The organism is Nitrospira sp., from assembly GCA_005116745.1.
GTDB lineage: Bacteria > Nitrospirota > Nitrospiria > Nitrospirales > Nitrospiraceae > Nitrospira_D.
In genome coordinates, this window is the sequence record SWDS01000010.1 from 500,223 (window position 1) to 557,893 (window position 57,671).

Sequence of the window (57,671 nt, forward strand, 5' to 3'; positions counted from 1 at the left end):
GTTCCAAATGCGACATTTGATAGGTCTGAGGCTGTACGGGTGTCTTGTTGTCGGCCAAAGAACGTGCGCTGCATCATACCCAGGGAATAGATGGCCGCCATCACCATGCCGAGGGCTGCCAGAATGATCATGACCGGTTGAGTCGCATAGGATCCAAAGAGCACGAGGAACTCACCGATAAAATTTGCCAGCCCTGGCAACCCCAATGACGCACAGGCAAAGAAAAGCGTCATCGTGGCAAGACGTGGCGTCACGCTCCAGAGTCCTCCCATCTGGCCCATGTCCCTCGTCTGATACCGCTCCTCAAGTGCGCCAGCCAGCAGGAAGAGGCCAGCGGTACTCAGCCCATGCGCCACCATCTGCATCATCACTCCCTGCAACGCGAGTTCCGTGCCGGCGAAGGTGCCAAGCAGGATGAACCCCATGTGGCTGATGCTGCTGTAGGCCACCAGTCGTTTGATATCTGTTTGGGCACAGGCCAATACCGCTGCATAGAGAATCCCAACCACACCGAGCCCCATGGCGATGGGCGAAACCTCGCTCAAGGCCTCGGGAAACAATGGAAGTGTGAATCGCAACAAACCATAGGCGCCCGTCTTCGCTAAGATCCCGGCGAGGATGATCGTGGCTCCGGTGGGAGCCTCTGCGTAGGTATCCGGTAGCCACGTATGAAAGGGAGGGGCCGGCAGCTTCACGAGAAACCCGATGAGAAATGCCAGCATCAACCATCGAGCTGTCTCACTGGTCAGGGTCAGTCCCATCAGATCGGCATAGTCGAAACTCGGTCGCCCAGTGGCCTGTTGATGCAGGAGCGCGAGCGCCACAATCGCAACCAGCAGCACCAAGCTCCCGGCCTGTGTAAAGAGAAAGAATTTGAACGAGGCATGCCGGCGCTGTGCATGGCCCCAGATGACGATCAGGATATACATGGGGATGAGCATGAGCTCCCAAAAGAAGAAAAACAGAAACAGGTCGATGGCCAAAAACACCCCGATGACACCCCCCAGGGTGAGCAGGACCTGACAATGAAACAATCCGACGCGACTCTGGATGTCTGTCCAGGAGGCGATCGTGGCCACGATCCCGACGAAGACCGTTAATAGAATAAGGATGACACTCAGTCCATCGAGGCCGAGATGGAGACTGATGCCCCAACGGGGAATCCAACTGGTGTGACTTTCTACAAGCCATGCCCCATGTTCTGAAGGCTGTACTGCGGAATGTTGTCCTCCGAGCAGAAGCGCCAGGATGAAATCAATCGCCAACGCCCCGAGTACGATCCAACGAGGCGCGTGACGAGACCATTGCTGTCCCATCCATGCAACGGGCGCTGCGAGAATTGGGATGAGTATGAGTAGCCAGAGAGCCATAGCCGTTACATCGCAAATAGACCAAGTAACATCAGCGTTCCAACTGCAATGGTGGCGGCATACCACCGGACCTGCCCCGTCTGGGTGTGACTCAACCAGCCATGACAGGACTCGGCGCAGACGGCCAGCCACTCGTACCCGCGATCGACCATATCACTAGAATTTCTGGTTACAGCAAACCAGGGCCGCACGAACAGACGATCATAGAGTCGATCGAACCCCCACCCTCCTTGCAGCAAGGTTACCGAAGGGTGAGACGTGGATTGATCTGTCCCTCGCGCACCAACGAGGGAGCCAGGCAGGAACAGGAGCGCGGCAAGGCCGATCCCGAGCAGTGCCGCGACGGTCACTGCCAGCTGTTCACGGGCCTCGCTCGATTCATCCATCCCAGGAAGCAGCGCTGTCGTTGGGAGCGCATGCGACAGGTAGTGGCTAAACAGAGTGACATTCCCGAGTGTGTGGGGCATCTCGAGAAAACCGACGGTGAGCGCCAAGAACGCCAGCACCACCAGAGGTAGGCGCATGGCCAGCCCTGATTCGCCGGTCGGTTGTGTGCGAACCTCTCCGAAAAAGACCCGAAAGATCAGCCGGAAACTGTAGAGCCCGGTCAGCATGGCCCCGAGTAGCGCACCAAACCAGATCCATCGATGGCTGAGAGGTGAAGACCAGACCGACCATAAGATCCAATCTTTGCTGTAAAACCCGGATGTGATGAGAGGGACACCAGACATAGCCGCAGCCCCAATCAAGAACGTCCAAAAGGTCCAGGGCAGATGCCGCCGAAGGCCACCCATCTTGAAGATGTTCTGCTCATGGTGGAGACTGTGAATGACTGATCCAGCCGCCAGGAAGAGCAAGGCTTTGAAGCAGGAATGGGTGAGAAAATGAAAGAGCGCGGCAGACCAGGCTCCGACGCCGAGTGCCAGAAACATGTAGCCGATCTGGCTCATCGTCGAATAGGCGAGCACCCGCTTAATATCCTGCTGCACCAAGGCGCTGGTTGCTGCAAGCAGCAACGTCACGAGGCCGAGCACCGCAATACCCTCTTGCACCATCGGCGCGAGCTCAAACAGATGATGCATGCGAGCAATAAGGTAGACCCCTGCTGTCACCATCGTGGCCGCATGGATCAGCGCACTGACTGGAGTGGGGCCTGCCATCGCGTCCGGTAACCACACTTGAAGCGGCAATTGCGCCGACTTTCCAACCGCTCCGATCAAGAAGAGCACGGCCACGATCATGGCCAGGTTCGAACCCACTGGCCAGGCCTCCGTCGCCAGACTCTGGACCTGTTGGATCGATAAGGTTTTGAATTGTGTGAAGAGGATGAAGAGCCCGATGGCCAGCGCCGTATCTCCGATGCGAGTCACGATGAAGGCCTTCTGCGCGGCCGTGCCGTACTCGGGTTCGCGATACCAAAATCCAATCAACAGATAGCTGCAGAGCCCTACCCCTTCCCAGCCCAGATAGAGCAGAAGGAGATTGTCGGCCAACACCAGCGTCAGCATGGCGGCCACGAAGAGATTCATGTAGGCGAAAAACCTGGCGTAGCCATCATCGTGAGCCATGTACTCAGCGGAGTACAGATGGATCAAGAAACCGATGCCGGTGATCACCGCCACCATCAAGAGTGACAACGCATCCAGATACCAGGAAATGCCGACCGTCATTCCGGACGTGTCGATCCAATTCCATAACGTTTGCTGGTAGGACTCGCGGGCGGGAAAGAGGCTGAAAAAGTCTGTGGCGACAAGCGCGGTCGTCACGGCGGCTGCCCCAACCGATCCGCAACCAACCCACGCGATGTGCTGTCGACTCAACCGTTCACCACACAGAGCCAACAGCAGAAAGCCTGTGAGTGGGAAAACGGGAATGAGCCACAGTAGACTAAGCATAATGTTCAATGATGAATAGGCAGTTCTAAGTTGATGTCCCTAACTCACAATGAATCACTCGACACGCACAAGTTGTGTCACCCTCTCATTTCACAGAATGCATCAGCGTCCAATGTCCTGAACCGATACGACAGCTGCAGCACAATCCCCAGTGCCACAGACACTTCAGCTGCCGCCAAGGTGAGGATAAACAGGAACATGATCTCCCCATCGACTTGTCCCCAACGAGCCCCTCCGGCAATGAACGCAAGCGCGGCAGCATTCAACATGATTTCGAGCGAGAGGAGCATGTACAGGATGTTTCGCCGACTCAATAAGCCGATCAATCCGAGACCAAACAATATGATGGCCAATACCAGTGCAGGCGTACTCAGCATGAACGGGCCTCACTCAATAGACGGCGCCCTAAGTGATAGGCCCCGATCAACCCTGGCAACAACAGCATGGACGCCAATTCCACCCCAATGATGTAGGGTCCGTAGAGGGCGATAGAGATCGCTTTCTGCCTAGGTTCCCCGACTGCCATCGTGGGATGGTCCCCGGAAGCAATGAGATATCCCACTTCTCCCAGAAGCACCAGGGCCAGGATACTAGGCCCTACCCATGCACTAAGTGAGAACCACGTCCGTTCCTGTTCAACCGCGAGTGGTCCTAAGAGCATCACGACAAAGATGAACAGGACCATGATGGCACCGCCATAAATAATGATTTCAAGCGCGGCGGCAAACTGTGCACCGAGCAAATAGAAAATCAGTGACAACGCGATCAGCGCGACGACCAGATAGAGCAGCGCGTGGACGGCATGCACATGCGTGATCACGCGTAGCGTCGCCAAGACAGTCACCGCGGCAGCGATATAGAAGAGCATCTCCATAATCGTTCTCTCTGTGCTGAGTCCTGAGGTGTGAAGCCAGGACTTGTCTACTTCTTACTCAGCCTTTCCTTACGGCATCAAACTCTTCACATCTACCGGTGGAAGTTCGTGCTCCCCTTCTCCTTTGTCTTTGTCGCGAGTCCTTACGCCGGCCATTCGATAAAAATTATACTCGTGATACTTACCGGTCCCGCTGATGAGGAGGTCTTCTTTCTCATAGACCAGATTCCGGCGCGCATATTCACTCTGTTCGAAATCTGGAATCAGCTGGATCGCATTGGTCGGACAGGCTTCTTCGCACATGCCACAGTAAATGCAGCGCGAAAAGTTGATTCGGAAGAACTCCGGATAACGGCGCTCGTGAGCCTCTGGATTGTCCGCAGCCTGAAGCGAAATGCAATCGACGGGACAGGCTGCAGAGCAGAGGTAACAAGCCACACACCGCTCTTCTCCGTCGGGATCTCTGGTGAGGACGATGCGTCCACGCCAACGTGGTGGCAAATAGGGTTGCTCTTCTGGATACTGAACCGTCACCGGCTTCGTGAAGGTCCGTTTAAAGACGATCCATAACCCCACGACGAGATTCCGGGCGTATAACCACGTGTTCATCATACGTACAGCCGTTCTACAGGAATGATTCCCCTTTGCATCAGATCCAAGCCAAGCTCACTGCCACAGAGTGAATCCCTGCTATCCTGCTCTCCACAACACCACCCCGCCCGTCACCAACAGATTGATCAACGCGAGTGGCATCACGACTTTCCACCCGAATGACAGGAGCTGATCAAATCGGTATCGAGGCCAGGCCGCGCGAATCAGGATGATCAAGGCGATGAAGCCGAACATCTTCAAGCCAAACCACACCACCGGCGGCAGCCAGGGTCCGTGCCACCCACCGAAGAAAAGAATGACGGTCATGGCTGAAAGGAGGAGGATGCTCAGGTATTCGCCGACAAAGAACATCCCAAATTTCATCCCACTGTACTCGGAGTGGTAGCCGGCAACGAGCTCCGCTTCCGCCTCAGGCATATCGAATGGGGTGCGGTGCGCTTCAGCCAGTCCCGCCATGAAAAACCCAAGAAACCCAAAGAACTGAGGGATCACAAACCATTGATGCTGTTGCGCATTCACGATATCGCTTAGGTTGAACGAGCCTGCCAAAATTACAGCTCCCATCAGCGAGATCCCCATGAAGACTTCGTAGCTCAACAATTGCGCGATCGCCCGAAGGCTGCCGAGAAACGCGAATTTGTTGTTGGAAGCCCATCCTCCAATGATGACACTGTAGGCGGCCAGGCTCGACATGGCCAAAAAGAAGAGGACACCCACATTGAGATCGGCGACCACGAAGTTGGGCGCGATCGGTATCACCGCAAACGACATGAGTGCCGTGATTACGACGATGGCCGGCGTAATGACGAACACTGCCTTATCAGCGAAGGGCGGAATCCAATCTTCTTTCGTAAAGATCTTGATCATATCCGCCAGTGATTGCAGGCACCCGCCTGGCCCCAGACGGTTGGGGCCGTATCGTTCTTGCCACACTCCGAGCAGTCGACGTTCGACCCAGATCAGCATCCCGGCCAAGGTCAGGCAGCTGCCAAGAATGACGGCGATGGTGAGTGCGGTATGGCTCCAATCGATCATGCAGCCCTCCGCGTTTGTTCCGTTTGGATTGCCTTCAACAGATCAACCCAAGCCGGCACGCTGACGCCAGATACCTCAGGCACAAGGGAGAGACCTGCCGTCCCCACAGGGGTAGAAGGATCGAGGTGCACAACAAGGCGGTACGTCGTCCCCTGCAACATCAGATCAATCGTGCTGTGGTCCTCAAGGGTCAACCGCGCTCCATCTGATGGATGCAAGGACAGGAACGGCTTGCCAATCCGTTGGGCAATCGCCGGAGATTGGTTGCTGAGTTCGTCGCTTCCAAACACGGCAGATAGAGGAAGCAGCAACCATTGATGTGCGGTTGGTTGAAATGCACGTGGAATGGTGGTGAACCAACCGGCTGCCTTCGGGGCAACTGGTTCGATGAGCCGGACTCCCGGCATTTCATCGCGTAATGGACCACCGACTTCGTCTTGATACGTATTCACAGCCTGGATAGAATTCCAGCCAGGAGCCCAGAATTGGGAAATCAGCGGTGAAGGAAGTGGTCCTCGATATCCTTCCATCGTAAATCCAAGCGGCGAATCATGATCAACGGGAGGAGGCGGTTCGTGCATGGTCAGATGAGAGATCAGTGACGTACGCCCACTGCATCGCTCAGACTGCCTGGGAGCTTTTTGACCCACCAAACGAAAACTCGCTGACGGTGCGACCTCTCCAATGCGTGCCAGCTCAGGAGCCGCTATCGCCGTTGCGGAGACCGCATCGTCGAAGTTGCGCCAGGTCGCCACTCCGGATTCATTCCCACCCTCCTGTGAAGTTGTACGGCCAAGGTCACTCAGCCACCGCCAGCTCTCTTTGACGTCACCGTCCGGGACAAACACTTGGTAGAACCGTTGGGCTCGGCCTTCTTGATTGACAAATGTCCCATCGGATTCCGGACCTGTGGCAGCCGGAAGCAGCACATCGGCATGCGCCGTCGTGCGATTCTCAACCGAATCGATGACAACAACCGTTTTTGCTATCTTAAAGAAGGTATCGACTTTTACCTGATCCGCGCGACGATACAAGTCATTCTCCAGCACGATCACGGTATCGGCCTTTCCCTGACGGATTGCATCGAACGCGTTATTCAAGCTTCCGCCGCCGAGCAAGGCGAGGCCTGCGCTATTGCACTCTGGAAGCACAAAGCTGAGGCGTGGCTGCTTCCCTTGTTGATGCAGAGCCCAGGCTACATTGGCTGCTGCCTCTATGGTCGCCTGGGAGCCGCTTTCCGTTCCGGCAATGATTAGTGGGCGTTGGGCATGGGTCAGGGCCTCAGCAATACGCTGTGTGAGGTCCTTAACCTCGGTGCTGAGATCCGGAATGGAGGGTGCCCCTTGACTGATTGATCCAGCCACGGCAAATCCCAATCTGGCAATATCATCCGGCGCGGCGAAGTAAGTGTCAGTGGCATACTCATGAAACCATGTACGCTGATACCCGGTGAGGAACAGAGGGCCTCGTCGGTTTTGCACCGCATTGCGCACAGCCGCCTCATCCCATTGAGGAATCTTCAATTCATCGACCTGTTCCATCGGCTGTTGCCGAATTGACTGGAGAAGAGCCAGCGCCAAACGTGGTGCCTCGTTCAAGAGATCCGCTCCAAGAACGAAGACCGCATCTGACTGTTCGGCATCGTGAATCGACGCCGACGGCACCAGTCCAGTTTGAAGTACCTTGAGTATCGTCGAGAGAAGTTGGCCTTCCTGCTCATTGATCCCCTGATAAAAGTTCTGCGGGCCGACCAAAGATTGAAGAGCCACATTAGCCTCGAGCGACGCGCGAGGCGACCCAATGCCTACAATCCCACGCGCCTGTCGTACACAGTCCGCTGCGAACTCGAGGGGCTGCGGTACTCCTTCCGTCGTTCCCAACTGGGATTGGTGACGTTCCTGCCTCACCACGGCCCGCTTGATGCGATGCGGACTATTGACATATTCATACCCAAACCGTCCCCGATCGCACAAAAAGTAGCCGTTCACCTGACTGTTAAACCGATTGGTGATCCGACGCAGAGTCCCAGATCGTTCAGCGGCGGTGGTATTGCACCCAAGGCTACAATGTGGGCAGATTGATTGGGCTGCTTGCAGATCCCATTTCCTCGTGTAGTGGTGAAAGAAGGTTTTGTCCGTGAAGACTCCGGTCGGACAGACCTCCACCAGATTTCCGCTGAATTCGTTCTCCAGCGTGCCATCCTGTTCCCGGCCAAAGTAGACGGCGTCATGCGAGCCAAACACGTTGAGGTCACGTCCACCCGCATAATCTCGGTAATATCGTACGCAGCGGTAACACTGAATACATCGATTCATCTCATGCCGAATGAATGGGCCGAGAGCCTGATTGTGATGGGTTCGTTTTTGATAGCGGTAGCGCCGGTAGACATGCCCGGTCATGACCGTCATGTCTTGTAAATGGCACTCCCCTCCTTCGTCACAGACTGGGCAGTCGTGTGGATGGTTCACCATCAGCCATTCGATGACTGATGCGCGAAAGGCCTTGGCCTCTGGATCATCGATCGAGATCCGAGTGCCGTTCGTCGCTGGTGTCATGCAGGACATCACCAGTCGCCCAGACTGATCTCGATCATCTTTGAACTGTTTGACCGCACACTGGCGGCAGGCTCCGACTGATCCCATGGCCGGATGCCAGCAGAAATAGGGCACGTTCAGCCCATGTCCCAGACAGGCGGCGAGCAAATTCTGTTGCTCATCCACGGTATATGACTTGTTATCGACAATGATGGTTGCCATGGGCTAGACCAGAATCCTCTGTTGTGACAACTTCTTGCTCCAGGGACATCCGCGCGTCGAGATGTGGCGCTCGAAGTCATCGTGAAAGTATTTCAAGGCCGATTGCAGCGGGGCCATGGCACCTGGTGCGAGACCGCAGAAGGTGTGTCCTGGCGCCAGCCACTTGGTATGCATTTTCAGAAGCGACAAATCCTCGCTGGTGGCACGTCCGTCCTCGAAGGACATTAAAATTTTCGCGACCCACGGTAACCCTTCCCGACAAGGCGTACACCAGCCACAGGACTCACGGGCAAAAAACTTTTCGAGATTCAGCACAAACCCAACCGGACAGGTGTGATCGTCTAATACGATCATCGTGGCGGTGCCAAGACGACCAACCTCAGGCGGGATCGAAGAGAAATCTAAGGGGAGGTCCAAGTGTTCTTCAGTCATAAATGCTGTGGAGATACCGCCTGGCAATAAACCCCGAAAGCGAACGCCATCAGCCATCCCTCCGGCATGTCGCTCTAAGACCTCACGCGCAGTGGTGCCGAGCGGCAATTCCCACCATCCAGGATTGGCGACACGACCACTGATGCCGTAGATCTTTGTGCCACCGTCTTGAGTCCGACTCAATCGGTGATACCAGTCAGATCCTTGATTGACGATATGTGGGATGTTGTAGAGGGTCTCGACGTTCTGCACGACCGTTGGTTTCCCCCATAAGCCGACTGTCTGCGGAAAGGGAGGCTTTGCACGGGGCACTGCTCGCTTGCCTTCCAGCGCATTGATCAACGCGGTTTCTTCTCCACAAATATACCGGCCGGCACTGGCATGCAGATGGAGGTCAAATCGAAATTCCGTTCCAGGAAGAGGCGTGCCCAAATACCCGGCTGCGTAGGCCTCTGCAATCGCCTCGGTCAGTCGTTGGGCCGACAGATGGTATTCCCCACGCAAAAAGATGTAGCCAACCTCTGCATCGATGGCATAACCAGCAAGGATCATCCCTTCGACCAGGCCATGAGGATCACCCTCCATCAGCACACGATCCTTAAATGTGCCCGGTTCCATTTCATCACCATTGGCGACGATATACTTGGGCTTTTGTGCATCGGCACCCATCGGCACGAAGCTCCACTTCGTGCCAGTCAGAAACCCACCTCCGCCCCTGCCGCGCAATCCGGCATCGGTCACCAGGCGCTGTAGGTCCTTGGGAGCCAGCCCGCTGGAGAGCCGTTGCAAGCTGCGATACCCACCTGTTGTGACGTACTCACGCAATGTGCGCGTCGTACCATCTGGATGAATATGTTGAGTGAGTGGTCGTTCCATGTTACGTCGATGACGGATATCTTGGACTATTTGTATTTCTCCACGATCTGTTCAATCTTTTCGGGCGTGACGTTGCCGTATACATCCTGATCGATCATCAGGGCCGGTGCCCGTTCGCAGTGCCCTAAGCACGCAATCGGCAAGACAGTCAGACGTCCGTCTGGTGATGTCTGTCCGAGATCCGCGCTATAGAGTGTTTTGATCTGCTCCTGAACTTGCTCACATCCCTTGATCCAACAACTGATACTGTCGCACACGAAGGCGACATGCCGACCGACCGGTTTGCGAAAGATGAGGTTGTAGAACGTGGCAACGCTATCCACATCCTCGACCGTGATCTCAAGAAATTGGGCAATCTCGAGGAGTGTGTCATCTGAAATCCAGCCACGTCGTCGTTGGATGGTCAGCAGTGCATCGATCGTAGCCCCCCGTTTATCGGGGTAATGCTTCACTGCGTCTTCTAGTTCTCGTCGTTCAGTATCTGACAGCATACGTGCTGAGTCCTGCGTGCTCAGTTATGAGTTCTGAAACTTGTTGGCTTTTTGCTCAGTACCCAGCACTGAGCACTGTTCTTCATCGATCCACATCCGATAGCACATAATCCACGCTTCCAAGGACAGCTAAGAGATCTGATAACAACTCGCCGCGTGCCATCAATGGCACCATCTGGATATGGGCAAACGAGGGGGTCCGAATTCTCGTCCGGTACGAGAGCTGTGACCCATCACTCGTCAAGTAATAACTGGTCTGGCCTTTCGACGATTCGGTGGGAACTTCCGCTTCACCGGGAGGAAGCACCGGCCCCCAACTCACTCCAACGAAATGATTGATGAGCGTTTCGATGTCCTGCATCGTGTGTGTTTTCAGCGGAGGAGTGGCAAGAGCATCGAGTGACGTATAGGGACCTGATGGCATAGAGTCGAGACATTGACGAATGATCCGCAGCGACTGACGCAACTCCAAGACATGCACCAGCGCGCGGTCATAACAATCACCGTTTGAAGCAACCGGGACCTCAAAGTCGAACTGGTCATAGCCGGAGTACGGACGGACCTTGCGCAAATCCCACGGCATGCCGCAGGCACGCAGCATCGGACCAGTGGCACCCCACGCGATGGCATCATCGAGAGACAAGACCCCGATCCCGACGGTCCGCTGCTTGAGAATTGGATTGTCCATCACCAGTCGCTCATAGTCATCGAGTCGGCTGGGAAACCAATCGATGAACTGGCGAACCAGCTTGTCCCATCCAATCGGAAGATCTCGTGCCACTCCACCGATCCGGAGCCAATTCGGATGCATACGGCCACCACAAATGGCTTCGGTGATTGAGAGGATGCGTTCTCGATCGTTGAACATGTAAAAGACTGGTGACAAGGCACCAATGTCGCCCGCAAAGGTCCCGTACCAAACGAGATGACTGGCGATTCGATAGAACTCAGACATCATGACTCGGATCGCTTGTGCACGCGGTGGCACCGTAATCCCCGCCAATCGCTCGACGGAGAGACAGTACGGCATTTCGTTCAGCACGCCCTGGAGGTAGTCCACACGATCGGTGTAGGGAATGAACGAATGCCAGGTTTGCCGCTCGGCGATCTTTTCCTGGGAACGATGGTGGAAACCGATATCCGGGACAATTTCGATGATTTCCTCGCCCGCGAGCTGCGCCACGAGTCGAAGCACCCCGTGCGTACCAGTATGGGCTGGACCAAGATTGATGAACATATAGTCGAAATCTGAATCCTGATCTTGGTGGGTGCGGGCTAACCCCCAATCTTCGGGCTTAAATTGCAGCGCGTCCTGTGCCATGACCAGCTTCTCCGGCGGCATTTGGAACTGCCCGACTTCTGTCGCACGCGAGGGATGATCCTTTCGAAGCGGATACCCCTCCCACCACGAAGGCATGAGAAGGCGGCGGAGAAAGGGGTGTCCATCGAAACGAATCCCGAACATGTCGAATATTTCTCGTTCATACCAATCGGCGTTTGGCCACACGTCTCTGCTCGACGGCAGCGAGAGTGCGTCATCATTCAGCGCCACCTTGATACGGAGTGATTGGTTCCGATCGAACGAGAAGAGGTGATAGAAGACGGTAAAGGTTCTGATCGGTAATCCTTCATGATGGCGACGAAGCCGCTCGTCGGTCGCACTCAGGTCAAACAGCATGGGAAACGGACGAGGAAGATCAGATTTGATATAGCGGAGGATTTCATGAAGTCGATGTTTCTCAACCCAGATGGTTGGAATCTCATCTTTGGTGGATTGCACCGCGGTCAGATATCCGTCCGAGCCAAAGCGGGCTGCGATCTCCGCCACGAGTCCTGTGTGTTCTCCGATTGGGATATCTCGGGTGGCCGAAAGTCGTGGAGTCATGACTTGCCTTTCGGTCGACCGTCTGGCTGTCCTGCAAAGTGGGGCGAGAGAAGATCGGTTCGCGGAAGCACATCGATACCGGGATATTCGCGTTGACTCATCCGCTCGGCTCGTTTGGCATCACGCAGCGAAGGCATAATGGGCCTCTGAACCTCCTGTGGACCAAAATGCAAGCTCAAGGGACGGCGTTCTGACCCAACCAGATTCTGGAGGAGCAGCAAACATTCCATAAAGGCATGGGGCGGCGGTGGGCATCCTGGCATATACACATCCACGGGAATGAATTTATCGACGCCTTGCACGACAGAATAGGCGTCGAACATTCCGCCGGAGTTGGAGCAGGACCCCATCGAAATGACCCAACGCGGCTCCAGCATCTGTTCGTAGAGTTGCTTGATGACAGGCGCCACTTTCAGAAATACCGTCCCGGATACGACCAACACGTCGGCCTGCCGTGGTGAACCACGGACAACTTCTGCGCCAAATCGAGAGACGTCATAGACACTGGTCAAACTGGTCGCCATTTCGACGAAACAGCATGACAAACCGAAGTTCAACGGCCAGAGTGAATTCTTTCGTCCCCATGCTAAGAGATCTTGGAGCTTCGCAAAAAGGACTGAGTCGCCAACGACAGAGGTCAACGAACCATCGCCACCTTCTGTGATCCGTACCCCTTCCAGTCGTCCGTTACGCCACTCGGTCATCGTAGAGCTCCTTTGACTCCTGCATGGTTGGATTCTGGCGGTGACGGACTCGTGGACGTTGCGACTGTGCATGCCAGTCGAGCGCTCCGGTGAGCCACAAATACGCAAGAGATGCCAGCAGAATGGCCACAAAGATCGTCACTTCAATGAAGCCAAGCCAGCCTGTCTCGGGCACCGCGACAGCCCAGGCATAGAGGTATGCCGCTTCCACATCGAAAATAACGAAGAACATGGCGATCAAATAATATTGCACCGGTGGGCGGACTTGAGCGTTGCCAGTTGGCCGAATCCCACATTCATAGGGAACGCCGGTTGCGCTTTCAGATCGACGCTCAGGCTTTTTCCAGTGACGCTCGCCAAGCAAAGGCGGAAGTCCCAGCATGACGGCAATCACCACGCCGACACACAAGCCATAGATACAGATCTGCCAAATCGCGTCATCTACCATAAGAGTAACTAACCATCTGCAATAACTAACTATCGGCACTAACTAGCCATTTATTGAGGGCAATGAAGGTCTTCCCAACTCTTCAATATCATGCTGAGTGGAGTCTGAATCAATAAAGCCACTATTTTACAATTACTTACGGGGGAGAACGGCTGCGAGCGGTAGGGTGAGAGAATAATTATAGGGAGACTATTTGAGTGGGTGCGCGACGATTTCTGTAGGTCAGCCACTGAGGCTGTTGAACAGATAATCCTCTGCGTGGAATCCTATCCGTATTTGCATATTTCCGATCCTTCACACACCTCCCTTGGGGTCTTGAACCAGTTGATGAAGGAACTGCCGTTCCTCTGTTTCAGTTTCTACGTCGCCGTTCAGACGTGCAGCGAGTAATCGGTCGAGGATTTTCTTGAACTGCGGGCCTGGTTTCAACCCCATGGCTTTCAGGTCAGTGCCCGTCAGAATTGGCTTCACATGCTGATAGGTCGTGAGGAACGCTGAGACCTGGCGCTTGACTGTTTCCCCTTTGCTCTTCGCCATGAGGATTAAGAGCGTCTCATCGGATAGTCCAGACAAGAGATGGTAGACCTCTGCCGGTGTGAGGGGTCGTTTCGATGCGAGTCGACGGATCATGTTGTGACAGCTCACGCGGGCCATTTTGAGTTTGGTCGCTTCCTGTTCGGAAAATGGAAAGCGCTTGAGCAGGTCTTTCACAGCACGCTCGGGCAACAGCTCGAGCAGTCCCATCATGTAGACCAACCAAACCTCCATCTGCCGATCCAGGTACAGGAGCCGGTACCAATCGACGGCTTCTTCCAGCGCGGCCAACAGTTGGTCCAACCGCTTGGACCAACTCAGCTTCGGATGGATGAACTTCAAAAGATTGAGCTCCGCCAATCGCTTGATCGCCTGTTTCGATTCCCGTTCGCTGAACAGTAGTTTCAGCTCCTCCAGCAGACGGTGGCCAGATAATCGGTGAAACAGGTTCATCTTGACGGCGCCGGCGATCAACGCCGCCGTGTCCTTGCCCAAATGAAATCCAAACCGAGTTTCAAATCGGACAGCTCGGAATACCCGAGTTGGATCTTCGATAAAACTTAGTCCGTGCAAGACACGGATCACTTTGTCATTCAGATCTCGCTGCCCACCATAGAAATCCAGCACATCGCCGAAGCCCTTCCCGTTCAAGCGAACCGCCAAGGCATTGATCGTAAAGTCCCGTCGATACAGGTCTTTCTTGATGGAACCCTGTTCGACCGTCGGTAAGGCAGTGGGATACTCGTAATACTCTGTCCGTGCAGTGGCCACATCCAGCTTGAAACTCTCTGGCAACATCAGAATGGCTGTGCCGAATCGCTCATGCACCTTGACCTTCGCCTGCAGCATGCCACCAAGCTTTCGCGCGAAGGCGATGCCATCGCCTTCGACCACGAGATCCAAATCCAGATTCTTGATGCCCAGTAACAGGTCTCGTACGCAGCCGCCCACGACAAAGAGCGAAACCTCGCAGCGATCAGCTAAGTGACCCGCGTCTTCCAGCAAGGTCACCAAGCGATGTGGCAAGCGGCTCTGTACGAGTCCCTTCACGTTGCGGCACGGCCCTCCGATCTCAACGTGAGCTTCGCCTGGACGCATCGTCCGCATTCGGGCAGCCTTCAATACATCGTCGTGTAGGGTCCGCAGCAGATCCGTTCTCGTAATGACGCCGACAATCTTCGTGTCTATGATAATCGGCACAAAGCGCTGATTGCGCTCGATCATGGCCGTTTCGATCTCATGAAATGGCGTGTCTGGCTGCGCGAGATAGGCATCGGTCTGCATGATGTCACGTACAGTCATCTTGCCCAGCCGATGAAACAAGGCTTTCTGAATCGACTCTCGGCTGACGATTCCGATGTACCGATCTTTTTCATCCAAGATTGGAAACACATTCAGCCCATAGGCCGTCATCCGCTGTCCTGCTTCGGTCACGCTGGTCTCGACCTCGATCGCTTTGACCGGGGTAGTCATAACATCCTGAGCCAGCAGAGTCGGACGATACTGTGTGGTCAGCAGCTGAACGACCTTCTCCTTGACTGCCGCAAGGGTTTGCCCTTTGACCGTGGCGGCTGCAGCCACGGCATGGCCTCCTCCTCCAAATTCCCGTGCGATCCAGCTGACGTCGATCTCAGGCCTGCGGCTTCTTCCGATCACTTCCACTCGGTCTGCCATCATCACTGCCACGACAATGGCATCGACCGCCTGTAATTCGGCGAGTCTATGCACAACGCCGGCTGCCTCTCCGCGGCAGCGGTCGATCGTGCTCGTGGCCACCAGGACCTTGCGGCCTTCCAGGTAATGCACGTCGCTGTGCTCTAAAAAGTCGTTCAGCAGCGCGACGGCATCTGCATCGAGGGGACGGAGCAACGTACTTGCCACCAGATTCAGGTCCGCGCCGGCTGCGACGAGAAACGCGCCGGCCTCAAAATCACGGCTGGTCGTCGAGGCGAAAACGAACGATCCGGTCTCTTCATAGAGGCCCAGGGCCATCACGGTCGCCTCGAACGGTGTCACGGGAATATGCCGCCGCCGAAGTTGTTCTATGAGAAGCGTCGTCGTGGCCCCGACCGATTCAATGACAGACTGTTTCGAACGGCCGGCGAGGGATGAGTCTGGTTCGGGGTGGTGATCGAACACCACAACTTCGACCGTCGGATTCTCGATGCACGATTTGAGCGTTCCGATCCTGTCGGGCTCTTGGGTATCGACAAGCACGAGCCTAGTGATTTGAGAGAGCTCAATGTCCTTGAGTTTGCAGATATCGAGGTCGTGTACGGCGAGAAAGTTACGGACGGCCTCCTGGCCTCCAGCCGGCAGAACCAGCTTTGCCGCTGGGAAGAGTTTGCGCGCGGCAACCATCGAAGCAAGGCCATCGAAGTCCGCATTGCTATGCGTGGCGATGACGTCCATGCGTACATTCTAGCAGGGTCTTCACTTAGGCGAAACGAAAGCTTGCTAGGAGTACACACTACTCTCGGCCTCTGTATCACACCGATCCTGATGGGATTGGATACTCTGTAGGCGTGTTTGCTGATACGAGAGGCCAGCAGTCAGGTCGATCTGTGACTTATCCTCACGGTCTTTTCAGCATCCCTGATCTCCACGGCTGAATGAATCACGTAGTAATGATTTCAGAAAAACGACGGACCGTTGTTTACAAAATCCACTTTACTTCGTCAAACAGTGGGTAAGGAAGCCCCCTACAGACGCCCTGAGTAATCGCGAGACTACTAGAATTCTGAAAAAAGCAGTTGCATTCGAAGTCTGGGAGTCAGGGATGGGCAGAGCACGGGGAGCACAGCTAATCTCAAGCTCAGAAATTGGAGAGCGACTAATGGATTCGATCATGCCCACGGGCAGCATCATGGCCACTTTACTCGTCGTTCTTTGTAGCTTCCCGGCCTGCAGCACTCCTCAGAATCTTGTCATCCACGAGTCAAAAGCTCTCTCGGTCGTTCTCCGCGAGATGCCGGCTGGGTACCCCTCGCTTGCTCCGTTTAACTACGCGCACATGATACTACCCAAGGATGCATTAGCTATCCTGGAGTCGGTCAACTATGATGCCGACTCAATATTGCCGTTTTCACAAAGGCAGCGACAACCGGTATTTACCAGGCTTCAGGCAGAATTTTTGGCACCGGAATTATCAAAAGCGCTGAACCTCGCTCTCCCCCAAGAGGTTGCGGCGTTTATCGTGTCCGACCCTGAGAATCCTAATCAACACACGAAAGGTGTGGCGTTCGTGCACGGTGACGAATTGCATCTCATCATCGAAGAGCTGCACAAACCTGTGTATCGAGGACAAGGAAACACCTATCAGCAGCAAACATCTAGATGGGAGTTACTTCCCGGCGACAAGCAACGGCACTATACGGGCCGTCCAGGAGGCAAGGGAGCGATAACGAACTGGGTCATTACCCTTCTTCGATAAGGAATCGAGAAAGTATCGGCCTCGTTTTCTTAGCCGTATCGATGGTATCGATGTATGGGCACCCAGGTGGCGCGCGATCACACGAGTGACTCTTCGCCTGGGCACGCACTTGCTCGGCACCTTGTTTGCTCAACCGACCAGCTGGGATATCCGGTACAGGCACATATCGGCGGTTCTGCTATACGCTCAAACAGTTGACGTCATGTCATGAGGAGGTGGTCATGCACATCAGTGTCATTGGCAGCGGTTACGTCGGACTCGTCACCGGAGCCTGTTTTGCCGAATTCGGCGTCCAGGTCACCTGCATGGATACCGACAGCCGAAGAATCGAGAAGCTTGAGAAAGGGGAGATCCCGTTTTATGAGCCGGGTCTCGCCGAACTGGTCGCCAAGGGTGTCAAAGAAGGCAGGTTGAGTTTCACTACGAATATCGCTCAAGCCGTTGAGAAAGCTCTAGCAATTTTTATCGCTGTCGGTACTCCTCCGAGCGCAGACGGGAGCGCCGACTTGTCGTTTGTGAAAGAGGTGGGAAAAGGCATCGCCCAGCATATGAGCAGCTACAAGGTCATCGTCACCAAATCGACCGTACCGGTCGGGACCGGGGAAACCATTCGGGAGGTCGTCAAGAAGACACAGAAATCGACCGTTCGGTTCGACATCGTCTCCAACCCGGAATTTCTTCGAGAAGGATCAGCCATCGAAGACTTCATGCGACCGAATCGCGTAGTAATCGGCACTGATAGCGACCAAGCCGTCGCCATCATGAAGGACCTGTATCGCCCACTCTATCTTATTGAAACGCCCATCGTTGTCACCGATGTGCAGACGGCTGAGTTGATTAAGTACGCGTCCAATGCATTCTTGGCAACGAAGATTTCGTTCATCAACGAAATCGCGAATCTGTGTGAAAAAGTTGGAGCCAATGTGCAGATGGTGGCGAAGGGGATGGGGCTTGACCATCGAATCGGGGCGAAGTTCCTTCATGCTGGCCCTGGCTTCGGGGGATCGTGTTTCCCCAAGGATTTGGCGGCGCTCATTCAGACAGGCGAACACAACGGGTATCCCATGCAGATTGCCTCAGCGGCCTCACGTGTCAACGATATCCAACGTGGACGGATGATTGATAAGATTCGGGAAGCGATTGGGGGACTGAAGGGGAAAACGTTGGCCTTTCTTGGCCTCTCGTTTAAGCCGAACACGAACGATCTCCGAGAGGCTCCGGCGTTAGCGATTGCCCGAGAACTTCTGACGGAAGGAGCCACGATTCGTGCGTATGACCCGGAGGCACTGACGGAAGCTTGCCAGCTGATACCTGAGCTCAAGGCTTGCCGAGATACCTACCAGGCTGCTGAAGGAGCTGATGCCCTGGTGATTATGACGGAGTGGAACGTGTTTCGAAACCTCGACTTCGAGAAGCTGAAGTCGGTTATGCGGATGCCCCTCGTGATCGACCTTCGGAACGTCTATGATTCCGAACGCGTCGCGGCCACCGGGTTCACGCATGTCTCGGTGGGGCGTCCGGCACGGAGTCCTCAGAGCCGCTGAAGGGATCTTAGGTAAAGAGGGTTCACAGTTTCAAGAGCGTGTGGGATGCCGTGGCCGATATCTCGGAACCGGCCGCGAATTGCGTGCACGATCTGATCTCATGCGACAGATCACCGCTGTGATTGAGGCCAATGGGTTGCCCCAGACGGAAGTAGGCGCCACATGTGCGGTCACGCAGCCGCAGAACAAAGCGCAGCCCAGCTCAACGTTCAGAAATTGGGAGACGAGTGATGGAATCGATCACGGCAAAGTGTGGGCTAGCGATGGCTTCAGTTCTTACCCTTTGCAGTTTCCAAGCCTGCCAGACTCACCCCCATCGCGCAATTCATCAAACTAAGGTACTCACGATTACGCTCCGCGAGATGCCGGCCGGATACCCATCACTCGAACCATACAACCACCCGTACGCGATACAACCTCAAGAGACCTCCGATATGCTGGGGGCCTTTGATTATGAAGCTCGTTCACTCCTCCCGTTTTCACGAGGACAGCGACACCATGTATTTACAGAACATCAGAGGGGACTCTTGGGATCTGCGCTATCCGAAGCGTTGGGCGTCGCTCTACCGCAAGAAGTCGTCGCATTTAGCGTGGCTGATAAAAAGAAGCCCGACCACCGCACGAAAGGCTTCGTATTCGTTCTCCATGATGAGCTGCATCTGATCATTGAAGAGCTGCACAAGCCTGTGTATCAAGGAGAAGAAAACACCTATCAGCAGCAAACACCTAGGTGGGAGTTGCATCCAGGCGTTAAACAACGGCATTATGCAAAACGTCCAGATGGAAAGGGTGGGATCACCAACTGGATCATTATCCCGCTTCGATAGGGAGCTATATGGCATGAGCGCGCTTCAACTTCGGTATCATGTATGCAGTGACGAATGGCCTCCCATATCGTATGCGGTCGTGCTTGTAGTTCTTCTGATTTGCATACTCTTTCCGAGCGCGTTGTTTGCTCAAGCCGCAAACCAGCCGGTCGGAATGCCAAAGGAAGAAACAATCGACAAGCTGAAAGAACGGCTCCAGCAGATGGAGGAACAGCATCAAAAAGAACTGACGGAATTGAAAGACCGTCTCGCGGTCGTAGAAAAACAACAAAGCAGTTTATCGGATGAGCTTGTCCAGAACATCCGAGTCGGCGCGTACGGTGCCGTGGCTTTTGAAAGTTTCAGGGACCGACGTACGACCCATGACGGCAACTTCGAAGTCTTGCTTTCTGGGAATTTCCATGACCGGATTCGTATCTATACCGAACTTGATTTGGGCCTCCCGAATGGGACGGCTGAGGCAGAACAGGCCTACGTCGATCTTCTCCTTGCTCAAGCATTCAACGTGCGTGCCGGTGTGCTGTTGATTCCGTTCGGAAAATTCAACCTCGATCACTTCGATCCTCGCCGAGACCTCACCCGCCCGCCTTCCGTCGCACGGCTCGTGACCCCCACCAACTGGGCCGATTTGGGATTCAGCATGTTCGGTTTGCTGCCGATCTCGGAGAACGTCAAAGCCACCTACGAAGTTCAGGTGATTAACGGGCTGACGAATGGGTTTACTGCAGTTTCGGCAAGCAGCCCGGACGGCGGCCTCCGTAACGCACGAACAGGATTGCGCACCGATAATAACGGTGATAAAGCCGTTGTCGGCCGGGGAACCCTCAAATTTTTCGACCAGTACGAAGTTGGATTTTCTGGATATCGTGGAGCGTACAAGCCTGGCTCTAACGATCTGATCACCGGTATGGCCTTTGATGCTGAATTCCGGCCTCGCAATGTGACTCTCTGGGAAAATTTTGTCTTGCGGGGAGAATTCGCGCGCTTTGACATTCAAGGATCAACGACGCCATCAAGCTTATGGGGATACTATCTCCAGCTGACCTACCGTTTCTGGCCCTCGGTGTTGAACTCGACCATTCTCGGGCGCCATTTCAATAATCCGACGTTTGCTCTCGTCGGGCTCTATGGCCGTACGAAGATCAATACCGCCGCGAGCCCCACGGGGAGTCAGACCGGTGAGCAGTTTATTATCGGCTTCAACTACCGCCCGGTCGAAGATTACGTCTTCAAGGCAGAGTATCAATTCAATCACGGCCAGTTCAATCAAACTCCCTCCGACGGATTTCTCACATCCATCGCGTGGATCTTCTAACGGCTCGCCCATGGACTGCCCACTCGCTATGTTGAAGTGCTGGGCGGAGGCGCTAGCGATCGCCTTCGCCCTCTGCCTCTGTGCGACGCTCGCCCATGCTGAATCCCTCGCGGTGATCGTCAACAAGAATAACCCCAACAGCTCGTTAAGCACGACGACCGTCGCCAGCATGTATCGGGGAGAGAGTCTTCATTGGCCAGGGGGCGACAGAATTAAATTGGTCAATCGTGAAATTTCAGCTGAGACGAGAAAGGGGTTTTACCTTCAAGTCTTGAATGCCAAACCAGATCAAGTCTTTTACCGCCAAGGCACGCCGATTCCTGTGCAGAGCGTGATCGAGCGGTCGGACGACGCCGTCTTGCGTTTTGTCGGCACGATCGAAGGCGCGATCGGGTATGTCAGTTTGTCACGGTACAGGCAGATCGATGACGGCCTCACGAAAGTCATTCTGATTGTCGAGAGTCCATAATGAGACCGTCATGTTGATTCCACGGTTGCTTACACACTCACTGTCACACAAGGTGATGGCTCTCTTTTGCGCCGTCTTCATATGTGCCATCTCCGGTTTGACCTATTTCGCGTATAGCTCCAGCCGCAATGCCATGTTCCAGGAGTTCAAAATACGAGGGCGGACCATCGTTAAAACTATCGCATCACAAGCCCGATCGCATTTTCGCGAACAAGATGTGGAAGAGTTGACCTCTCTTCTGCAATCCCTTGGTGAGGGCGAGGATGTCGTGGCTATTCTGGCCTATCGGTCGTCAAAAACGCTGTGGCTCGAGTTCTCTGGTATTCAGCTCACGGTCGAGGATCTGGATTTTATGGAGACAGAGGAGGTGTGGGAGAAAGATAGGATCCTCACAAAAGGGTTTCCTGTTTCGGAGTTCGGAAGCATGGTGGTCGATGTGGGGAACCCGACCATGAACGCTAGCCGGTTCACTCCCTCACCGATCGGATGGGTCAGGCTCTTCCTCGATCGGCGCGCGCTTGAACAACGGCTCAATACCCTGATCATCCAAACTCTGGTGACCAGCCTGCTCATAACCATGGTCGGAGGCGGTGTATTTATTCTGTTGCTCCGACGATCTCTTCATATCATTGGTCCCCTCACTGAAGCGACGAAGAAAGTTGCGGAGGGAGATTTGTACACGACCGTTCCTGTCTCCAGCAATGATGAGTTGGGCGAACTCGCGAACTGCTTCAACCGCATGACCGAGCAGTTATTACAGACCACCGTGTCTAAAAACTATGTGGACAACGTCATTCGTTCCATGACGGATATTTTGATTGTGTTCAATCCGGATGGCACGATCCGCAGTGTCAACCACGCTGCTCTGAATCTACTCGGGTACGAGGAACAGGAGTTATTGGGGCAAGGCGCTCACGTCCTTTTCCCCTCGAATGAAAACCCACTGGGTGGGACGACGTATCAGGAGATCCTCAGGCATGGTTCGATTCATCAGATTACAACAACCTACCTCACAAAAGATGGCCGTGCTGTCCCAGTGCTGTTCTCCGCCGCTGTGATGCAGAACGAGGACGGAAGCACGCAGGGCATCGCGTGTGTCGCCAAGGATATGACGGAGCTGAAGCAGCAGGAGGAGCAGCTTCGTTTGCAAGGCACGGCGCTCGAATCCGCCGCGAATGCGGTCATGATTATGGACCGATCTGGGCGCATCACTTGGGTGAATCCCTCCTTCACCGTGTTGACCGGCTATTCCTATGGAGAAGTAATCGGCCGGGATATCCGCAATCTGACATCTGATCGACAAGACCAGCCCTTCTATCAGAAACAGTGGCAGATGATCATGAACGGGAAAGTGTGGCATGGTGAGAGCACCAATCGGAAGAAGGATGGACGCCTCTACACAGAAGAGGAAACGATCACTCCCGTCCGCGACCGGAACGGTGGGATCAGTCATTTTGTCAGCATTAAACAGGATGTCACAAAGCGAAAAGAAGCGGTTGACACGATGCAGGATGCCCACCAGAAACTGAAAGCGCTCGACCAGTTGCGGTCGCAATTTTTTGCCGACATCAGCCATGAGCTCAGGACCCCCTTGACCGTCATCAGAGGCGAAGCTGAAGTGACACTCAGAGGGAAGGAGAAGCCGATCTCGGAGTATCGGACCACATTGGAACGGATTGTCCAATTGTCCAACCAATTGAACAAGCTGGTTGGTGATATCCTGTTTTTGGCTCGGTCTGAATCAGGGACTCTGCAGATCGATCTGAAGCCCACATCGCTGTCGGTCATTCTTGACGAAGTATGCCAGGAGACGAATATTCTCGCTCGATCACGAAGTATGAGCGCTACGCGTGAAGGGGCGTCGCATGATGCAATCGTGCAGGGAGACCCAGAACGGCTCAAACAGTTGTTTATGATCCTCACAGACAATGCCATCAAATACGGACGGCCAGGTGGCCGTATTGTGATGCGTCTAGAGAGCAAGAACGAAGCAGCACGCGTGACCATCACCGATGACGGGCTTGGAATTCCTGGCGCCGATCTTCCGCATGTCTTCAAGCGAGCCTATCGAGTCTGGCGGGGCCGTCCCTCGGCAGTCGGCGGAGCAGGGCTCGGCCTTCCGATCGCCAAATGGATCGCCGAGGCGCACCATGGAACAATCTCCATCGCAAGCGCTCTGGATCGGGGAACCACCGTCACCGTTGAATGTCCACTGTCTGGATCCCAGCTCTCCCGAGCGGATAGATAGGATTACTGTGATCCCTAAAAACACGATCATGTGTTTACGAAACTCCACCGCATTCGTCAAAAAGCTATCCACTCCCCTGACAGAGAGAAATGATCTATGAGTACGCATATTCTCGTGGTTGAAGACGACGAACGCATTTCGAGCTTTATCCGGCGCGGTTTGGAGGCAGAAGGGTATCTGGTGGATGTCGTTCAGGACGGACGCGAAGGAGTGGAGAAAGGCATGGCTCCGTATGATCTTATCCTCCTTGACCTTCTGCTGCCTGACCAAAGCGGTCACGAAGTCTGTCAAGCCTTGCGTCGTGAACAGGTTCAAACCCCTATTTTGATCCTGACGGCCAAAGATGGACTTGAAGATAAACTGAGCGGCTTCGACCACGGAGCCGACGACTATCTCACGAAACCCTTTGCCTTCGAGGAGCTCCTCGCGCGGATCAAAGCCCTACTCCGACGTACACCGGTCTTGAAAGAAGACGCAACCAGTGTCCTGCAGATCGCCGATCTCTCACTTAACCGAAGCACTCGCGACGTACGCAGGGGAGACACCATTCTTGCACTGACCAAGAAAGAATTCGATCTGCTGGAGTTTCTCATGTCGAATCCCGCCAAGGCACTCAGTCGCACCTCCATCCTGGAACATGTCTGGGGCTATCATTACGACACACTGACTAATACCGTCGATGTCTACATTGGATATCTTCGGAAAAAGATCGATGCAGGATCGACGATCAAGCTCATTCAGACCGTGCGGGATTTCGGGTACAAGATCTCAGACAATCAGCCCTTGTAAAGGCCCTACTCTCCGTATTTTTTGAGACGGTCATCGCGCAGCCTTCCTCTCACTTCTTACCAATTTCTCATCATATTCTCATTCGCCTCTTACCTTTCTGAACTAAGTTAACGACCTCATAATACTTCGTAAACTACTCACATGATCTGAGAAGGGTGAGGCGTGAGTGTGAAGCTGAAGAATAATGAGGTGCGTATGGCTTCATCCAAGGCCTTGCGACTGTGATCAAAATGACTCCTGCATCCATTGAAGAATCATAAGACGTAGTCATTCGGAACAGAATCAGCCGAATTGCGTCAAGAAAAATGGAACGGTGTCAGGTTTCATTCAGAAAAGGAGCGAGAGTATGAGGGCAACTTGTGTAGCTATGTTAGTGCTCTTCACGCTGCTCGTGACGTGGCCCATGGCAACTTACGCCACGGAACATGAGACTCCGAGGGCACCGGAACCATTCCTCAAGATGACCAATCCGGTCCCCCATACCACCGACACGCTGCAAGAGGCCAAAAGCCTCTACGAGAACCGATGCAGCAAGTGCCACGGCTCCAATGGGGATGGCAAAGGATCCGCCACCAAGGACATGGACGTCAAACCAAGAAATTACACGGCCAAATCCCTGATGGAAACGATACCGGACGGACAGTTGTTCTGGATTATCTGCTATGGCAGCGATCCGGACATCACAGAAATGAAGGGATACAAGAAGAAGCTCTCGGACGAGCAGATGTGGAGTCTCGTGCACTATATTCGGTCTTTTGCACGGTAGCGTGCCTCAATCTAATGGGAGGAATCATGCGTATTCGGGTGTTGATGTTGGCCGTTATACTCGGCAGTCTGGCCTCGGGGCTCGTGGCGATGCTCGCGCCTCAGGAGGCGGCGGCGATTCCGGCGTTTAGTCGGCAAACCGGAGAATCGTGTTCGACGTGCCATACGGCGTTTCCCAAACTGAACCAAACGGGGCAAAACTTTCGCACCAATGGTTTTCGCTTTCCCGAAGACAAAGAGTGGCACGACATCCAAGATATGAAACATGTCCCGATTTCAGGCGAGGTCGAGGTTGAAGCGGAATTCACCAAGGAACGCGGTGTGGGTGCCGGGGGCCAGGAGACCTTGCTGAAGATTGATGAAGTCGCACTTTTGGCAGGTGCTCCAATTGGGAAAGAGGGCCGGGTGTCCGCGTATGGCGTGCTGGATTTCGCCCAAGGTAATGTCAATGTGGGGCAGGCCTACGGGCAAGTCAACGATCTCGTGGGAACGACCGGCCAGGGCTTGCTCAATCTCAAAGTCGGGCAGTTCGATATTGCCCTCCCGTTTCTCTCACACTCGCAACGGGTGATTAAACAGCGCTACTTTGCGCAAGAAGCGCTCGGCATCCTGGGCGCGCGTCGGAACGGTGGCAGTACCGAGGCAGAGGCACCGGAAGTCTACAACACCGGGGTGGAGATCAATGGACACCTGATCCAGAAAGAGCTGCTGGGAGGCATCACCCATCGCTATGCCATTGGGATCTTTCAACCAAAATCGCTCGGGGGGATCAACCATCTAGGCTTTCCGGGGCTCTATGCGACCTATTCCATTCACTTTCTTGAGCGCTTTACGATAGGCGCCATTTATAAACGTGATGTGGTGACGTCCGCGTTAGATCCTTTTACAATCGATGGCAAAAAAGGCGTCGATAAGTGGGGTATCGCGGGGGAAGTGAAGCTGGGTCCGTTCATCGCCACGGCCGGGTATTTTCGCTCTGATGGCCTCCCCGCGACTGGCAATGGGGCTTTAACAAATGCTACCTACAACAGAGCGCTCCAGAACTATATGGCGGAGGTCTTGTTTATTCCCCACGATATCCCGTTCATCCCCACCAAGAAATTCGTGCTCGGGGGCCGCTTCGATCATATCGATCAGGAGCTCGCACAATCGAGCAGTCGCACGACCGTGATGGGTCGGTACTACATTGCCCCCAGCGTGTACCTTCAGGGAGAATGGCGCGTCCATGACGGTGGCGGTGTGGCGGGCGCCTCATCGCAAGATTCCTATGCCGCCCGAGGCTTCCTCGTCGCGCTGTATTAAGGTGCTGACTGACAGCGTCTGGTTCGTGATAGGGGAAGCATGGGTAAGGCCATCGCACATGATATGAGAGCCAGTAACCGTCTTGTACGGCACCGCACTGAATCGGTGGTGCAGGAGCTTCTCGAATGAATAGCATAAGGGTCGGCGTTCCATTTCTGGTGAGCGTGGTGTGCCTGCTCATCAGTGCTTGTGCGACGTCTCGCACAGTCGAAGACACCGTCTTTGCGGATGGTCCTCGAGGCGCCGTGTTGCTCCAACGCGTGGACGATGCATGGTTCAGGACCGCCCACCCCGTCTCGGCGAGCCCTCTCCTACTCACTCATGTGTTGCGTGGCGTCCAGATTCACCCAGCACCCGACGACCAGACCACGGCCGTGCGGGTCTTTTCTGACGAAGAGATCGCCTTTCTCAGCCCGTTGATGAGTACGGCCCTCTCCAAAGCCGCCAAAAGCCAGCTCGTGGCCTTCCGCGTCACCCATGACTCTGGTCCCAACAGTGAAATGACGGGTGGGCTGCTGTTTACCAGGGGACGGATCCTGCATCTGTGGCTGACCCAGTACCGGGCGAACGGTGCCAGAAACAACTCGGGGGCCACGCTGGATCGTCAGGCTCGCAATCCGCACGGACTGGCACCTCGTCAGCTGCGTTTTGTTCCAGAAACGGTTCAGCGGTCCAGTCGCAATCAACAACCGGACGTGATCGATCCTCCTCCCCTCGCCACGCTCATGATCGACTACACCATGCTTGCCACCGAATTGAACCTGCCGTCCGAGGCTGCGCCATCTCAGCCGCTCCATGGAGATGAGCCTCTGCTGAACCACGCCGACACGCAGTCTGTTCGACCCGATCATGGCCTTCCCGCTTCTCAAGACACACCACCGTCAGCTGCCGAAGAGACGCGGGCGCTCAAAGCCGTGGTGAAGGAACAAGCCCTCGAACTCGATGCCCTCAAAGACGATGTGCGGGCGTTGCGTCAGCGGCTCTCCGAGATGGAGCCACACTCGCCACAGCTGACAGCACCGCCAATGGCTCCAGCGCGACGCGAGAAGACCCCCTAAAAGGGTACTCCTTGGCTGACAGGAGAGTCTGATCGACAAACACCGACCGTTGGATACGGAGCCCGCGCACTGACCAGTGGCCCCCAGCGGGGTCGAGCCCGACCAACGATCCTATGGAAAGTCTTATGAGTGAGTCCGACAATGGCTACGATTCTTCTGGTTGAAGATCATGCAGTCCTCCGGAAAGCGCTTCGACGTCAGTTAGAGGCAGACGGTTATCGGGTTGTGGAAGCTGCGGATGGGAACGAGGCGATTCACTGTTGGCGTATGCACGCGCCTGACGTGATCATTACTGACTTCCAGCTTCCTCACCTGAATGGGAGGGAGGTCATCCAGGTGGTGTCGGCCCAACAACCGGCCCTTCCAATCATTCTAATGTCCGGCGGAATGGACGAGCAATTGCGCGTGTGTATCCTGCATCAGTATCCATCAGTGCGCTATCTTGCAAAAGATGTCGTCAGCACTCAACTATGCTCGTCTGTACGAGACGCCCTGCTGTAACGCGTCTTGTTTCCGATCGACATTCAGTGCCGGTGACCGCCGGCGAGCGAGGCAAGAGATCGACTGGACGGTGTGGCGAAGTTTGTTCCTCGTGCAACTGACGAGACGTGCCTAGAGGCCGCTAACGGATGGAGGGGGACCTTGGCGCCCACCGAGGTTGTGCGTCTCATGTCCTCCCGGGAGAGACGCCCCTCCATCCCATCCCAGTCAACCGAGTTTCTATCACTCACAATGGTACGCGCTGAATTCCATCAGATAGACGCTCTACAGGACCGATAGCAATGCAACAGCAATAGAAGGTGTACAATAGCACCGGTGTGTCAGGGCCGCTCTTCACACAGGGTAACGAGGTCGCTCATGTATGCACGAGCCGTTATACTCTTTGTGGGGGTGGTACTGTCCGGATTTGTGCTGGTCGCGGCTCCAAGAACGGCAATCGCGATTCCTGCCATGAGTCGACAGACGGGTGAGCCCTGTTCCACGTGCCACGACGTCATTCCAAAACTGAACCCCACGGGTCAGAAGTTTCGCGCAAACGGACTCAGATTTCCAGGATGCACAGAGCGGGACACCACACCGAATGTGACGCCTGTGCCGCGTTCGGAGGAGAAGAAGATCGATGCACCACCTTCACCAGCGGAGAGCGGCCTCGAAACTGTTCCTGCAAAACGTGATAACTGATCTCCCCGGGAGTGTGCCGATTTCTGATCTAGTCGAGCCCGGTTGTTGCGCACTATCGGCTGCAGCGCGCGCGTCGAGCACAGCCAGTACCGACTTCTCCTCCTCTGAACACCGCGCTAGGAGCCTGTCCGACATTAACCCTCACGCACTTGTATGCAGCCTCAGGCTCCTGTAGAAGCATTGCTACGTAATGAGAAGCAAGGAGGTTGCGTCATGCCCACCCGAACCTTTCGCCCCTACGAGCCTGACGATCTGTGGCTGTTACCGCCGTCGCCGCGAGAGTGGTTGCCGGAGGCGCACCTGGCCTACTTCCTGTCGGATCTGGTCGATGCATTGGATCTGAAGCCGATCCTGGCGACCTATCGGGGCGTGACGCGCGGCACGGTGCCGTATCATCCCCAGTTGCTGGTGAAGGTGCTGCTCTATGCCTACGCGGTTGGGGTTCCGGCGTCGCGGCAGATTGCGCGGGAACTGGAAGAGGATGTGGCCTTTCGGGTGCTGGCGGCGAACCAGCGGCCGGATTTCCGGACGATCAGCGACTTTCGGAAACAGCATCTGACTGCCTTGGCCGACTTGTTCATCCAGGTCCTGAAGCTCTGCCAGCGAGCGGGTCTGGTGAAGCTGGGGCACATCGCGCTGGATGGCACCAAGATCAAGGCGAATGCCTCGAAGCACAAGGCGATGAGTTATGGGCGGATGGTGACGGAGGACGCGCGGCTGCGGGCGGAGGTGCAGCGGCTGCTGACACAAGCGGAGGTCGCTGATGCCCGGGATGAGGTGGCGTATGGCTCGGACCGGCGGGGCGATGAATTGCCTGCCGAACTCGCGCGCCGGGAACACCGACTGGAGACCATTCGGGCGGCCAAGACGGTGCTAGAGCAGGAGACCCAGGCAGAGGCGGCGCTCCGGCAAGCGGCACAGGACGCTTGGCCGTCGAAGAAGCCCCGTCGGGGTCGGCCGCCGTCGCCGCCCAGTCCGGTCCCATCCCCGAAGGCCCAGCGCAACTTCACTGACCCGGAGAGCCGGATCATGCCGGCATCGGACACCAAGGGGAGTGTCGTCCAAGGGTACAACTGTCAGGCCGCCGTCGACGCACGGGCGCAGATCATCGTTGCCGCGGACATCACCGATGAGTCGAATGACAAACAGCAAGCCCAGCCGATGCTGACGCAGGTGCTGGTGAATACCGAGCAGATCCCCCGGACCGTGAGTATGGACGCGGGCTATTTCAGCGAGGCGAACGTCGTGGCTCTCACGGCGCTGGGCTGTACGCCGCTCATTCCGCCGGACCGCCAACTCCATCGCCAGGTGGTACCTGCCGTCCCCCGAGGCCGACCGCCAGTGGGATTGTCGGTGGCCGATCGCATGCGCCGCACACTCCGGACACAACGCGGGCGACAACGCTATGCCCGGCGCAAAGCGATTGTCGAACCGGTGTTCGGCCAGATCAAGCAGGGTCGTGGCTATCGGCAATTCTTGTTGCGCGGGATGCGGCAGGTGCGCGGGGAATGGACGCTCATCGGTACCACGCACAATGTCCTGAAACTCTGGACGGCCTTGCGCCGGGTCCGCCGACGTCCCGGCGAGGGCCTGCGGGCATTGGGCAGAAGCCAGCGGGCAAAGCGGAACGCCCAGCGGTAGCCGACAACTGCCAAAGATCATCCGTGTGCGCCGTGCAAATTCTGGATCAGCGAGGAAGATCAGGCTGCGCTCAGATCAATGTCGGACAGGCTCCTAGGCTTCACATCTGCACACGCCTGCTTCCAAATGTGAGCTAAGATCTCTTCTCTTCGAGTCTGTAGAAGGCGCTTCTCCAGCTCCTTCTCGTTTCTTACCAATTTCTCATCTTGCGCTCATTCGCTTCTTATATTTTCCGAGTACGATCACGACCTAGGTCAGGTTGCGAGACTCCCCACATTCTCAGGAAAGGCAAGACTGTGCACATCCTGATCGTCGAAGACGATGAGCGAATTGTTGGTTTCATGAAGCGCGGGCTTGAAGCTGAAGACTTCAACATAGATGTTGCTTCAGGAACGTCTCAAGCCATCGATATGGTCAACGCCCGATTCTACGACCTTCTCATTATCGATATCTTTCTCGGGGCGGATGACGGACTCGATCTCTGCCGCTCACTTCGCCAGCGACGAGTCGGATCTCCTATCCTGATCATGACCGCCAAAGGTACACCGGAAACGGAACAGGCGAGCAAGGAGGCGGGTGCGGATGCATACCTCGCGAAACCCTTTGCATTCGAAGACCTGATTGCCACAATCGCACGTTTTCGTACGCCCGCTTCTCCCTCTGAACACCGAAGGGAAGTTTATGCAAAGTAGCACGATGCTTCAGAATCGTATCGAAGGCGTTTACCAAATCCACCCTGCGTCGTCCAACGATCATGACATCAACAGAACAAGACTCCAGGGAATGTTCAGCCTTTTACGTGAATCGATGCGAGAGGGGCCACAAAGCGATCTGTTCGATGCTCGCAAGACCTTCATCCTCATGATGTCATGAGGTAAAGAAAGCTGGTACCACGCGTATGTTGATTATGCTCTACTCACACGATAGCTATGGTCTCGGCCATATTCGCCGCAGCCTTGAAATCGCGACGCACCTATCCGAAAGCATCCCTGATGCATCGCTGATTATGCTGACCGGTTCCATGCAGGCTCACGCATACGCGTTGCCTGATCGCATGGAATACATCAAACTGCCGGCGCTCACCAAGGATTCCGGCGGACAGTATTGTTCGCGCCTGCTTCCGCATACGATCGATATCACTCTAAAGCTGCGTCAACGAATCATTCTCGAGAGCGTTCGCAATCTGCGCCCCGACATCCTCTTGGTCGATAAGGCCCCGGCAGGCATACGCGGGGAACTCTTGCCCGCCCTCCAATTTCTTAAAACCAAATCTCCTTCAACCAGAATTATATTGGGCATGCGGGACATCGAGGACCATCCCGACCATGTTCACGCGGAATGGGCCAAGTCCGGCACTCTGCCGCTGTTAAAGAATACGTACCATGCGATTTTGCTCTATGGTTCGCGCGCTATCTACGACCCAGTCAAGGAGTATGGGCTTTCACCCGGCATCGAGAAGAAACTCATTTCTTGCGGGTATGTGGGCAGAACTCAACCGGAGCTGTCTCGGGAGCGCATTCGAGAACAATTACAGTTGCAGACCGATCGGTTGGTGCTGGTTACGCCTGGTGGCGGGGACGATGGCTATCCGCTCTTAAAAACTTACATCGCCATGCTGCGGAAACAGTTTGGGGGTAGGCGCCCGACGTTCGATACGTTTCTCGTCACCGGTCCGTTAATGGATCCCCATCAACGTCGTCGTCTGCAGCAAGCCGCACAGGCCGGGTTGGCGTTGACAGTCACTGAGTTCACCCCACGTCTGTACGAATATCTGACCGCAGCCGATCTCGTCGTGTCCATGGGGGGATATAACACCATTGTGGAGATTCTAGCAGCCAACCAACGTGGGATCATCGTCCCGCGCGTCCATCCGCGGCTTGAACAGTGTATCCGCGCGGAACGTCTTGCGGCGAAGGGGCTTCTGGAGATGATTCACCCCACCAAGTTGACCTCCACTCGCCTGTTTCATGCCATCATGCAGTCGCTTCAACGGCCACGTCCCCCTCGCTCGGAGGACATCGGGATACCTCTTGATGGTGCCGCCAATGTTTCGAAGGCCATGAAGCAACTCTTCGTGGATGTCCAAGACATCAGGACTAACCACCCTCTCATACCTCGCCCTTCAAATGTTCACACGCTCCCGAGACTGAGAGCGGAAAGCTTGCCGATCTAGACCATGTCGACCGAATCCACCATGAAGAAGATCGGCTATCTCCTTAAAATTTTCCCCAAGGTCTCGGAGACGTTCATTCTTCAAGAGGTCCTGGACTTGGAAGCGCTGGACGTGAATCTTTCGATATACGCTCTCCAATCCCCAACCGATACCATCACCCACGGCTTGGCCGCTCAGGTACGCGCATCTGTCACCTATTTGCCTGATTCGCTTTTGACCTTTTGTGAAAACCCATTTTGGGCCCACCTGCGTCTGTTCATGGGGTCTCCCCGACGCTATCTGTCGACCCTGCGCTTCTGGCTTCAAACTGCAGAGCACCCATCGTGGCAAAAACTCGTCCAGGCAGGCTCCCTAGCCGCTGCCCTTCAGGACGACCGTATCGACCACCTCCATGTCCATTTTGCAAATGCACCCACAAGCGTTGCGGAACTGACTCATCGCTTTACGGGAATCCCCTACAGTATGACAGGGCATGCGAAAGACATCTTCCTGGCAACTCCGTCTACCCTCCGCCGGAAAATGCGCCATGCAGCATTCGTCATCACCTGCACTGAACATAATCGCCAGTATCTCCACGACCTATCAGGCAACGGCACGCCGCTCCACTGTCTCTACCACGGTCTGAATCTGGATCGTTTCGATCAGCTCGGCACGGCCCACCCAGTAAGACGTTCGACGATTCCCATCATCGTGAGTGTGGGACGGTTGCGCGACAAAAAGGGATTCCCCACACTCATCCGCGCGTGTCATCTGCTGGCCACCCGTGGCTATCGCTTTCACTGCCGCATTGTCGGATGCGGACCGCTTCAGACCGATCTTGAAACCTTGATCCGCGAGTTGGACCTCGAGCAGGTCGTCACATTGGTCGGACAAAAAACGCTCGAAGAAGTGGTGAAACTGTACCAAGAGGCTGACATCTTTGCTTTACCCTGTCAGGTATCTGAAGACGGCGATCGTGATGGGATTCCCAATGTCCTCATGGAAGCCATGGCCTGTCGACTCCCTGTCGTCACCACGGAGATTTCCGGCATCCCGGAACTCGTTCGGCATGATCACAATGGTTTCCTGGTTCCCCAACAAGACCCGGAAGCCTTCGCGCTGGCTCTGGCCCACCTTCTGGACAATCCAGCAATCCGTCAACGCCTAGGGCAGACCGGGCGTGAAACCATTGCGCAGCGATTTTCTTCCAGCCATGCAAGCCATCGCCTGAGAGCCCTCTTCCTCAATGAATCGACATCGGCCCATCCAGAGCTTCTTCTGAATACGCCTGAACCATTCTCCCGCCCCACGCACGACGAGGCACCCCATCGGGTCGGATATATCTTGAAAGGATTCCCCCGCCGATCGGAAGCCTTCATCACGAATGAGATTGTGCTCTTGGAGCAGATGGGGCTTCAGCTTCATCTCTTCTCTGCCTTTCAGGGCGAAGCGAATTGTACCGGACCCCACAGGAAGACCGTTATGTCACCGCTGACCTATCTACCCGAGGACAGCGACAACACAGACAGCGGATTTGTGCCTTGGCTAATCGCAAACATTCCCCGGTATTGCTCCAGTCATATTCGACTGCTCTCCAGAGTTCCAGGCCGATATCTGCGCACCGCATGGGAAGCCTGGACACTCAGCCTACGCTGCCGAAGCACGTTCTTCTCATGGCCGAAGAAAGTGTTCTACAAGGACTTTCTCCGTGCCGGTTCGATTGCCAGTTTCGTGCTCGATGCGGGAAACATTCGCCATCTGCATGCCCATTTTTGCCATGGAGCGACGACTATGGCCATGTTTGCCGGTCTATTGAGTGATCTCCCCTTTAGCTTTACCGCCCATGCCAAAGATATCTACTTGCCAAAACTCAATCCCGGCGATCTTCTGCGCCTCAAATTGCGCCGGGCAAAGTTTGTGGTGACCTGCACCGGCGCGAACCACCATCACTTGCAAGAGGTTTGCTCACAGGGTGCGCCGATCCATACCATCTATCATGGCGTCGATACGGCTCGCTTCGCTCCCTCCGTTGATCGACAGGTTCCTCCGATTCCGACGATCCTCTCGGTCGGACGCTTTGTGGAGAAGAAAGGGTTTCCCTTCTTGATCGAGGCCTGCCGCATCATCAGAGAGCATGGATTGCCGTTTCACTGCCGAATCGTCGGTGAGCCGGATGAACAGACGGATCTGGTACAGGACTTGATTCGCCGGTATCACCTCGAACAGGAGGTTTCAATCGGCTCTGGCGTATCGCAAGAGGAACTCCGCGCGATCTATCAGGGATCGACCATCTTCGTCCTTCCTTGTCATATCGTAGATAACGGTGATCGTGACGGGATTCCAAACGTCTTGGCGGAAGCCATGGCCTCCGGCGTCCCGGTCATTTCGACCGCAGTCTCCGGCATTCCAGAATTGATTGACGATCGATGCAACGGGCTTCTTGTCGCGCCACGCGACCCAGTGGCCCTCGCCAAAGCCATCGAAGAACTGCTGGTCGACGCTGACTTCCGGAACAGTCTCGCCCAGGCAGGGCGTGAAACAATTTGCCGAATCTTCGACTCACGCAAGACAACGAGAACACTCTTTGATCTCTTTCAGGCAGAAGCGGCTGAGGCTACCGCCCACCAGCAGGAGGCCCATGCTGCTTGCCACTAGTCAGCATCAGCCGTCTGAGAAGACGGATCGCCGGCATATTTTCACGACACCCTTTCGAAGGTTGACCGCAGAAGCCCTACTGCAGCATTTCCAAACCAGGCCGACGGTCCACTATTTCCCGGTTCCAGACGTGGTCGAGACGGCTCGTTCCAAAATCGATCACATCCTGGACAACCAATTTGAGTTCAACGGCGAACGACACCAGTTGCCTGGATCGATCCAGTGGCTTACTAACCCCAGCAACGACCGGGAATGGCAGATCCTGCTGCACAAATTTTATTACGCTGTCGGGCTCGGCATGGCTTATCACGAGACACATGCGCCTCACTACGCCGAGAAATGGGTTGAGTTGACGAACTCGTGGATTGGTACCGTCCCCCGCGACTTCCTCCCGAGCGATGTTGCCGGACGACGCATCCAGAATTGGATCTTCGCCCACTACTATTTCGTGAGTAACGGACAGCCACACTGTGTCACACCCGAGTTCTATGGTTCTTTCTTGGAGTCACTGCATCAGCAGCTCTCCTACCTTAGAGACCATGTCACCCCGGCTCGAAATCACCGAACATTGGAACTCTGCGCGATCTTCTTGGCAGCCATCGTGTTTCCAGAATTCGTCGAATCTTCAGAATGGCTGAGTTGGTCTAAAGACGAACTGGTGAAAAATATTCACTCCGATCTCCTGCCCGACGGGGTCCACTGCGAACAATCCACCGACTACCACCATCTGGTGCTCAAAAATTACCTCTGGATCAAGAAGCTTGCCCTCCTAAACCAGATCGAAATGCCGGCAGAGTTTGACCTGCTCGTGAAGAAGGCCTTGGAGTTTTCACTCTATTCCCACAGACCTGACGGCATGATCCCCGCGCTCAGTGACGGCGATAGCCGCTGTTTCTTGGACCTCTTACAGCAGGGCTACGAACTCTATGGCGGAGAGGACCTCCTCTATGTTGCATCACGAGGAGCTCAGGGACAGCCTCCAGTCAGCCGCTCTAAAGGATTTCCCCACGCAGGCTATTATGTATTGCGAAGTGGCTGGGGCGATCAGACCGAAGCGTATCAGGATGAACGCTACTTGATCTTCGACTGCGGCCCGTTGGGCGTTGGGAATCATGGGCATTTGGATCTGCTCAGCTTTGAAGCCTATGCCTACGGCACACCACTCATCATGGATCCAGGGCGCTACACCTATGATGAATCAGGACCGGTCAATTGGCGTGTCCGCTTTCGCGGCACTGCGGCTCACAACACTGTGCTGGTGGATGGACGGAATCAAACAAGGTACGAGTGGAAGAAAAGCCGATTCAAGATTGCGGGACCTGAACCAAAGCGGGAGAGCAGAGCGTTCGTCCATGAGCCCGGGCTCGACTATCTGCATGCGGTCGCCCGGAGTCATGAATACCCTGTTGTTCACGAGCGGAAGGTGCTGTTCATCAACGGGGAATACTGGGTGATTGTTGATCTCTTGAGAGCCACTGAGTTTCATACCTACGACCTGTTGTTCCACCTGTCGCCTCCGGCGCAGGATCGGGTCTCGGTCATGGTGTCGGATAACACCCTGTCGATCCGCTCGCCGCAACTCATTCTCGCTCAGCCTCTCATTCCAAATGTGCGCCCTTCTATCCAGGAAGGTTTTGTATCCCCCTCGTACGGCGAAAAACAGCGCGCGCCGATCGTGCGGCTGACTCAGCAAGACTCAAGCACATGCTTCGTCACCGTGCTGTATCCCTACAAGGGCGACGAACCGACCATCTCCGTTGAGACCCCGGAACCTGATCGAGGGCCGCAGGCCCTCCTCTTGGGCGAACGAGCATCGGTGCGTATCACGATTGCTCACAATGGACGACGATATACCGATGAACTGTTATTTGCCGACGAGACGACCCAGGCAGTCGAGGCACCTGCACATGCTTCTCCGAAACATGTGCGTGTCTCTCGAACAAACCAGGAGGGACGTCTTCTATTTCGGTATCAGGCCTGAATCATGATGGACCCTACTGCAACCGAGAGAACTCCGTTTGTTCCCCATTACAACCTCCCCTTGTTGTCTGGCGCTCCAACGTGGGCCCCGCGTTCCTTCTTGCAAGAGCCCTATGCTTCTATGTCACCAGATCTATTGCTCAAGTACTTCCAAACACGGAACAGTCCTCTGTATTTCCCTCTATCACACGGCAACTCCGAACATGTGAAGCGCGCCGATAGTATCTTGAGGAACGAGTTTGCTTTTAATAACGAGACCCACCAGTTGCCCGATCCTTTCGACTGGAAAGTGAACCCCAGTCGAGACGTTGAGTGGCTGATTCTTCTGCATAAATTTTATTACGTTAGAGATCTTGCTCTTGCGTATGAGTATACGAGAGAGGAACGATATACCCACAAATGGGTGGCGTTGGTCTCGACATGGATCAGCGAAGTGCCCGACGGTATCATCGACAGCCAAGTGACCGGCAGACGATTGCAGCAATGGCTGCTCGCCTATCACTACTTTATCCCTACCCGGCAGTCTGCTGCGATCACGTCGCAGTTTGTTGTTGAGTTTCTCCGATCAATTCATGCGCAGACTCGCTACTTGTGCGCGCATCTGACCACCGAAGGCAATCACCGCACCATAGAGTTGTACGCTATTTTCTTGGTGGCCGTGGTCTTTCCGGAGTTGCACGACGCCATGTGGTTCCTGGACTTTGCGAAGCAGGAGCTACTCAAGAACATGGAGCAAGACCTCCTGGAGGATGGTGTCCAGTACGAGTTATCTACCGACTACCACCATACCGTGCTCAAAAACTATCTGCGCGTGAAGGAACTCGCTGTTCTGAACCAGGTCGAGCTACCTCCGCGGTTTGATGAGCTGGTCGAGAAGGCATTGGACTTCTCCATCTATGTCCATAAGCCGGATGGGTTGATCCCGGCCATCAACGATGGAGACAGCAACAGTTATCTCTCTCTCCTGAAGAAAGCCCACTCATACTACCCCAATGAGTATCGGCTATATGTCGTTTCAAAAGGCAAGAAAGGAACACCCCCGCCTGAACGGTATAAGGCGTTTCCAACAAGCGGCTACTATGTACTCCGTGGGAGCTGGGTCAACGAACCGTACGAAGACGGGCTGTATATCTTGTTCGACTGCGGACCTCTCGGATTCGGCAGTCATGGACACTATGACCTGCTTAGTTTCGAAATGGCTGCCTTCGGCCATTCGCTCATTGTTGACCCGGGAAGGTATACGTACAGCGAAGACAGCGCGGATGGAATCAACTGGCGCAGGATCTTCAAAGGCACGGCCTACCACAATACCGTCGTCGTGGATGGCAAAGACCAGAGCCCCTATCGAAAAGGACAGTCGATTGGTCATGAGCCGGAGCCAGCCATGAAAACATTCGCCACTGCGGAAGGGTTTGCTTTCATTCATGCGCAAGTCGTCAGCCATGAATACCCGGTTGTTCATGAGCGCATCCTCATGTTCGCTTTGTCAGAGTATTGGATCATCACAGACGTGTTACGGGCCGACGAAGGCCATCAGTATGATCTCTATTTTCACTTGGCTCCAAGAGCGCTGAGCCAAACCACGCTTTCGAAGGAGAAAAGAAGCACATGCGTGTCTTCTCCAAATCTCATCATCGCTCAGCCGACATCACCTGAGATTCACACCGATCTTTTAGAGGGGTTCGTCTCTTCGCAGTATGGAGAAAAACAGCCGGCACCGATTGTTCGCTTTTCAAAGAAAGGCACCGGCTCGACCTGTTTTCATACCGTGTTGTACCCCTTCCACGCGACACAGCCAGACCTCACCGTCCAGCAGCTGTTAGTCAGCGACCAGTATGGCCGGTGCTCTCCTGAACGAGCCACAGCACTTCAAATTACGATTTACTCGGAGTCGAATACATACTCTGACCATCTGTTCATCGCGCACCAGCACTCCCAACACATGTATCAGTTCGAGGATATAGCGTGTAGTAGCCAGATGCTCTTCCTACGAAGAGACGGTGCCGGCCATATCATCAACTTGCAAGCCGAAGGCTTGGAGTATCTTCGGGTCGGGTCCAACCAACTGATGAATGGGACTCGACCGCCGAGGCGAGTGAGTTATGGAGCGAAGCGCGTTCTGCACGACACGTTGGATAAATCAGAGGAGAGGTTCACCGATCCAGTCGACGCATTAACCCAATTGCTCAACGAGCCCTGAGCGACCAACGCGAATACGAAGATGATGAACGACCCACAATTCCCCCATCTCGAGACGGCCTTAGAACCTGCACGGATACAGAACTTGCTACAGTTCGCGCTGCTGAGTCCACACAGCAACGATCGCCAAGAATACGTCGTCGATGCGTGCCTCATCGGGGAGAAACGCTATAAACCTGGAAAGAGCTGCGTCCTCTCGTATGATCTTCACTTGCGCAATAAAGGGACTGGCTCTTCCCGCGTGCAGGTCGTCTCAGCACGACTCTGTCGGCCAATGGAGGGTCTGCCGGAATTTCATCAGGCGAACCGGCGGAAGCTGTCACTCACCCCAGGGCTTGAGCCACTAGGCTATCTGCCCGAGACGGAAATGGTCGTATGGACGTTTCCCAATGATCGTAAGCTGACCTCTCTTCCACCGTTGTTGGATGCTCAGTATCTTACCGCCCATCTCGCTCCCAAACTAGAGGCGATGGGCCTGGATCACTCCTGCAAGATCACAGCCATCGATCCGGAAATCTTGCACTACCTACCCGAACGATCATGCATGATCCGCTATCACGTGACGATACAGTTCCAATCGACCGGAGTTCGTTCGGTGGTGATCATCTACGGGAAGACCTATCGCGATGATAGCGGTGCCGAGACCTATTCGGTTATGCGCCAATTGGCGAAGCAGTTTCCAGGAACCGCGATTCCCCTTGCATATGACCAGGAATTGAGGACCCTTTGGCAATCACATGTGCCCGGAGAATCGCTCGTTTGGGAAATGCTGGAGCCAGATGGGCCTCTGAGTGTTCTCCACGCGATGGGACAGTGTCTTGCAGAATTTCATAGCTGCCACGTACAGACCTCCAGTCGGTTTGGAATGCCAGATATCGAAGGATCTCTTAGAGAGACGATCGAAGTGGCTCGCCGAACCTATCCTGAAATGACAAACCGAATCCAATCCCTCGTGAACAGGCTGCTGGCACGGCGCAACTCCATCGATTGGTCGAATCAGCCGATCACACCGATTCATCGTGATCTAAAAATGAACAATTTTCTGATCGACAGTGAGAAACTCCGACTGATTGACATGGACTGCGTCTCCACCGGCGACCCCCTGACGGACATCGCCAGCCTCATCACTAACCTTCATCTCAATGGAATCCATGCAGGAAATAGCAGCCGGAGCACCAGCGAAATCGTAGAGGCTTTTCATTCGGCCTATACAGAAGCGGTTTCTCATGCCGTGTCCGTACCACATCTCAACTGGTACACGGCTGCAGCTTTTATCCACGAGAGCACACGCAGGAGCATACGGCAGTTGGACACCGAGCGATTGAAGCACGTTGCCGAATATCTAGAGTTAAGTGAATACTATTTGTCTGTTTAACAAGTCGCTTCATGATGGACACGCAACAGACTATGATTTCTCAGACAATCAGGCCCGAGCACCATCCACATCGAGTGTTTCTCGCTAGACACGGACAGAGTGCGTCAAATTGCGAAGGGCGTATTGCAGGGCAGCTGAATCCCCCGTTAACCGAGAAAGGGCAACGGCAAGCACTTCGTTTATCAACGGTTCTTCAGGACATACGTCTGACTAAAGTAGTGACCAGCTCTTTGAGTAGGTCGATTGAAACGGCGAAGCCGACGGCTGAGCGACAGGGGCTCACGGCCTGTTCTCTGGCGGGGATCAACGAGATCTCTTTCGGCATTTTAGAAGGCCGATTACGTCACGATCTCGATCGTGATTCCCAGAACATCTTAGACCAATGGACGAGGGACAAGGCCAACTTCAGGATTCCAAGTGGTGAAAACCTGATCGATGTTCGAAGACGCGCCATCCCGGCTTTGTCGAGGGTGTTTAGGGAGAACCCGGGTGACAACATCCTTATCGTGGGACATCGCCACACGAATCTTGTGATACTCAGCGCCTTGCTCGGGTGGGACCTCCACTCCATCAAGGACACCTCAATTCAAAGTAAGTACGTATACGAGCTTCACCTCGCCCCAACTCCACGCATCTATACCATCTGCCTGACAGGAGAGGCACGCGGTAGGCGGCTTGAAGGGTTTCTCAGTGGAGATGCCGCGATGAGTTCTTATAAAGAGCGCGGCCTAGGATCATGACGTCCAAATCACACATCTTGTCGCATGGCGGAATTATGTAGGTGACGGATCAGCGAGCATTACGGCATTTCGACGTAGGCTCAATCCGATCAAGGACTAGACTATGAGTGATCCAGTTTTTCGGACCATTTGATCAGAATATGACGGGAGTGCTTACAAGGGACATGAAAAACCATACGAGCCGTACGCCTCACAAAACCTATGTCTTGACGATCGATGTCGAGATTGATGCAGGTCCAAAGTGGAAGACCTCAAATCCGGCAACGTATGAGGGAGTCTATCGGGGTATTCCTCTCTTGCAACGGCTGTGCGAATCCTATGGAGTGAAGCCAGTGTACCTGATTAGTCCGGCAGTCCTGGTGGATCCACGCTCGGTTGATTTACTCAAGTCGCTCGATCGCGAGACGTGCGAATTGGGTGCGCACCTGCACGGCGAATATATCGGCCCGATGGCAACGTTTCTCGGCCCAGACTTCAGCGGCTGCGACCCACAAGAGATGCAATGCGAGTACGACAAGGACATCGAGTTTGGGAAACTTCAGAATCTCACTCAGAAGTTCACTGATTTATTCGGCTATGCCCCAACATCATTTCGTGCTGGTCGATTCGGCGCCAGGGGATGGACCGTAGCATGCCTCGAACAACTCGGTTACACGCATGACACCAGCGTCACTCCATTTCGCAACTGGAACAACATCGCTGACTTTTCCACCGCGACCACCTTATCGCCCTACCATCCTTCCAAGGAGAACATCTGCGCACAAGGCGATTCGCAAGTGCTGGAAGTTCCGGTATCCATCACACCAGAACTCGAGTGGCTCCGGCCCACGGTGAGGAAATTCTCGGATTTTACACAATGCCAAAAGGTGATCGACTGGTACGAAACCCACGTAACGCCGACGGTCCTCTGCAGTATGTTTCACAATGTTGAATTGACCCCCAATACAAGCCCCTATTGTAAAACGGAAGAGGACTGCCAGGAATTGCTCAATCGCGTTGAGCAGACCTTCCAACTCCTGAACGAACGTGGTTATGTTTTCAAGACACTCAGCCAAGTGACAATCGATGGATAATGGCAACCATGCGTGTGCGATCAATGAAAATGCAACACGAACAACGTTCAATCACCAGTGTAACGGAGTAGGCCGATGTACCGAGTACTGATCATCGTCGATAAATTGGGCTGGTCCTATGATGCGATTGCCAGAGGACTGGTCAACTCCACGCGTCATGACGATCTCTCATTCACCATCGTTCCTCTCGAAGGGGGACTCGAGGACATCGAACGCGAACACAACACATACGATCTCGTCGTGGCCATGGGTTGGACCCTCGTCATGTCCAAGAAACCTAAGCATCGGTACCGGCATGAGTTGACATTCCTGGATCGAAAAAAGCTTGTCACGGGCATCCATTCTCACCGATCGTGGGACGGGTATACGTCGCTTCCCAATACCTGCCCTGCTCCCCCGACAGAATTGATTGAGCAACTGTCTTGTTTGCGAAGCGTCAACGCTATTAGTCGTCGACTATTCGATCTCTTTCGCAAGGCGGGGTTGACAAACGTGGTCTTAACGGAAAACGGCGTGGATGCCGACCTCTTTACACCTGCGCGCCCTATTTCCGTTGATCGACGACGCCCGCTGGTCGTCGGATTTTGTGGCAGCACCAACATCGACAAGCACGACTATTTGAAAGGATATTCGGAATTCATCGCGCCGCTTCAAGATCTTCAGAATGTCGAAGTCAAGGTACTGGGCGGCAAGGGAGACCAGCGGGTGAGTCGAGTGGAGATGCCGAACTTGTACAGTCAAATTGATCTGTACATCTGCGCCTCAACGTCTGAAGGTTTTTCCCAGAGCGTTTTGGAGGCCTCTTCATGTGGTCGCGGAGTGATTTCTACACGAGTCGGCGGCTGCGAAGATCTCATCACGGAAGGGCATAACGGATATTTTATCGATCGTGATCTTTCGGCCATCAAGCGCCTAGTCACCAAGTTAGAAGCAGATCGGATGCTCGTTCGCCAACTAGGGGAGCACAATCGGCAACGCATCGTGGAACGCTACGCCTGGACCATCCAGGGACCGATCTGGTTGGAATTCATCGAGTCCAATCTCAAAGAATGTATCAGCTTGGTGTGAAATGGAGAAATTGACCATTATCTGCTCGGGACAGACGGCCAAGACTACCGTCGGCCACATTGACCATGTGATGGCCTATCCAGTTGGTCTGCAACGGCTCGGTCATGACGTCTATGTGATGGAGCGGGTCGGCTCGAATCGATGTGTCGATGCCTCCGGCACCAGCGTGCCCTTCGATCAATGGGATGGTCGGCGGCATTTCGAAACCGTCATGAAGGAGTATGGGATCTGGCCACGCTGTTGTTTGATCTACAAGCAGGGAGAAGCGACCCATGGCATGACCTATACCGATGCGGTGGCGGTTGCCAAGCGTAGTCAGCTACTTCTGACGCGAAGCGGACAGATCAGCAAAGTCCCGGAAATTTTTGAATCTCCCCGGCAACGCGCCTATTTTGATGGAAACCCTGGTAATACCCAGGTATGCCTGGAACAACAGGGGCCGGAGTACGAGTCGCTCCGCCAGTATGACCACCTCTTTACACTAGGTTTGAATATCGGCACGGCCCGCTGCCCTCTCGCCACGGGAGGTCGGCAATGGTATCCGATGGTCCGCCCTGTCGTATTGCCAATGTGGCCTGCCCAGTCAGCGCATGATGCAAAACGATTCACCACCATCTCTACCTGGAAGGGACGAGCGACCTTCAACTGGAACGGACAGCACTCCGGAGAAAAATCAGATAATTGGATGAAATTCATCGAACTCCCACAGCACACCGATCAGGAGCTCGAAATCGCCTTGAGAATCAGCCAGCCTGAGCATGAGGCAGACTCGACGGTCTTTCGCCAGAACGGATGGTCTCTCTCAGACCCGGCACATCTGCATACCTTTCAAGATTACGCGACCTACATCAGGCAGTCCCGCGCCGAATTCAGCGTGGCTCATAACCGATATGTTGAATTTGCCACCGGCTGGGTCAGCGACCGAACTCCCCTCTACCTGGCATCGGGGAAACCGATCCTTGTCCAATCAACCGGCATTGAATCGCACCTGCCGACAGGCAAGGGGCTGCTCACATTCCGCACGATGGATGAGGCACTTGCGGGCATCGAGAACATCAACAGAGATTATATGGGCCATTGTCGTGCGGCTCGAGACATCGCTGAAACCTATTTCGATGCCGATCGCGTACTCACAAACATCCTGGCATTCGTGGGGCATGGATGATGTCGACCACCCACAGTTCGTTGAATATTGACCAGGTTTCCCAACCATCGGTCGCCACCGATTGGGCGACCATGCGTCGAACCTTTCAACGATTCACGACTCCCATAGGCGCTGTTCAAATCCTTCGCTCCTGTGTCCCAGAGTTCTCCACTGGTACGCATGAAATCAGCGACTGCGTCATCCTCGATGCAAAACTGAAAACGTACCTCAAACCGGCCAGCAAGGGTAAGTCTACGCTCTCTGCCTGCTATCGCCTCACGATGAGGGAGGGATCAGCTGGGCAAGCCTCTCAGCGCATCTTCTACGCCAAGGCATTTCTCGGTGGTAGCAGCAGAGAGGTCTTTCGCCTGCTGACTCCCAGTGGAATGTCTGACATGGAATTCCGTTACGCCGTGACCCATATGCCGGAGTACGATCTGATCCTCTGGAGATTTCCTCACGATCCGGCCCTCCCTCATTTGCGCCATCTTGTCGATCTCGTGGCTATCGAGCAGCATCTCCCATCAGAAGGCCTGAGGCAGATTGGCATACAGGGCACCCCTCAGGTCTTGGCGCAGCAAGTAGTGAATTATCGACCAGAGATTCGTTGCACCAATCGGTACACCCTCTATGACGCGACGCAGGATCGGACCGACGAACTGTTTGGAAAAACGTTTTGCGACTCACAGGGGCAAACCCTCTATGAGCGCCTACAGTTTTTCTGGGACCGATCCCTGGCTGATCCAGCGGCAATGGGCATTGCCCAGCCTCTTGGCTACAGCCCTGAGATCAATACCGTGTGGCAGCATGGAGTGCCAGGCACGCCGCTTCTCCAAGTACTGGACACCTCCAATTACAAACACTACATGGCAGCCGTCGCCCAAGGCCTCTCCTCACTACACACCAGCAACGTCGCTGGCCTCGCAGCCCATTCGCCGGAGGACCATCTGGTCGAGATCCGCAAGAAACTGACGAAACTCTCCGATGCACTTCCACAGCACTCGGATATGATCAGCGCGATAGGTGATACCCTTACGCGGACAGCCCCTGCTCCATCAGCTGTCCCATTTTGCCCCATCCATTGGGATTTCCATATTGATCAGCTCCTTGCTGCCGAAGGGACACTCATTTTTTGTGACCTCGACGAGCTCATCGTCGGCGACCCCTTACAAGACTTGGCAAACTTTGCGGCAGATCTGCACTTCCGCCACATGGATAAAGAATTGGTACAGCTCATCACGGCGGAATTCTATCGCCAATACCAGAAATGTGTGACGTGGGAGGTGTCGGTCGAGCGGTTGGCGTGGCATATTCGCCTCCAGCTTGTGAATAAGGCGTACCGCCATTACCTGCGGTTTGCGCCGGGCTTCGAGGAAATCGTTGAACAGACAATCCGGTTGGCCCAGAGAGGATTAGCCCTATGAGAGACGAGTTGACTCACAAGACAGCTGTTGCGGAGACACCGCGTGTCCTCCTGTATTGTCAGCATGTTCTCGGAATGGGGCACCTCATCAGAAGCATGGCCATCGCACGAGCGCTCAAAAATTGCGCTGTCACCTTTATCAATGGAGGCGAATCCCTCTCCGGTGTGGAAGTTCCACCGTGGGTCAGCATCGTGAACTTGCCGTCGATCAGTTCCGATAGCGAATTCGAGGAGCTCACCATCCACAGCCAAGACATGACACTCGAACAGGTCCAACAGGTGAGGAAACATCGCCTAATGGAACTCTATGACGCGATTCGCCCCGACGTCTTGCTCATCGAGCTATTTCCGTTTGGGCGAAAGCGGTTTGCGTTCGAGTTACTGCCGTTGCTGGCTCACATCCGTCTTGCAGGCAGCCCGACACGAGTGGTGTGCAGCTTACGGGACATCTTGGTCACGAAGTCGGATCAGATTCGCCATGAAGACTGGGTGGTCAGTGTCATGAACCGGTACTTTGATCTGCTCCTGATCCACTCTGACCCGACCTTTCAGACCCTGGATGAGACCTTTTCACGCTGCCAGGATCTCCGTTGTGACGCGCAGTACACTGGCTTCGTGACCCAGGACTCTGAAACAGAGTCCGATCTACCTGTTGGAGCACTCACACCATTACCCCAACAGATTCCGTTGATTCTCGCAAGCGTCGGTGGAGGGCGCGTGGGCTATGAGCTGCTAGACAACACCGTACAGGCGTCGTCCCTGTTGACATTTCCTCATCGCCTAGCTGTCTTCACCGGGCCGTACATGCCAGACCAGCAGTATGAAGCACTCCGCCGTCTTGCAATCCAGCACCCACACATTGAGGTCCAGCGATTTACTCCGACGTTCCAGGCTCTCATGCAACAGGCTGTACTCTCCATCTCAATGGCGGGTTATAACACCTGCATGAACGTCTTGAAGACAGGCACCAGGGCGTTGGTCCTGCCCTTTACCGGCCACAAAAATGACGAGCAAACCATTCGTGCCAAGAAACTTGAGCAGCGTGGGTTGCTTACCGTCTTGGAGCCGGGAGGCCTGACTCCAGATCGGCTGGTTGCAAAGATCGCGGCGTCTTTGACGTTGCCCCACCCTGGCCAGCATTCCATCAATACCGAGGGCGGGACACATACGGCGGCTACCATTGAACGGCTTGCCGCACAGATGCGGATGCGCCCCCTTGCTCCCGATACCATGTCGACTACCGTATCCAGCCATCAATCGGACCAATGGCTCATGACCTTACGACAATTCCTCGATGCCAAAGAGGCTCAGGGCCAAGACCTGCATCTCTTTCTTCGAGACGACGATGTCGATGTGGATGAGGACTCCTTGAAGCAGCTTCTTGATCTTGCCCTGGCGCGAGGCGTGCCGATGAATCTGGAAATCATTCCAGGCCGGCTGACGGCGGCCGGGACGGCCGTCCTCAAGAATACGCTTCGAGCTGACCATGCGCTATTGAGTCTCAACCAACATGGGTGGATGCACAGTAACCACGAGCCGGAAGGACGCAAATGCGAGTTCGGCCCTTCCCGTTCATTCACGCAACAACTGACCGACATTGCGCAGGGGAAAGCCATTCTTGAATCCACGTTTGAGGAGCTATTTTATCCAGCATTTACACCGCCGTGGAACCGCTGCACCACGGACACCTATCGAGCCCTTGAGGAGCTCGGCTTTCAGGTGCTGTCCAAGGACCGAGGGAAGGACCGTCTTGACGAGTACCGGTTCAAGGAGATTTCGACCACGCTGGATCTCTACTCTTGGAAAGAAGGAGCCCGGATGAAATCCCCGGATGACATCGTCCATGCATTGATTGGGCAGTTGGAAGCACTTCCCCTCGTCGGGTTATTGCTCCATCATAAGGTCATGGCCAGGGATGCCTTCGAGTTTCTGGATCAGATACTCTGCGAGCTTCGCCGCTGCTCCGTGGTGAGATTCCATACTTTTCAAACACTGTTTCCACTCGTGGCAGGATCACAGGTGGTGCATCGATGACGGCTTCTGATACGGCGCTGCGGGGACGCTCACGATTCCGAGAAATCGTGGTCTCCCACTTGTGGTCGGCAAAAAGGCACATTGGTGTGGCCGTTGGCTGCCTATTGGGCATGACATGCATGGAGCTTTTGGCACCATGGCCGCTCAAAATCATTTTCGACTATATCCTCTTGCAGAAGCCGATGCCGCCGTCGCTGTCCTTCCTTGATACACTGTATCAAGCCTGGCCTCTGCTGATATTGATCGGGCTTGCCGCCTCGACGGCCGTCATCGCGATTCTCAGCGGAGCGCTGTCCTATGGGCAGTCTTTTGTCGTCAGTAAGATCGGCCATCGCTTGGTCCATGCCATCCGCCAAGCCTTGTTTTTTCACGTTCAACGCCTATCGCTGTCCTTTCACACGCAGGCCCGGTCGGGAGAGCTGCTGGCCAAATTGGCCGGTGACACCAAAACATTGCGGAACGCCTACACGGATATCCCCCTCTCCGTCGCAGGCCATGCGGTTACGTTTCTAGGCATGTTTGTCGTCATGTTTGTCATCAACTGGCAACTGAGTCTTATCATTCTGGCCACCATGCCAATCGTCGTCACCGCATTGTTTACCTTGAGTCGAAAGATTCTCACGTCTACCCAAGATCAACGAAAGCAGGAAGGTCAGATCACCTCACGTCTGAACGAAGTGCTCTCCTCCATCTCGCTCGTCCAAGCGTTTGGTCGGGAGCGATTCGAACAGCGGCGGTTTGAACAGGAAAGCGCGGGCAATGTGCACACCGGAATTCAGACGGCCAGAACGACCGCTGCCGTGACACGAGTGGTGTCTGCCATCGAAGCACTGGGAACGGCAGCGACCGTGTGCTTCGGAGCCTGGCAAGTGCTCAAGTCGCGTATGACACCCGGCGACCTGTTGATCTTTCTGAGCTACGTCAAGAGCTTTTACGGACCGGTGAAAAATCTATCGAAACTGTCGACTCAATTTTCACAGGCAACGGTCAGCGCCGACCGCATCGCAGATTTACTCGGCATCGAGCCCGATATCCAGGACCGTCCCGACGCGGTCAAGGCGACACACCTTCGAGGTGATATCAGGTTTGAGCACGTGTCGTTCGGATATCTCGAAGGCTGCCCGGTACTACGTGATCTTTCCTTTCAGATACTGCCGGGCCAACGTGTTGCCTTAGTCGGTCCGTCGGGATCCGGGAAGTCGACCTTAGTCAGCTTGCTCCTCCGACTCTATCAGCCTTCCGGAGGCTCAATCACATGTGACGGACGAGATCTCGCTGAATACGAGCGCGAATCACTTCGCCATGAAATCGGTGTGGTGTTGCAAGACACGCTGTTGTTCCGAGCCAGCATCGCCGACAACATTTCGTACGGCGCGGAACACGCTGCCCTCGAACAGATCGTGGAGGCCGCTCGAGAGGCAAACGCGCATGATTTCATATTGAGGCTGCCCAACGGCTACGAGACCATGATTGGAGAGCGTGGCAGCACCCTGTCCGGTGGTCAACGGCAACGGATCTGCCTTGCGCGCGCACTCGTGAAACAACCGTCCATTCTGGTCTTGGACGAACCAACCGCTTCGCTCGACCAAGAATCGGCCGCCTATATTCGAGAAGCCATCACGCGTATCCACGCCAATCGAACGACGATCGTCATTACCCATCACTTGGTCAGAATGGAGCTGTTCGACCACATCCTTGTCTTGGATCAAGGCTGCTTAGTCGAACAGGGAACCCACCGAGCGTTACTGGAACGCCACGGGCTCTATACCAATCTCTATGCAAGACAATCGGATGATCTAGTCCCTCTTCAATCGAACAACCTGACGTAGCTCAACATATTCTCAAATGATGGACACGAATAGGGTAACGCCGGCTTTCGTGTTGCGTCTAACAGGCATGAACCGCACACCTTCAATACAACTGATCCAAATCGCGGCAGCCTGTACGTTCTGGCTGACCACTGTCTCCTATGCTGCAGAAGAAGCCGTTGATCAGACTGTCCAATCTTCGACAAGGTCAGCACACGAACCCTCACCAGGTAATGGCTCAATCCTTCCAACCTACGGCCAGTCAAACGGTCAACCAATTGCTCCCCTCATTGAACCTTTTGATCCGAATGCGCCACCAAGAGCCACGATTCCCATCGGTCCTAATCTATTCATCGGCGGCTATGTCTCGCTCGAGGGAGAAACCAATCGCAACTATCGCCTCTCCTCCACCCTCGGCAAGGCCGATAGCATCCTGACCCCCATCCTTGCGCCTGCATTTTCCTATGAGCCCAACCAATACCTGCAGCTGTATGTGAACCCTGTGCTCGAAACACCTGTCGCGGTCGAGGAAATCGAAGACCGATCGCAGACGACCGAATTGAATATGAACTTGGCCTATCTCACGGTGAAAAACGTCGTACCCGGAGCGAGAATGCAACTGGGCAGACAGCGATTCATTGACTCCCGGCGTTGGCTGTTCAACGAAAACATGGATGCCATTCGGTTCGGGTACCAGTACGAACAATTTTCCCTGGAGCTGTCGGTCAGCCAACTCAACCTCGTTCAGCGGAATTTACTGAGACGAGAAGCCGAAGAGGACGAGGAAGGGTTCGTGAATTATTACGCCTATGCCGACTACAAATTCGGCAAGAAAAATCATGTGGGGATCTTTGCGCTCTATCAAGATCAGCAACGGCTCGGTACAGCTCAACCGATCACCGTCGGTCTCCAATCCAGCGGCCGGTTATCTGAGGATCTCAAGTATTGGCTGCAAACCGCTGCCGTGCGCGGATCAGACGGCGGCCAGCGTATTCGCGGTGAGGCTATCGATCTAGGACTGACGCAACGCTTTGATGGAGTGTGGGAACCGTCCATCACCATTGGGTACGCCTATGGCACCGGAGACAGCAATCCCAACGACAATGTCGATGCACAGTTTCGACAGACCGGCTTTCAAGGCAATTCCGATAAATTCAATGGCGTGGCGCGATTCAAATATTACGGGGAGGTGCTGGATCCAAGACTGACGAATCTTATGGTCTTCACCGGTGGGATCGGCATTAAGCCATTCAGCAAGACCTCATTCGACCTCGTCTATCACTATTACCTCCAAGATCATGCATCGACACGTGTTCGCGGTTCGGATCTCGACACCAATCCGACCGGACTCAGCAAGCACATCGGTAGTGAAATCGATTTCGTGGCTGGTTATCAGGGAATCCCGCACCTACAAACCAAATTTGTCCTCGGCTATTTCATCCCCGGCAACGCCTTTCCCGAAACCGCCAGAGACGGCGCATTCCTCGCCAGCATTCTCCTACGGTACAACTTCTACTAACGTGCTTCTTTAAGGTCGTACAGATCGCCGAAGCCTTGATGAGGTGTGCCTCTGTGATCACAAGCCAACGCTGAATCCCCCGCCACCGACACAACCAAGATCCTACGTGTCAATGAGTACGCGGCTGGCAACCTGCTCAAGATCGATATCTTTGAGTTTGGCACTGTACGAAATGTAGGAGTTGGAAGAATTTCGGATCGATCAATCGCGCCCACGGCCGGAATGGTCCGATCGCTCAGGGCGATCTCCACGCTCCAGTCGTTCAGAACGATCCCCTCGCTCCACTTTATCAGGACGGTCAATTCGGTCAGATCGGTCTCTGTCGGAATCGTCCAGACCCCCCTTGCCTCCCCGATCGCCACGGTCTCCCCGATCACGATCACCTCCGGAGCCACTGTGGTCATCGTCCTTGAAGAGCCGATCACTCCGTTCTCCACGGCTCACTTGCTCGCGAAGCGCTTTGAGACTAGCTCGTCCTTCCTCAAAATCGGACCCTCGCCGCTTCACTTCTCGACCGAGATCCAAAAGTTCAGATGAGCGATATCCTTGTTTAATCCCCTCACCGACCAAGGCTGTTCCGTCTTTCGATGGAATTCTGCCCTCTTTCATCACGGCCAAGCCCTTTGCGCCGGCTGCGAGCTCTTCCTGAGTCGCCTTATGGCGGCCTTCTTGCGACAATCGACTCAGCTCCCGCACCTCATCGACAGTCGCTCCACGGGAAAGGGCTTCAGCCATCGTTTCGATGGCGCGTTGGCGATTCCCCTCGGACAGGCCTCGGCTTTTTGCCTCTTCCAGCACTTCGTGAGCGGATTCGAGTCGTGACGTCATCTGTCGCAGCACCGGATCGATCCGCTTGGGTTCAACTCCTTTCGCCAGACCTTCTCTCATCTTATTCAGCAACGACTCGGTGGGAAGCCCTCGCTCGCCGGCCTTGCTTACATGATCAAGCAACGGAGTGATCTCGTTCTCCGACCGGCCCTGCACAGAGCCAAGCCGAGTGATTGCTTCTCGATCCTGGAACGAGAGGGGTTCGGCCCAGACGGAGGCGGTGGTGAACGCCACCATCACCCCAAGCACCCCAATCACAATGTCGGCTCGCGTCTTCATTGTTTTACCGTACGATCACCACTCCGTTGGTTTGCCCGAACCCATCAGTGACGAAATCCTCAGCTTGAGGAGGCGTCATCCATCTGATTCCATCGATCACATACATGAACGTATGTTCTCCTTCAGCCAGCGGCACATCGACCAACCAGACCGAAGAACCATCCACGGTCTTCATCGGCGTTGCACCCTTGGCCCAACCATTGAAAGACCCGACGAGAGACACCTGTTTGGCTCCAGGGGCGAGTACCGTGAAATGAACGGCCCCGCCCAGCGCCTTGGGGACGCTTGGTTTCATCACCAGAGGCTTGGCACAGGCCCAGAAACCACATAGCAGTATGATTGCGACGAAGACCGTCCGAGATAAGCGACGCCACCCCTTCTGTCTCATTCCCATCTGCGGGAGGGTACATACAGACTAGACTCGTTGCAAGAGATTCCAGACGCACGCTAGATCGCCACATCAAGCACCGCATTGTGTGCGCCGAATCCATCGCCGGCATCTTCAGCCGCAAGGGGATCGGCAATCCATTGTTTTCCATTGACGACGAACATATATTCATAGCGGCCCGGCTTGAGCGGAATCGTCACCGTCCATATTCCCCCATCCGCCCGTTCCAACTTGGTCTGGGCCGGATTCCATCCGTTGAAGTCTCCTGCTACTGATACCGATCGCGCCCCTGGTTGGAGTAGGACCAGCCGGACGAACACCGTCGGCTCCTGCGTCGTGCCAGCAGCTATCGTTTGCGCAGAGGGCGTCGCAACTGGTACTTCTACAACTTGCTCCGGCATAACTGCGAACAGTCCTCTGATCGCCACAATGGCGACACAAGCTGCCGCTGCTGCACCGGCAAGGTTCCACTCCAGCGTTCGCGGCGTGGTCACTGCTGCCCACAAGCGCTCCCACCAACTTGGCTCCGGTGGAGTAACTTTGGCCTTTAGCTCACTGAAGAATTTCAGCGATGGAGCCATTCTCGGCAAGTGAGCCGCTTCAGTGAGCACCATCTCCAGATTAAGCCAACGTCGACGTAACACAGGGTCGGCATCGACCGTTTGCAGAAAGGCAACCCGTTCGTCTGGCGTGAGTTCGTGATCCAGGAAACGCTGAATCAGGAGTTCTTGTTCATTCATAGGGTCACCGTATGGCCACGTCTTACTGCGCCGGGTTCAGGGCCGCCAGGTCACGACTCAGTTGGAGTCGCCCTTTATACACCCGCATCTTTAGCGTGTTGCTGTTCACCCCGAGAATGTCCTCCATCTCTTCGTAGCTCATGCCTTCAACGTGCTTCAGCACAAAGGCTTCACGATACAGAGGTGGCAATCGCTGGATCGCCTGCTCTAACTCCTGTCCTACTTGTCGCTGCGACAGCAGACGCTCAGGCGTCTGCTCCTCAGCGACATGGATATCGAGCATCTCATCAATGTCGACATCCTGTTGCCCCATCCCTGGCCGTTTGGCCCGCAGCCAGTCTTTGCACTTATTGGCCGCGATCCGGTAGAGCCAGGTCGAAAACTTGGAATCTGCACGAAAAGTCGATAGTGCTTTGAAAGCTGTGAGAAATGCCTCCTGAGCCAGATCCTCCGCTTCAGCACGATTTCCCACCATCCGATAGGCCAGATTCACGATCACGGGTGCATGCCGATCGATCAACTGTCCAAATGCCTCGTGGTCCTGCTTGAGGCTGCGGACAACGAGTTGAGCATCATCAGGTACTGCATCGTGATCCAGTGGCATGCTCCGACTCCGATTAGCCTGATCCGATGCCACAGGACCGTCTGCATTTCCCTGCACACTTCATTAGACGTAGCGCTCTGAGGGGCGTAAACAGCCTCAAAAGATGGAGGAGCAGGCTAGAATCGATAGCTGGTACCGATCGAAACGACATAGTCCGGTGCTCCATTCGACAGACCGACCGCCACGCCGCCGTTCAGGCGCCAAGCAGCCGACAGGCGGTAATTCGATGAGAAAAAGACGTCTCTCGCGTTCGGTAAGCCTGGTCGAAGAGCTCGATATTCCTCGAAATACACACTCGTCAACAGGTCCTTTGTCACGTAGTATCCGGCCCCCACGTCATACCAGTATTGGTTGCGAAGACCAAGCGTACCGGAGCCATCAGTCCGATCCGGATCGCCGATAAAGTTGTACCCGCCGTCGAAAAACACCAACCAGCTAGCCCCGATCAGCTTGGAGACCTCCACCCCATACCCATGATCAAACTCGCCGGTTCCTAATCCCTGACTTGCGCTAGCCGTGGGGAATTTCAATCGAGCTGTCATGGCAATCAGTGGCATATACTCCTGTTCTTCAACAAGATAGTAGCGTCCCCGCAGAATCACATCGCCGATTCCTGTGGTCGTCACCTTTTGACCGGCGATACGCGTTGTAGTACCGCAAGGCACATCATTATTATTGCCGGAACCACTATTGTCCTTACGACAGTTGTCATCCGACCCGCCACCTCCTCCACCGCCACCCGACCCGCTGTTGTCATCGACACGGAATGCTGTGTTACCGACAACGGTCGTTCGCCCGTCTGTAATGGCCGTCACCGAAGGAATCACTAGCGAAATGTCACCTTTGGAAAAGAACCGTCGGAGTGAAAGAGGAGCGTAGATAAACTCGCTCGTTGTATTAGTGCCGAAATTCCCGTGGCTATAGCTGGGAGTCAACCCGATCTGCCAGTTTCGTTCTGTCGCCTGTTGTGGGCGCTTATCGGTCGGATCAGCGGCAAAGCCTTCGTTTTCACAGAATCCAACGACTGTGACGAACACCATCATCCATACGACCATCCATCTCTGCATCGTCCTTGACCAACCCTTTCTGCATAGGAGTCTGTACACTATGCGATCTCGTAATAAAACCTAACGGTGCTACCGTAGCGATAAATACATTTTAGCGCAACGATTTATAGCGCCAAATAGGAACGCCGGCGCCGGAGTACGAGTGGTTCCGACACCGGTGTCGGTGGCTGGCTTAATCCCAATAACTGGTTAGTGTCGTTCTCCTCGCTCCGGTCTTTCAGCACGATCGGGTCTATCCTGATGGTCTGGGCGTTCTGGCCGCTCAATCCGCTCCATCTGCATCGTACGAGCGTTGTCTCTTCCGTCACGGCCACGTTCGCCGGCAACATAATCGGCCCGATCAAGCCCACGAAGTTCACCACCTGCATTTGATCTGTGGTCCTCTCGGCGATCCATCTGGCGATCTTCCCTCCGATCCTCACGCCGATCCATCTGCCGATCCTCCCGGCGATCTTCTCTTCGATCGATCTGTCGATCTTCTCTGCGATCTGCGCGGCGATCCATTTGACGATCAGCTCGACGATCTTCCTGTCGTACGTCAGTTGCTTGGGTCACGACCATATGATCTTTCCCATGCCTTCTTCCATGATCATCGCTATCGCGACCGCTATTCATCGACCCTGGGCCACTATTCAATGATCCTGGTCCACTGTTGAGTGAGCCAGGCCCCCGATTGTCGACCCGTATCTCCGACCCTTCCATGGAACCACTCATCTTGCCTATGGCTGGTGAGGTCAACACTGAGAGTCCTGCGAGAGTTCCCACAATGATTTCTTTCCAACTGGTGCGGTTCATCGTTCATCTCCTTTTGAAGTTACATGGTCGCATGTCTAACCAGCCTGCTGGCATCCACCTAGTTATTCTTCTAATTCTGCCTCTTCCCATACGACCGTCGTACCGCTCAACGCACCCTTCACTTTCACCAGTGAGTTGACGCTCACCGCCGCCAAGAAGCCCGCACGACTCATGGATGTGCCGCTCACGCTCTCAAACTGATTGATGACGCTTGTGTCAACCGACACTCCCAGGATCGTTATGACATTTCCGGCAATCGATTGAACCGGTCCTTGGAGATCCACATCATTATCGGATGAGCGAACCTGGACACGGGTCGCAAGCACAGTATTGGGACCAATCACCCGACCACGCACCCTGACATGATTGCCCTGTAGATCGTTCGACGTTATGGTATTCCCACCATCCTTCAACTCCGTCTGGCTGTTCACGGTAATCGTCACACCAGAAAGCCCCGTCAGTGATAGTGTGCTGCCGGTGATTGTGGCATCTCCTTCAAGCCGTACACTTTCATGGAACTTCACATGCTTGGCAATGAGCGTGCTGCCGTCAAACCGGCCTTCGGCGGACATCTTGGCCCCAACCACGATCTCATCGACGGTTCCGCCCCGGAACTCCGTGCTTGCCGTCGTCCTCACTGAAGTAGTTCCAATGGAGAAATTGATGACGCTGCCATTAGGCGTACCGGCCTGTGTCACGAAGCCTTCGACTTCGAATTCATCGATGGCATTGCCGAGGCCCTGGTTCTCTGGTTCGACCTTTGTCGCAATGAGCGTCGTTGTCGTACTACCAAAGTTTGACCCTTTGACCTCGACGAAACGACCGTCCCAGTTGTGCCCATTGGGGACCGGCATGCCACTGATGTCCGCTCCACTGTAGTTCACCGTGAGGGTGCCGATCCGGAATGTTGCAGATCCAGAAGCATGGTTGTTCACGAATCCCCGCACCTCGGGCGTCACCCCCACTAATTTCTTTTCAATGAATGTCGCCTGAATGATCCCGTTAGGACGAATATGGCCGTTGACTTCAACATTGTCCGTCCCAGCCACAAGATTCTGAATGTTTCGACCAGGAATGTTGTCGTCGATCAATGTCGTATTGTCGATGACCACTGTTTGCCCCATGACCACGAGACTCAAACCATTCCCTGCCACCGACTGCACAAGCCCTTCCACCGCATCCTTTTGCTGAATCGAACTGGCCGTATGTTGACTGCCGTTGAATGAGCCATTAACCGTCACTACCATTCCCTTTTTGAATCCACAGGTCGTCACGGGATTGATGGTGCATCGCTCCGTGACACCATCCCGTCGTA

General features: G+C 54.8%; 47 protein-coding genes and 1 pseudogene (2 of these 48 cut by a window edge). 28 read left to right on the forward strand and 20 right to left on the reverse strand.

What is annotated here, in order from left to right:
- The 13 genes from E8D52_17170 to E8D52_17230 form a co-directional block, all read right to left on the reverse strand.
- Positions 1–1,370: the 5' portion of an NADH-quinone oxidoreductase subunit M gene (locus tag E8D52_17170; protein TKB66100.1), read on the reverse strand. The gene continues 184 nt to the left of window position 1, outside the view; the window shows 1,370 of its 1,554 coding nt (coding positions 1–1,370); its start codon is at positions 1,368–1,370; the stop codon falls past the left edge of the window.
- A gap of 5 nt (positions 1,371–1,375) precedes the next feature.
- On the reverse strand, positions 1,376–3,265 hold the full coding sequence (gene nuoL / locus E8D52_17175) for an NADH-quinone oxidoreductase subunit L (protein ID TKB66101.1): 1,890 nt from the start codon (positions 3,263–3,265) through the stop codon (positions 1,376–1,378).
- A 77-nt stretch (positions 3,266–3,342) separates the two neighbouring features.
- Positions 3,343–3,642, reverse strand: coding sequence for an NADH-quinone oxidoreductase subunit NuoK (gene nuoK, locus E8D52_17180; protein ID TKB66102.1), 300 nt, complete (start codon positions 3,640–3,642; stop codon positions 3,343–3,345).
- Positions 3,636–4,139, reverse strand: a complete 504-nt coding sequence (nuoJ, locus tag E8D52_17185) for an NADH-quinone oxidoreductase subunit J (protein TKB66103.1) — start codon at positions 4,137–4,139, stop codon at positions 3,636–3,638. The genes nuoK and nuoJ overlap by 7 nt, the downstream gene beginning before the upstream one ends.
- A gap of 69 nt (positions 4,140–4,208) precedes the next feature.
- The gene (nuoI, locus tag E8D52_17190; protein ID TKB66384.1) at positions 4,209–4,748 is read right to left on the reverse strand and encodes an NADH-quinone oxidoreductase subunit NuoI; all 540 of its coding nucleotides are present in this window, start codon (positions 4,746–4,748) and stop codon (positions 4,209–4,211) included.
- A gap of 81 nt (positions 4,749–4,829) precedes the next feature.
- Positions 4,830–5,783 (reverse strand): NADH-quinone oxidoreductase subunit NuoH, encoded by a 954-nt coding sequence (gene nuoH / locus E8D52_17195; GenBank protein TKB66385.1) that lies wholly within the window; start codon positions 5,781–5,783, stop codon positions 4,830–4,832.
- Positions 5,783–8,542, reverse strand: coding sequence for an NADH-quinone oxidoreductase subunit NuoG (gene nuoG, locus E8D52_17200; protein ID TKB66104.1), 2,760 nt, complete (start codon positions 8,540–8,542; stop codon positions 5,783–5,785). Before nuoG ends, nuoH begins: the two co-directional genes overlap by 1 nt.
- A 3-nt stretch (positions 8,543–8,545) precedes the next feature.
- Positions 8,546–9,850 carry an NADH-quinone oxidoreductase subunit F gene (locus E8D52_17205; protein ID TKB66105.1) on the reverse strand — a complete coding sequence of 435 codons (1,305 nt, stop codon included), beginning with the start codon at positions 9,848–9,850 and terminating at the stop codon, positions 8,546–8,548.
- Between the two features lie 26 nt (positions 9,851–9,876).
- Positions 9,877–10,341 carry an NADH-quinone oxidoreductase subunit NuoE gene (gene nuoE, locus E8D52_17210; protein TKB66106.1) on the reverse strand — a complete coding sequence of 155 codons (465 nt, stop codon included), beginning with the start codon at positions 10,339–10,341 and terminating at the stop codon, positions 9,877–9,879.
- 82 nt (positions 10,342–10,423) lie between these two features.
- Positions 10,424–12,190, reverse strand: coding sequence for an NADH-quinone oxidoreductase subunit C/D (nuoC, locus tag E8D52_17215; protein ID TKB66386.1), 1,767 nt, complete (start codon positions 12,188–12,190; stop codon positions 10,424–10,426).
- A 32-nt stretch (positions 12,191–12,222) separates the two neighbouring features.
- Positions 12,223–12,930 (reverse strand): NADH-quinone oxidoreductase subunit B, encoded by a 708-nt coding sequence (locus tag E8D52_17220; protein ID TKB66107.1) that lies wholly within the window; start codon positions 12,928–12,930, stop codon positions 12,223–12,225.
- Positions 12,914–13,378: an NADH-quinone oxidoreductase subunit A gene (locus tag E8D52_17225; protein TKB66108.1), complete on the reverse strand. Its 465-nt coding sequence runs from the start codon at positions 13,376–13,378 to the stop codon at positions 12,914–12,916. Before E8D52_17225 ends, E8D52_17220 begins: the two co-directional genes overlap by 17 nt.
- A 294-nt stretch (positions 13,379–13,672) precedes the next feature.
- Positions 13,673–16,324, reverse strand: a complete 2,652-nt coding sequence (locus tag E8D52_17230) for a CBS domain-containing protein (GenBank protein TKB66109.1) — start codon at positions 16,322–16,324, stop codon at positions 13,673–13,675.
- Positions 16,325–16,748: 424 nt separating this feature from the next.
- Here E8D52_17230 and E8D52_17235 point away from each other — a divergent pair, with 424 nt between their 5' ends.
- The 28 genes and pseudogenes from E8D52_17235 (at position 16,749) to E8D52_17370 (ending at position 51,655) form a co-directional block, all read left to right on the forward strand.
- Positions 16,749–17,345: a hypothetical protein gene (locus E8D52_17235; protein TKB66110.1), complete on the forward strand. Its 597-nt coding sequence runs from the start codon at positions 16,749–16,751 to the stop codon at positions 17,343–17,345.
- A 221-nt stretch (positions 17,346–17,566) separates the two neighbouring features.
- Positions 17,567–18,889 carry a UDP-glucose/GDP-mannose dehydrogenase family protein gene (locus E8D52_17240; protein ID TKB66111.1) on the forward strand — a complete coding sequence of 441 codons (1,323 nt, stop codon included), beginning with the start codon at positions 17,567–17,569 and terminating at the stop codon, positions 18,887–18,889.
- Entirely contained in the window at positions 18,810–19,226 is a 417-nt protein-coding gene (locus tag E8D52_17245) for a hypothetical protein (GenBank protein TKB66112.1), read from the forward strand. The genes E8D52_17240 and E8D52_17245 overlap by 80 nt, the downstream gene beginning before the upstream one ends.
- Positions 19,227–19,323: 97 nt before the next feature.
- Positions 19,324–19,716 carry a hypothetical protein gene (locus E8D52_17250; protein TKB66113.1) on the forward strand — a complete coding sequence of 131 codons (393 nt, stop codon included), beginning with the start codon at positions 19,324–19,326 and terminating at the stop codon, positions 19,714–19,716.
- 13 nt (positions 19,717–19,729) lie between these two features.
- Complete coding sequence (locus E8D52_17255) at positions 19,730–21,031, forward strand: TMF family protein (protein ID TKB66114.1); 1,302 nt, start codon at positions 19,730–19,732, stop codon at positions 21,029–21,031.
- Between the two features lie 28 nt (positions 21,032–21,059).
- Positions 21,060–21,500, forward strand: a complete 441-nt coding sequence (locus E8D52_17260; GenBank protein TKB66115.1) for a hypothetical protein — start codon at positions 21,060–21,062, stop codon at positions 21,498–21,500.
- Between the two features lie 10 nt (positions 21,501–21,510).
- On the forward strand, positions 21,511–23,748 hold the full coding sequence (locus tag E8D52_17265; protein TKB66116.1) for a PAS domain S-box protein: 2,238 nt from the start codon (positions 21,511–21,513) through the stop codon (positions 23,746–23,748).
- A 96-nt stretch (positions 23,749–23,844) separates the two neighbouring features.
- Positions 23,845–24,537, forward strand: a complete 693-nt coding sequence (locus E8D52_17270) for a response regulator transcription factor (GenBank protein ID TKB66117.1) — start codon at positions 23,845–23,847, stop codon at positions 24,535–24,537.
- A gap of 346 nt (positions 24,538–24,883) precedes the next feature.
- Complete coding sequence (locus E8D52_17275; protein TKB66118.1) at positions 24,884–25,303, forward strand: c-type cytochrome; 420 nt, start codon at positions 24,884–24,886, stop codon at positions 25,301–25,303.
- A 26-nt stretch (positions 25,304–25,329) separates the two neighbouring features.
- Positions 25,330–26,604 carry a hypothetical protein gene (locus E8D52_17280; protein TKB66119.1) on the forward strand — a complete coding sequence of 425 codons (1,275 nt, stop codon included), beginning with the start codon at positions 25,330–25,332 and terminating at the stop codon, positions 26,602–26,604.
- Positions 26,605–26,729: 125 nt separating this feature from the next.
- A complete protein-coding gene (locus E8D52_17285; protein ID TKB66120.1) occupies positions 26,730–27,662 on the forward strand; it encodes a SlyX family protein in 933 nt (310 codons plus the stop codon).
- Positions 27,663–27,803: 141 nt separating this feature from the next.
- Entirely contained in the window at positions 27,804–28,163 is a 360-nt protein-coding gene (locus tag E8D52_17290) for a response regulator (protein TKB66121.1), read from the forward strand.
- A gap of 357 nt (positions 28,164–28,520) precedes the next feature.
- The gene (locus E8D52_17295; GenBank protein ID TKB66122.1) at positions 28,521–28,844 is read left to right on the forward strand and encodes a hypothetical protein; all 324 of its coding nucleotides are present in this window, start codon (positions 28,521–28,523) and stop codon (positions 28,842–28,844) included.
- A 213-nt stretch (positions 28,845–29,057) separates the two neighbouring features.
- Positions 29,058–30,395, forward strand: a pseudogene (locus tag E8D52_17300) (IS1182 family transposase).
- A gap of 386 nt (positions 30,396–30,781) precedes the next feature.
- The gene (locus tag E8D52_17305) at positions 30,782–31,177 is read left to right on the forward strand and encodes a response regulator (GenBank protein TKB66123.1); all 396 of its coding nucleotides are present in this window, start codon (positions 30,782–30,784) and stop codon (positions 31,175–31,177) included.
- 206 nt (positions 31,178–31,383) lie between these two features.
- Positions 31,384–32,658 carry a glycosyltransferase gene (locus tag E8D52_17310; protein ID TKB66124.1) on the forward strand — a complete coding sequence of 425 codons (1,275 nt, stop codon included), beginning with the start codon at positions 31,384–31,386 and terminating at the stop codon, positions 32,656–32,658.
- 3 nt (positions 32,659–32,661) lie between these two features.
- Entirely contained in the window at positions 32,662–35,292 is a 2,631-nt protein-coding gene (locus E8D52_17315) for a glycosyltransferase (GenBank protein TKB66125.1), read from the forward strand.
- Positions 35,276–37,273: a hypothetical protein gene (locus E8D52_17320; GenBank protein ID TKB66126.1), complete on the forward strand. Its 1,998-nt coding sequence runs from the start codon at positions 35,276–35,278 to the stop codon at positions 37,271–37,273. Before E8D52_17315 ends, E8D52_17320 begins: the two co-directional genes overlap by 17 nt.
- Positions 37,274–37,276: 3 nt before the next feature.
- A complete protein-coding gene (locus tag E8D52_17325) occupies positions 37,277–39,472 on the forward strand; it encodes a hypothetical protein (GenBank protein TKB66127.1) in 2,196 nt (731 codons plus the stop codon).
- 21 nt (positions 39,473–39,493) lie between these two features.
- Entirely contained in the window at positions 39,494–40,846 is a 1,353-nt protein-coding gene (locus E8D52_17330; protein TKB66128.1) for an aminoglycoside phosphotransferase family protein, read from the forward strand.
- A gap of 11 nt (positions 40,847–40,857) precedes the next feature.
- Entirely contained in the window at positions 40,858–41,586 is a 729-nt protein-coding gene (locus tag E8D52_17335; protein ID TKB66129.1) for a histidine phosphatase family protein, read from the forward strand.
- Between the two features lie 164 nt (positions 41,587–41,750).
- On the forward strand, positions 41,751–42,659 hold the full coding sequence (locus E8D52_17340; protein TKB66130.1) for a hypothetical protein: 909 nt from the start codon (positions 41,751–41,753) through the stop codon (positions 42,657–42,659).
- 75 nt (positions 42,660–42,734) lie between these two features.
- Entirely contained in the window at positions 42,735–43,727 is a 993-nt protein-coding gene (locus E8D52_17345; protein TKB66131.1) for a glycosyltransferase family 4 protein, read from the forward strand.
- Position 43,728: 1 nt separating this feature from the next.
- A complete protein-coding gene (locus E8D52_17350) occupies positions 43,729–44,892 on the forward strand; it encodes a glycosyltransferase family 1 protein (GenBank protein TKB66132.1) in 1,164 nt (387 codons plus the stop codon).
- Positions 44,889–46,295, forward strand: coding sequence for a hypothetical protein (locus tag E8D52_17355; protein TKB66133.1), 1,407 nt, complete (start codon positions 44,889–44,891; stop codon positions 46,293–46,295). The genes E8D52_17350 and E8D52_17355 overlap by 4 nt, the downstream gene beginning before the upstream one ends.
- On the forward strand, positions 46,292–48,328 hold the full coding sequence (locus E8D52_17360; protein TKB66134.1) for a hypothetical protein: 2,037 nt from the start codon (positions 46,292–46,294) through the stop codon (positions 48,326–48,328). Before E8D52_17355 ends, E8D52_17360 begins: the two co-directional genes overlap by 4 nt.
- On the forward strand, positions 48,325–50,157 hold the full coding sequence (locus tag E8D52_17365; protein TKB66135.1) for an ABC transporter ATP-binding protein: 1,833 nt from the start codon (positions 48,325–48,327) through the stop codon (positions 50,155–50,157). Before E8D52_17360 ends, E8D52_17365 begins: the two co-directional genes overlap by 4 nt.
- A gap of 16 nt (positions 50,158–50,173) precedes the next feature.
- Positions 50,174–51,655: a hypothetical protein gene (locus E8D52_17370; protein ID TKB66136.1), complete on the forward strand. Its 1,482-nt coding sequence runs from the start codon at positions 50,174–50,176 to the stop codon at positions 51,653–51,655.
- Positions 51,656–51,856: 201 nt separating this feature from the next.
- Here E8D52_17370 and E8D52_17375 read toward each other — a convergent pair whose 3' ends face one another.
- From E8D52_17375 to E8D52_17405, 7 genes are all read right to left on the reverse strand, one after another.
- Complete coding sequence (locus tag E8D52_17375; GenBank protein TKB66137.1) at positions 51,857–52,762, reverse strand: hypothetical protein; 906 nt, start codon at positions 52,760–52,762, stop codon at positions 51,857–51,859.
- Positions 52,763–52,766: 4 nt separating this feature from the next.
- On the reverse strand, positions 52,767–53,156 hold the full coding sequence (locus E8D52_17380) for a hypothetical protein (protein TKB66138.1): 390 nt from the start codon (positions 53,154–53,156) through the stop codon (positions 52,767–52,769).
- A gap of 53 nt (positions 53,157–53,209) precedes the next feature.
- Positions 53,210–53,764: a glycoside hydrolase family 13 gene (locus E8D52_17385; protein ID TKB66387.1), complete on the reverse strand. Its 555-nt coding sequence runs from the start codon at positions 53,762–53,764 to the stop codon at positions 53,210–53,212.
- 148 nt (positions 53,765–53,912) lie between these two features.
- Positions 53,913–54,494: a sigma-70 family RNA polymerase sigma factor gene (locus E8D52_17390; GenBank protein ID TKB66139.1), complete on the reverse strand. Its 582-nt coding sequence runs from the start codon at positions 54,492–54,494 to the stop codon at positions 53,913–53,915.
- Positions 54,495–54,610: 116 nt separating this feature from the next.
- Positions 54,611–55,537: a transporter gene (locus E8D52_17395; GenBank protein ID TKB66140.1), complete on the reverse strand. Its 927-nt coding sequence runs from the start codon at positions 55,535–55,537 to the stop codon at positions 54,611–54,613.
- Between the two features lie 213 nt (positions 55,538–55,750).
- On the reverse strand, positions 55,751–56,356 hold the full coding sequence (locus tag E8D52_17400) for a hypothetical protein (protein TKB66141.1): 606 nt from the start codon (positions 56,354–56,356) through the stop codon (positions 55,751–55,753).
- A gap of 62 nt (positions 56,357–56,418) precedes the next feature.
- Positions 56,419–57,671: the 3' portion of a hypothetical protein gene (locus tag E8D52_17405; protein ID TKB66142.1), read on the reverse strand. It continues 199 nt past the right edge of the window; the window shows 1,253 of its 1,452 coding nt (coding positions 200–1,452); the start codon falls outside the window, past its right edge; its stop codon occupies positions 56,419–56,421.

What these genes read in the sequence shown, in the direction of transcription:
- E8D52_17255 (TKB66114.1), top strand. Translation starts at nt 19,730, where the DNA reads ATGAGCGCGCTTCAACTTCGGTATCATGTATGCAGTGACGAATGGCCT.
- E8D52_17365 (TKB66135.1), top strand. Translation starts at nt 48,325, where the DNA reads ATGACGGCTTCTGATACGGCGCTGCGGGGACGCTCACGATTCCGAGAA.
- E8D52_17375 (TKB66137.1), bottom strand. Translation starts at nt 52,762, where the DNA reads ATGAAGACGCGAGCCGACATTGTGATTGGGGTGCTTGGGGTGATGGTG.
- E8D52_17345 (TKB66131.1), top strand. Translation starts at nt 42,735, where the DNA reads ATGTACCGAGTACTGATCATCGTCGATAAATTGGGCTGGTCCTATGAT.
- E8D52_17390 (TKB66139.1), bottom strand. Translation starts at nt 54,494, where the DNA reads ATGCCACTGGATCACGATGCAGTACCTGATGATGCTCAACTCGTTGTC.
- nuoI (TKB66384.1), bottom strand. Translation starts at nt 4,748, where the DNA reads ATGAACACGTGGTTATACGCCCGGAATCTCGTCGTGGGGTTATGGATC.
- E8D52_17260 (TKB66115.1), top strand. Translation starts at nt 21,060, where the DNA reads ATGTTGAAGTGCTGGGCGGAGGCGCTAGCGATCGCCTTCGCCCTCTGC.
- E8D52_17395 (TKB66140.1), bottom strand. Translation starts at nt 55,537, where the DNA reads ATGATGGTGTTCGTCACAGTCGTTGGATTCTGTGAAAACGAAGGCTTT.
- E8D52_17280 (TKB66119.1), top strand. Translation starts at nt 25,330, where the DNA reads ATGCGTATTCGGGTGTTGATGTTGGCCGTTATACTCGGCAGTCTGGCC.
- E8D52_17275 (TKB66118.1), top strand. Translation starts at nt 24,884, where the DNA reads ATGAGGGCAACTTGTGTAGCTATGTTAGTGCTCTTCACGCTGCTCGTG.
- E8D52_17350 (TKB66132.1), top strand. Translation starts at nt 43,729, where the DNA reads ATGGAGAAATTGACCATTATCTGCTCGGGACAGACGGCCAAGACTACC.
- E8D52_17230 (TKB66109.1), bottom strand. Translation starts at nt 16,324, where the DNA reads ATGGACGTCATCGCCACGCATAGCAATGCGGACTTCGATGGCCTTGCT.
- E8D52_17380 (TKB66138.1), bottom strand. Translation starts at nt 53,156, where the DNA reads ATGGGAATGAGACAGAAGGGGTGGCGTCGCTTATCTCGGACGGTCTTC.
- E8D52_17400 (TKB66141.1), bottom strand. Translation starts at nt 56,356, where the DNA reads ATGAACCGCACCAGTTGGAAAGAAATCATTGTGGGAACTCTCGCAGGA.
- E8D52_17385 (TKB66387.1), bottom strand. Translation starts at nt 53,764, where the DNA reads ATGGTGCTCACTGAAGCGGCTCACTTGCCGAGAATGGCTCCATCGCTG.
- E8D52_17335 (TKB66129.1), top strand. Translation starts at nt 40,858, where the DNA reads ATGATGGACACGCAACAGACTATGATTTCTCAGACAATCAGGCCCGAG.
- nuoE (TKB66106.1), bottom strand. Translation starts at nt 10,341, where the DNA reads ATGCTGTCAGATACTGAACGACGAGAACTAGAAGACGCAGTGAAGCAT.
- E8D52_17225 (TKB66108.1), bottom strand. Translation starts at nt 13,378, where the DNA reads ATGGTAGATGACGCGATTTGGCAGATCTGTATCTATGGCTTGTGTGTC.
- E8D52_17325 (TKB66127.1), top strand. Translation starts at nt 37,277, where the DNA reads ATGATGGACCCTACTGCAACCGAGAGAACTCCGTTTGTTCCCCATTAC.
- nuoG (TKB66104.1), bottom strand. Translation starts at nt 8,542, where the DNA reads ATGGCAACCATCATTGTCGATAACAAGTCATATACCGTGGATGAGCAA.
- E8D52_17290 (TKB66121.1), top strand. Translation starts at nt 27,804, where the DNA reads ATGGCTACGATTCTTCTGGTTGAAGATCATGCAGTCCTCCGGAAAGCG.
- E8D52_17310 (TKB66124.1), top strand. Translation starts at nt 31,384, where the DNA reads ATGTTGATTATGCTCTACTCACACGATAGCTATGGTCTCGGCCATATT.
- E8D52_17340 (TKB66130.1), top strand. Translation starts at nt 41,751, where the DNA reads ATGAAAAACCATACGAGCCGTACGCCTCACAAAACCTATGTCTTGACG.
- nuoJ (TKB66103.1), bottom strand. Translation starts at nt 4,139, where the DNA reads ATGGAGATGCTCTTCTATATCGCTGCCGCGGTGACTGTCTTGGCGACG.
- E8D52_17205 (TKB66105.1), bottom strand. Translation starts at nt 9,850, where the DNA reads ATGGAACGACCACTCACTCAACATATTCATCCAGATGGTACGACGCGC.
- E8D52_17355 (TKB66133.1), top strand. Translation starts at nt 44,889, where the DNA reads ATGATGTCGACCACCCACAGTTCGTTGAATATTGACCAGGTTTCCCAA.
- E8D52_17315 (TKB66125.1), top strand. Translation starts at nt 32,662, where the DNA reads ATGTCGACCGAATCCACCATGAAGAAGATCGGCTATCTCCTTAAAATT.
- E8D52_17360 (TKB66134.1), top strand. Translation starts at nt 46,292, where the DNA reads ATGAGAGACGAGTTGACTCACAAGACAGCTGTTGCGGAGACACCGCGT.
- E8D52_17235 (TKB66110.1), top strand. Translation starts at nt 16,749, where the DNA reads ATGGATTCGATCATGCCCACGGGCAGCATCATGGCCACTTTACTCGTC.
- nuoK (TKB66102.1), bottom strand. Translation starts at nt 3,642, where the DNA reads ATGCTGAGTACGCCTGCACTGGTATTGGCCATCATATTGTTTGGTCTC.
- E8D52_17250 (TKB66113.1), top strand. Translation starts at nt 19,324, where the DNA reads ATGCTGGGGGCCTTTGATTATGAAGCTCGTTCACTCCTCCCGTTTTCA.
- nuoL (TKB66101.1), bottom strand. Translation starts at nt 3,265, where the DNA reads ATGCTTAGTCTACTGTGGCTCATTCCCGTTTTCCCACTCACAGGCTTT.
- E8D52_17285 (TKB66120.1), top strand. Translation starts at nt 26,730, where the DNA reads ATGAATAGCATAAGGGTCGGCGTTCCATTTCTGGTGAGCGTGGTGTGC.
- E8D52_17330 (TKB66128.1), top strand. Translation starts at nt 39,494, where the DNA reads ATGATGAACGACCCACAATTCCCCCATCTCGAGACGGCCTTAGAACCT.
- E8D52_17220 (TKB66107.1), bottom strand. Translation starts at nt 12,930, where the DNA reads ATGACCGAGTGGCGTAACGGACGACTGGAAGGGGTACGGATCACAGAA.
- E8D52_17245 (TKB66112.1), top strand. Translation starts at nt 18,810, where the DNA reads ATGATTCCGAACGCGTCGCGGCCACCGGGTTCACGCATGTCTCGGTGG.
- E8D52_17265 (TKB66116.1), top strand. Translation starts at nt 21,511, where the DNA reads ATGTTGATTCCACGGTTGCTTACACACTCACTGTCACACAAGGTGATG.
- E8D52_17270 (TKB66117.1), top strand. Translation starts at nt 23,845, where the DNA reads ATGAGTACGCATATTCTCGTGGTTGAAGACGACGAACGCATTTCGAGC.
- E8D52_17240 (TKB66111.1), top strand. Translation starts at nt 17,567, where the DNA reads ATGCACATCAGTGTCATTGGCAGCGGTTACGTCGGACTCGTCACCGGA.
- E8D52_17295 (TKB66122.1), top strand. Translation starts at nt 28,521, where the DNA reads ATGTATGCACGAGCCGTTATACTCTTTGTGGGGGTGGTACTGTCCGGA.
- E8D52_17320 (TKB66126.1), top strand. Translation starts at nt 35,276, where the DNA reads ATGCTGCTTGCCACTAGTCAGCATCAGCCGTCTGAGAAGACGGATCGC.
- E8D52_17370 (TKB66136.1), top strand. Translation starts at nt 50,174, where the DNA reads ATGATGGACACGAATAGGGTAACGCCGGCTTTCGTGTTGCGTCTAACA.